The 42,175-nt window shown below is 36.4% G+C and carries 35 protein-coding genes, 3 tRNA genes and 1 pseudogene; 18 read left to right on the plus strand and 21 right to left on the minus strand.

Annotation, left to right across the window (positions count from 1 at the left end):
- Positions 1-663 (plus strand): annotated as a pseudogene (locus ACFIK2_RS08400) (tyrosine-type recombinase/integrase); the annotation flags it as partial.
- 401 nt (positions 664-1,064) lie between these two features.
- Here ACFIK2_RS08400 and ACFIK2_RS08405 read toward each other — a convergent pair.
- From ACFIK2_RS08405 to folE, 4 genes are all read right to left on the minus strand, one after another.
- Positions 1,065-1,571 (minus strand): hypothetical protein, encoded by a 507-nt coding sequence (locus ACFIK2_RS08405; RefSeq protein ID WP_015856440.1) that lies wholly within the window; start codon positions 1,569-1,571, stop codon positions 1,065-1,067.
- Between the two features lie 137 nt (positions 1,572-1,708).
- Positions 1,709-2,881 (minus strand): alpha/beta hydrolase, encoded by a 1,173-nt coding sequence (locus ACFIK2_RS08410; protein ID WP_375618498.1) that lies wholly within the window; start codon positions 2,879-2,881, stop codon positions 1,709-1,711.
- Between the two features lie 192 nt (positions 2,882-3,073).
- A tRNA-Leu gene (locus ACFIK2_RS08415) sits at positions 3,074-3,158 on the minus strand.
- 137 nt (positions 3,159-3,295) lie between these two features.
- Positions 3,296-3,907: a GTP cyclohydrolase I FolE gene (gene folE / locus ACFIK2_RS08420; protein WP_375633139.1), complete on the minus strand. Its 612-nt coding sequence runs from the start codon at positions 3,905-3,907 to the stop codon at positions 3,296-3,298.
- Positions 3,908-4,032: 125 nt separating this feature from the next.
- Here folE and ACFIK2_RS08425 point away from each other — a divergent pair, with 125 nt between their 5' ends.
- The 3 genes from ACFIK2_RS08425 (at position 4,033) to thrS (ending at position 6,901) form a co-directional block, all read left to right on the plus strand.
- Positions 4,033-4,461, plus strand: a complete 429-nt coding sequence (locus ACFIK2_RS08425) for an iron-sulfur cluster assembly scaffold protein (protein ID WP_375634486.1) — start codon at positions 4,033-4,035, stop codon at positions 4,459-4,461.
- Entirely contained in the window at positions 4,462-4,812 is a 351-nt protein-coding gene (gene yidD / locus ACFIK2_RS08430) for a membrane protein insertion efficiency factor YidD (protein WP_375633141.1), read from the plus strand.
- Between the two features lie 112 nt (positions 4,813-4,924).
- The gene (gene thrS / locus ACFIK2_RS08435; protein WP_375633142.1) at positions 4,925-6,901 is read left to right on the plus strand and encodes a threonine--tRNA ligase; all 1,977 of its coding nucleotides are present in this window, start codon (positions 4,925-4,927) and stop codon (positions 6,899-6,901) included.
- 1,048 nt (positions 6,902-7,949) lie between these two features.
- On the opposite strand, the gene ACFIK2_RS08440 is transcribed toward thrS, so the two are convergent.
- The 5 genes from ACFIK2_RS08440 to ACFIK2_RS08460 all read right to left on the minus strand — a co-directional run bounded on the left by ACFIK2_RS08440 (position 7,950) and on the right by ACFIK2_RS08460 (position 11,843).
- Positions 7,950-8,453 carry a MerR family transcriptional regulator gene (locus ACFIK2_RS08440; RefSeq protein WP_375633143.1) on the minus strand — a complete coding sequence of 168 codons (504 nt, stop codon included), beginning with the start codon at positions 8,451-8,453 and terminating at the stop codon, positions 7,950-7,952.
- Positions 8,454-8,649: 196 nt separating this feature from the next.
- Positions 8,650-8,964, minus strand: coding sequence for an integration host factor subunit alpha (locus tag ACFIK2_RS08445; RefSeq protein ID WP_375633144.1), 315 nt, complete (start codon positions 8,962-8,964; stop codon positions 8,650-8,652).
- Between the two features lie 77 nt (positions 8,965-9,041).
- The gene (locus tag ACFIK2_RS08450; RefSeq protein ID WP_375607115.1) at positions 9,042-10,016 is read right to left on the minus strand and encodes a beta-ketoacyl-ACP synthase III; all 975 of its coding nucleotides are present in this window, start codon (positions 10,014-10,016) and stop codon (positions 9,042-9,044) included.
- A gap of 49 nt (positions 10,017-10,065) precedes the next feature.
- Positions 10,066-11,136 carry a phosphate acyltransferase PlsX gene (gene plsX / locus ACFIK2_RS08455; protein ID WP_375618503.1) on the minus strand — a complete coding sequence of 357 codons (1,071 nt, stop codon included), beginning with the start codon at positions 11,134-11,136 and terminating at the stop codon, positions 10,066-10,068.
- Positions 11,137-11,285: 149 nt separating this feature from the next.
- On the minus strand, positions 11,286-11,843 hold the full coding sequence (locus ACFIK2_RS08460) for a DUF177 domain-containing protein (protein ID WP_375618504.1): 558 nt from the start codon (positions 11,841-11,843) through the stop codon (positions 11,286-11,288).
- Between the two features lie 221 nt (positions 11,844-12,064).
- Between ACFIK2_RS08460 and ACFIK2_RS08465 the strand changes: the two genes are divergently transcribed.
- Positions 12,065-12,544, plus strand: coding sequence for an outer membrane protein assembly factor BamE (locus tag ACFIK2_RS08465; RefSeq protein ID WP_375618522.1), 480 nt, complete (start codon positions 12,065-12,067; stop codon positions 12,542-12,544).
- Positions 12,545-12,619: 75 nt separating this feature from the next.
- Here ACFIK2_RS08465 and nusB read toward each other — a convergent pair whose 3' ends face one another.
- The 6 genes from nusB to glyA all read right to left on the minus strand — a co-directional run bounded on the left by nusB (position 12,620) and on the right by glyA (position 17,159).
- A complete protein-coding gene (gene nusB / locus ACFIK2_RS08470; RefSeq protein WP_015856452.1) occupies positions 12,620-13,090 on the minus strand; it encodes a transcription antitermination factor NusB in 471 nt (156 codons plus the stop codon).
- A gap of 2 nt (positions 13,091-13,092) precedes the next feature.
- Positions 13,093-13,548, minus strand: a complete 456-nt coding sequence (locus tag ACFIK2_RS08475; protein WP_375611572.1) for a 6,7-dimethyl-8-ribityllumazine synthase — start codon at positions 13,546-13,548, stop codon at positions 13,093-13,095.
- A gap of 81 nt (positions 13,549-13,629) precedes the next feature.
- Complete coding sequence (locus ACFIK2_RS08480) at positions 13,630-14,247, minus strand: riboflavin synthase (protein ID WP_375633147.1); 618 nt, start codon at positions 14,245-14,247, stop codon at positions 13,630-13,632.
- Positions 14,229-15,359, minus strand: coding sequence for a bifunctional diaminohydroxyphosphoribosylaminopyrimidine deaminase/5-amino-6-(5-phosphoribosylamino)uracil reductase RibD (ribD, locus tag ACFIK2_RS08485; protein ID WP_375633148.1), 1,131 nt, complete (start codon positions 15,357-15,359; stop codon positions 14,229-14,231). The genes ACFIK2_RS08480 and ribD overlap by 19 nt, the downstream gene beginning before the upstream one ends.
- Complete coding sequence (gene nrdR / locus ACFIK2_RS08490) at positions 15,352-15,834, minus strand: transcriptional regulator NrdR (protein ID WP_375633149.1); 483 nt, start codon at positions 15,832-15,834, stop codon at positions 15,352-15,354. The genes ribD and nrdR overlap by 8 nt, the downstream gene beginning before the upstream one ends.
- Before the next feature lie 11 nt (positions 15,835-15,845).
- Positions 15,846-17,159, minus strand: a complete 1,314-nt coding sequence (glyA, locus tag ACFIK2_RS08495) for a serine hydroxymethyltransferase (protein WP_375677156.1) — start codon at positions 17,157-17,159, stop codon at positions 15,846-15,848.
- Positions 17,160-17,482: 323 nt separating this feature from the next.
- Here glyA and argC point away from each other — a divergent pair, with 323 nt between their 5' ends.
- On the plus strand, positions 17,483-18,415 hold the full coding sequence (argC, locus tag ACFIK2_RS08500) for an N-acetyl-gamma-glutamyl-phosphate reductase (RefSeq protein WP_375633151.1): 933 nt from the start codon (positions 17,483-17,485) through the stop codon (positions 18,413-18,415).
- Between the two features lie 20 nt (positions 18,416-18,435).
- Here argC and ACFIK2_RS08505 read toward each other — a convergent pair whose 3' ends face one another.
- The 4 genes from ACFIK2_RS08505 to hfq form a co-directional block, all read right to left on the minus strand.
- The gene (locus tag ACFIK2_RS08505; protein WP_375636981.1) at positions 18,436-19,512 is read right to left on the minus strand and encodes a COX15/CtaA family protein; all 1,077 of its coding nucleotides are present in this window, start codon (positions 19,510-19,512) and stop codon (positions 18,436-18,438) included.
- 151 nt (positions 19,513-19,663) lie between these two features.
- Positions 19,664-21,490 carry a hypothetical protein gene (locus ACFIK2_RS08510; RefSeq protein ID WP_375642967.1) on the minus strand — a complete coding sequence of 609 codons (1,827 nt, stop codon included), beginning with the start codon at positions 21,488-21,490 and terminating at the stop codon, positions 19,664-19,666.
- A 149-nt stretch (positions 21,491-21,639) separates the two neighbouring features.
- Positions 21,640-22,977: a GTPase HflX gene (gene hflX, locus ACFIK2_RS08515; RefSeq protein WP_375677157.1), complete on the minus strand. Its 1,338-nt coding sequence runs from the start codon at positions 22,975-22,977 to the stop codon at positions 21,640-21,642.
- Positions 22,978-23,030: 53 nt separating this feature from the next.
- The gene (gene hfq, locus ACFIK2_RS08520) at positions 23,031-23,270 is read right to left on the minus strand and encodes an RNA chaperone Hfq (RefSeq protein WP_375677158.1); all 240 of its coding nucleotides are present in this window, start codon (positions 23,268-23,270) and stop codon (positions 23,031-23,033) included.
- A gap of 654 nt (positions 23,271-23,924) precedes the next feature.
- Between hfq and ACFIK2_RS08525 the strand changes: the two genes are divergently transcribed.
- The 8 genes from ACFIK2_RS08525 to mazG all read left to right on the plus strand — a co-directional run bounded on the left by ACFIK2_RS08525 (position 23,925) and on the right by mazG (position 37,625).
- On the plus strand, positions 23,925-28,484 hold the full coding sequence (locus ACFIK2_RS08525; protein WP_375677159.1) for a hypothetical protein: 4,560 nt from the start codon (positions 23,925-23,927) through the stop codon (positions 28,482-28,484).
- 1,001 nt (positions 28,485-29,485) lie between these two features.
- Positions 29,486-31,804, plus strand: coding sequence for an NADP-dependent malic enzyme (locus ACFIK2_RS08530; RefSeq protein WP_375618513.1), 2,319 nt, complete (start codon positions 29,486-29,488; stop codon positions 31,802-31,804).
- A 189-nt stretch (positions 31,805-31,993) separates the two neighbouring features.
- Positions 31,994-32,278, plus strand: a complete 285-nt coding sequence (locus ACFIK2_RS08535; RefSeq protein WP_005773457.1) for an acyl carrier protein — start codon at positions 31,994-31,996, stop codon at positions 32,276-32,278.
- Between the two features lie 10 nt (positions 32,279-32,288).
- Complete coding sequence (locus tag ACFIK2_RS08540; RefSeq protein ID WP_375634480.1) at positions 32,289-33,464, plus strand: beta-ketoacyl-ACP synthase; 1,176 nt, start codon at positions 32,289-32,291, stop codon at positions 33,462-33,464.
- A gap of 15 nt (positions 33,465-33,479) precedes the next feature.
- Positions 33,480-34,754: a beta-ketoacyl-ACP synthase gene (locus tag ACFIK2_RS08545; protein ID WP_375633157.1), complete on the plus strand. Its 1,275-nt coding sequence runs from the start codon at positions 33,480-33,482 to the stop codon at positions 34,752-34,754.
- A gap of 57 nt (positions 34,755-34,811) precedes the next feature.
- Complete coding sequence (locus tag ACFIK2_RS08550; protein WP_375633158.1) at positions 34,812-35,840, plus strand: zinc-binding dehydrogenase; 1,029 nt, start codon at positions 34,812-34,814, stop codon at positions 35,838-35,840.
- A 6-nt stretch (positions 35,841-35,846) separates the two neighbouring features.
- On the plus strand, positions 35,847-36,776 hold the full coding sequence (locus ACFIK2_RS08555; RefSeq protein WP_273791402.1) for a lipid A biosynthesis lauroyl acyltransferase: 930 nt from the start codon (positions 35,847-35,849) through the stop codon (positions 36,774-36,776).
- Positions 36,777-36,809: 33 nt separating this feature from the next.
- Positions 36,810-37,625, plus strand: a complete 816-nt coding sequence (gene mazG / locus ACFIK2_RS08560; RefSeq protein ID WP_375633159.1) for a nucleoside triphosphate pyrophosphohydrolase — start codon at positions 36,810-36,812, stop codon at positions 37,623-37,625.
- Between the two features lie 70 nt (positions 37,626-37,695).
- On the opposite strand, the gene ACFIK2_RS08565 is transcribed toward mazG, so the two are convergent.
- Positions 37,696-38,061 (minus strand): iron-sulfur cluster assembly accessory protein, encoded by a 366-nt coding sequence (locus ACFIK2_RS08565; RefSeq protein WP_375633160.1) that lies wholly within the window; start codon positions 38,059-38,061, stop codon positions 37,696-37,698.
- A 607-nt stretch (positions 38,062-38,668) separates the two neighbouring features.
- Between ACFIK2_RS08565 and ACFIK2_RS08570 the strand changes: the two genes are divergently transcribed.
- Positions 38,669-38,745: transfer RNA gene (locus ACFIK2_RS08570), tRNA-Pro, on the plus strand.
- Between the two features lie 252 nt (positions 38,746-38,997).
- Here the strand turns inward: ACFIK2_RS08570 and ACFIK2_RS08575 are convergent.
- On the minus strand, positions 38,998-39,465 hold the full coding sequence (locus tag ACFIK2_RS08575; RefSeq protein ID WP_375613075.1) for an Hsp20 family protein: 468 nt from the start codon (positions 39,463-39,465) through the stop codon (positions 38,998-39,000).
- Positions 39,466-39,725: 260 nt separating this feature from the next.
- Here ACFIK2_RS08575 and ACFIK2_RS08580 point away from each other — a divergent pair, with 260 nt between their 5' ends.
- The 3 genes from ACFIK2_RS08580 (at position 39,726) to ACFIK2_RS08590 (ending at position 42,020) form a co-directional block, all read left to right on the plus strand.
- The gene (locus tag ACFIK2_RS08580) at positions 39,726-40,643 is read left to right on the plus strand and encodes a serine aminopeptidase domain-containing protein (RefSeq protein ID WP_375677160.1); all 918 of its coding nucleotides are present in this window, start codon (positions 39,726-39,728) and stop codon (positions 40,641-40,643) included.
- Between the two features lie 842 nt (positions 40,644-41,485).
- A complete protein-coding gene (gene cpdR / locus ACFIK2_RS08585) occupies positions 41,486-41,848 on the plus strand; it encodes a cell cycle two-component system response regulator CpdR (RefSeq protein ID WP_005773448.1) in 363 nt (120 codons plus the stop codon).
- Between the two features lie 97 nt (positions 41,849-41,945).
- Positions 41,946-42,020 (plus strand) — tRNA-Val (locus ACFIK2_RS08590).
- Positions 42,021-42,175: the final 155 nt, after the last annotated feature.

Genomic DNA, 42,175 nt, shown 5'->3' on the forward strand with positions numbered 1-42,175 from the left:
AAACACCAGCAATGGCTAGAAACTTTCTGAAAGCCCTTAATGGACTTTTTAATTGGGCAATTGATCAAGGTCTTTTGGAAAGCAACCCTACTTTAGGTATCACAAGACCTCCTCTTAAAAATAAAGAGGGCTTTCCCGTTTGGACAGAAGAAGATGTTGAAAAATATTACCAACGCTGGTCACATGGTACCCATGAACGTGTTTGGATTGATGTTCTTCTTTACACGGGTCTGCGTCGTGGTGATGCGGTCCGCATTGGCTGGAAAGACGTCAAAGATAATATCATTCACATCAAAACAGAAAAGAGCCAATTTAAAACAGATATCTTTCTACCTATTTTACCGGAATTAGCCAAAACGCTTGAAGTTGGTCCTATTGGAGAAGAAACATTCATTTGTGGTAAACGCGGGAAAAAAATACCCAAAAAAAGCTTCGGAATTACATTTTATAATGTGTGTACCAAAGCAGGTATCAAAAAATCGGCGCATGAATTGAGAAAATTAGCAGCAAAACGTGGCCGCTAATTCTGGTGCAACAGTATCACAACTCAAAGCAATTTTTGGCTGGACAAATGATGCTATGGCATCTCTTTACACAAAGAGCACAGACCGTAAAAAACTCGCTCTTGCAACCATAAAAAAGCTTCAAAAAGATGAGGGATAGAGGCAAAAAAACTCAATAGAATCAAGATTCACCTATTCCCTTATATTAGACATAAATATTTTATTTTACTTGCTTTTTATTTGCCTAATGAATACACTAACAACTTCATAACATTGGTAAAATTATCCGGCGGGCTATTATTAAAAGAATCAGAAAGTTTTTTGAAAAATTCTTTCCACAAACATTTATTTTCAATAAAGCCACCTAATTCATCAGCCTTAACTTTAGCAAAGATATAACCAAAGTCTTCTAAAGCTTTAATGCAATAAAGAGTGAGATTATAAAATACATGCGTTTCATTTATTAAAGCAAATTCTTTTCTTTAAAAAGGTTATAGCCTTCTATCTAACAGCGTTTTTGCTGTAAAATTCAAATTATCGATCTGCTCAACTAAAGAACTTTCATTGTTTAGCTTTTGTGCTTTTTTCAAAGAGATGTGGGCTTTCAAGAATAAGCTTTTCTCGTGCTTTTTGTAACTGTTTAATGACTTCATCAATCTTTGATGGAGAACAAAAAGATTCTTGGCTATTCAACAAATGCAGCCTCTCCTTTCCCTCATACAAACATTGCATCTGAGACTGAAGTATTCTAACTTCTTGGAAAAAAAGACGTCCTGTTTCCTTAAAACCATTATTAAGTGCAAAAAGTTGATCGGAAATGGATAGCAGAATTTGTTTTAAAAAACGCTCATTTTCTTGGCGTTTACGATATTCTAAAATAAGAGCATGGCTTATCTCATCTAACTGTTTTTTTGTAGAATCAATTTGACGCAATAAATTTGGTTTTTCCCCCATATCACCTTTTCTCACCTTCACAAGCATAGCATGAATGTCTAATAACTTAATTGCGGAATGAGATAAATAATCAACAACTGTAGGCGTATTAACATAGCGTTTCCGTGCAATCATCACAAACTCACCTAATGACTGTTTTTTACATTCATCCCGCCATTTATTTTTCATTTTACAAGACCATTCTAAAGAAAGTGCTAAAAAATATTACCTCCAATACATTATTCGATGGAGCCTCTTCTCTCTTTTCACGATCAACGTGGAATCCGTGGAGAGAGAAAACGTACAGGTGTATAAAGGATAAGATGTGTTGTTTTTTCCAACACACTACTACCATCAGCAAGAAGGGCTTGACTAGGTGACAATTCTGTACCTTGCATAATTGTGGAAGCCAAAGAACCTTCTCGAGAAAGAGCCATCAATGTTGGCGAAGATGCAAAGACATTGTGTGCCCCCCCATCCACATGAGAGAAATCAAGAACAGCTATTCCATTTTTACGCAACATTTCAATATCTGAGCCATCGCCCACACGATGATGTCCACCCGTAAGACGTCCTGAAACCGCAAGAGCTTTATCCGCTCTGGATACTAAAATAGCGGTTGGCTGCGGGAGTTTTTTTATATCATTAAGTTGGCGCTCAAATACATCAACATCAATATCTGGTGCAGCCATTAATAAACTTGTAATACGACGAATAGGCCTATATTTTCCCTGTAACGCTAACGTTCTAAATGCTTCCATTATAACAAAATTGCCCATAGAATGTGCAATAACCGAAATTTGATCAGCATTGGTTTCACTAATAAGTGTTAAAAGCTCTATCAATCCGTCACGGGCAAAATTAGCACTGTCACGATCATAAATATAAAGAGGAACTGATCCGGCCGAAGGCCAAGAATAATGCACAGCGACAACATTTAAAGAATAATCGTGTGTAAACTGTGCTGTACGAAATGTACCATCTGCAAAATTATTATTATACCCATGGATAAAAAGAAAAATTTCTCTTTTTCCTTTTGGCTTTTTTGCTAAAGCAGCATTTAATCGCTGTTTAAACTGTTCTTTATTATCGTATTTTTGCAATGCTACTGCTGCAAAATACTTATCATGCGTAGGTTTATAGGCATTTATTTCAACAACTCCCTTTACATGTTGCTGAGGAATTCCTACGTCAACACGATTATAATGAACTTTATTTGATCGCTCTGCACCATAAGGTTGAGCGTAATTATTTTGCATCATACGACTCGTTGCAACATACACTGGAACGATGGCTTTTGGAGAAACTGGTTTCCCTTCAACTTCCCTTTCTACGGCAGTCATAGAAGGTGTTGCATGCACCCCATGCCAAAGTACAGCACGTGAATCACTACACGCTGATAATAAAGAAATACAAATAAGAAGTGTTAAATATCTCAGAATCATTATACTTCTCACTGCAACTTCACCCCACCTTATAAAAATATAACATTTCAAATGCATAGATAAAGTAATAAAAACGAAACATTATTGGCAACACACCAACAAATAACATACAAAAAAGATTTTTCTATAATGCCTATAAATCCCCTCTCTCTAACATAACTTCATCTCATTATGGAGAGACTCACTGCTAACTGGTGCGGTCGAGAAGACTCGAACTTCCACGGGTTGCCCCACAGCGACCTCAACGCTGCGCGTCTACCAATTCCGCCACGACCGCACGTGGAAAGAAAAAATCTCGGTTTTTAGCCTTTAACAAATCATAAAGAAAGGTACAAGCCAATTTTCTTTTTCTCATAATTTATTTTATCCGGATGCTTTATAACTTAATAAAGATTACGAGAAATATGGGCTTTACTATGACCTTTGAACCATCATCATAAAATGTGCTTGTGCCGCTTGATCTTTTTCATAATAACCATGAAAGTTTTTTGTAATTGTTGTAGAGCCCTGTTTTTGGATTCCTCTCATAGCCATACACATGTGCTCAGCCTCAATCAATACTGCTACACCATGAGGCTTCAGATACGTTTTTAACGCGTGAGCCACTTGCGCTGTCATAGCTTCTTGAGTTTGTAAACGACGAGAAAAAATATCTACAACACGTACAATTTTTGAAAGACCAACAATTTTTGCATTAGGAAGATATGCTATATGTGCTTTCCCAATAATTGGGATCATGTGATGCTCACAGTGTGAATAAAAAGGTATATTCTTTACGATTACGGCTTCATTGTATCCTGAAACCTCTTCAAAAACTGTACCTAAGGTTTCTTTAACCGATTGACTATAACCATTAAAAAGCTCGCGATATGCCTTGGCTATACGTTTTGGAGTATCTAAAAGCCCTTCTCTATTTGGATTTTCCCCTATCCATAAGAGTAATGTACGAATCGCCTCTTCCACCTCTTCAATACTCGGACGCTTTTCTTCAGATAAATTTGTGTCTTCTTTAACAACATTACGCATTCAAAAACTCCAAGCTTACTCTATACAAAGCATTTGCTCCATACCTATCTCATTTTGTATAATCTCTATATAAGCGAATTAAAAGTTTAAACAATCACGACTCTCAAAATTTCAGGCAATAGCGCATGATTGATAATATCTATAATGATAAAATACTTAAATATGCTGCACATATAGGCAAAATTGGGCGTCTTAATAATCCTGATGCAACATCAAGAAAACATGCACACCTTTGTGGTTCGACAATCACTGTAGATTTAAAAGTGGAAAATGGTATTATTACCGATTTTGCTCACGAAATACATGTATGTGTGCTAGGGCAAGCTTCAGCTTCACTTTTAGCATCTCATATCATCGGACAAACAACTCAAGATCTTAAAATATTGCGTGAAGTTATCTACCAAATGCTAACGCAAAATGGTCCTTCTCCTCAAGCTCCATTTGAGGATTTTTCTTGCTTACAGCCCATTAAAGACTATAAAGTGCGCCATGCAGCAACACTACTACCCTTTGATGCAACGATAGACTGCATTCAAAAAATTGAAGAAAAATAAATGTTCAAATCACAATCTAGACAAAAAAAGTTGACTCGGAATTACACAGGCACTTGGCAAAAAACGCCCGGACGATTATTGGGTGTTTTCTTAATACGTTTCTATCAAATAACACTTTCGAGCCTTATAGGTAATCAGTGCCGCCATGCCCCGACTTGTTCAGAATATACATATGAAGCGATTGCACGCCATGGGCTTTGGGCTGGTGCATGGATGGGACTCTTTCGTATCATGCGTTGTGGACCCTTTGGAACAGATGGCTTTGATCCAGTCCCTCCATCGCTTGGAAATTCTTGCTGTTTTTATAAACCTTGGTGTTACTGGAAAATTTCTGACAAACACAACAAATAATCCTTTTCTTTTTTCACATGTATTGATAAAAAAATTAGTCTATAAGCTTTTTACTCAATTTTCACGAAACCATCCGCAATCGTTAGCGGAATTGGATTAAAAGGGTGTTTTTATGTCTTGCTCTATTTCTCTTTTTTTTCCCGATGGTTCAAAACGTAATTACCCCGCCGAAATGACAGGCTTGGAATTAGCAGAATCTATTTCTAAATCACTTGCAAAAAAAGCAGTCGCCTATAGTCTTGATGGTATCACGCGAGACTTATCGGATCCATTGGGACAATCTGGTCAAGTAGAGATTATTACCCGAGAAGATTCACGCGCTCTTGAGCTCATAAGGCATGATTGCGCCCATGTCCTTGCTGAAGCAGTGCAAGAGCTCTTTCCTGAAACGCAAGTAACAATAGGTCCTGTCATTGAGAATGGATTCTATTATGATTTTGCACGCCAACAACCTTTTACATTAGATGATCTCACCGTCATTGAACAGAAAATGCGTGAAATTATCCAACGCAATAAACCTTTTAGAAAAGAAATTTGGTCTCGTGAAAAAGCAAGAAAAGTTTTTTCTGAGAAAAAAGAATTTTATAAAGTTGAACTTATTGATAGCATTCCTGAAAATCAAGATTTAAAAGTTTATTATCAAGGGGAGTGGTTTGATCTTTGTCGCGGACCGCACATGCAATCTACAGGGCAAATTGGGAATGCTTTCAAATTAATGAAAGTTGCAGGAGCTTATTGGCGTGGCGATGCCAATAATCCAATGCTCACGAGAATTTATGGAACAGCATTTGCAAATGAAAATGACTTAAAAGCCTACCTCCATATGCTAGAAGAAGCTGAAAAACGTGATCATCGCCGCTTGGGACGTGAAATGGACTTATTTCACTTTCAAGAAGAAGGGCCAGGAATGATTTTTTGGCACAAAAAAGGTTGGAAAATGTTCCAAAATTTGATCAGCTATATGCGTAGACGCCTTGATGATCATCAATATGCTGAAGTTAATGCACCACAAGTTCTCGATAGGTCACTCTGGGAAATATCTGGCCATTGGGGTTGGTATAAGGAGAATATGTTCAAAGTAATTTCAGCAGCAGAAGATTCAGATCATGGGAATGTTTATGCCCTTAAACCAATGAATTGCCCTGGTCATGTGCAAATTTTTAAACATGGTTTAAAATCTTATCGTGATTTGCCTATTAGACTTGCTGAATTTGGACTTGTTCATCGTTATGAGCCTTCAGGCTCTTTACATGGTCTTATGCGTGTGCGTGGTTTTACACAAGATGATGCGCATATTTTTTGTACTGATGAACAATTAGCCGATGAATGTCTCAGTATTAATGATCTTATTTTATCAACTTATGCTGATTTTGGTTTTAAAGAAATTAGTCTTAAGCTTTCAACACGTCCAGAAAAACGAGTTGGATCTGATGCATTATGGGATCATGCAGAAAGTATCATGGAATCTGTCCTTAAAACGATTGAAACAAAATTTGCAGGACAAATCAAAACAAGCATCCTTCCAGGTGAAGGAGCATTTTATGGTCCAAAATTTGAATATACATTAAAGGATGCTATCGGTCGTGAATGGCAATGTGGAACAACACAAATAGACTTTAATCTCCCTGAACGTTTTGGTGCATTCTATATTGATAAAGATTCAGAAAAACGTCAACCTGTTATGATCCACCGTGCTATTTTGGGATCAATGGAGCGTTTTTTTGGTATATTAATCGAAAATTTTGCTGGACATATGCCACTTTGGCTTGCTCCTGAACAAATTGTTGTTGTAACAATTACATCCGAAGCAAATGAATATGCCCAAAAAATAACAGCAAAACTTAAAGCTGTTGGGCTTTCCGCAACAATAGATCTCCGCAATGAAAAAATTAACTATAAAATACGAGAACATTCTTTACAAAAAGTCCCCGTAATTTTGGTATGTGGCAAACGTGAAGCTGAAACAAACAGCGTAAATATACGCCGCTTAGGAAGTACAAATCAAACCCTTTTATCTGTAGAAGATGTGATTAAACAACTCTCAAATGAAGCAACACCTCCAGATTTGCAACGTGTCATAAATGCATAATATCACAGAAGATGGTAATACGTTAATTTTTTACTATAAATCTTCAGTTTTTGTACAAAATGAAATAATTTGATATTGTAGTGTGTTTTTGTTTCATGCACAATGACCTATCATCAGAAAGAGTAACGTGCTCTCTCTCTACAAGGTGGATTGGTGAAAAAGTTGAATGTAAGCTATGAGCTGTTTAAATGCAAAAATCATAGACAATTGAATATTAATAATAACATTAATCTTTTACCTTTATAATGAAAAGATTCTGCTACTATCATGGATAGATCATTACAATAATTATAGCAACATCAAGCAAGAAAACTGAAAACAAGATTATATTTATTAATAAAAAATATGTAAAATTAGCTGAACAATGATATTTCTTATTCGTAAGATAAGCCCTTATAAAAAAGGACAAGATATTGATTTATAATGATAATATATCGTTATTCATATTAAATAAGGTTTCGAATATCATAGGCTTCTCTTATTTTTAATATGTTTATGTTGAATCTATCAAAATCATTTGCTTGCACGAAACAAGCGGAATGAGTGTATGGATAAAAATTATTGAGAAAGGACTTTTAAAATGCCTACAATGAGCCGCCTAAAGTGCTAAGGATTGTTGCAGTCATTGAGAACAGGCTATAACTATAATGATGATGCCGACTTGAACCTTCATAAGTATAAAAATAGCGGTACTCAACGAGTTTACCATTAATCATTCACGAGGCATTATGGTAAAATAAGATTAAGAAGCCTTAAGAAACATCTCTTTAAAACAAGCACATGAATTGGTAAGCTAATGGCATTCTACATCCCGCAATCTACACTGATGAGATATTGCCTTAATTTTTATAAAGCCAAATCAAAAAAATGGCAAAACTCAGCGTTTATTCTTTCTCTTCTTCATGTTTTACCAAATGAAAAACTCTTATAAAAAACTCGTTAAATATACACATACGATATATGACTACTCGTTGAACGTATAAAATTCTGGGCACATCCATAAAACATCTAAATATCTACGAAACACATATAAAACAAAAAAATATTATTATCGTGCTCTATCAAGAACACGCTTACATTCAATGAGTTCAAACAGAATTTCTTGTAACAATGCTTTATCAGTTTTATCTTTGTAAAGATTCACAGAACCGACAGATGTTTCTCCTTCACTCCTCATGAAACTCAAAAGCCCAAAAGAAGATTTCTTAGGCTTATTGCTAGCATTTTCAGAAGTTTGTCCTGCATGTTTCTTCTCTATGACCACATTCATAGCATCAAGATCACCATTACCCAATGCAGTTACAAAAGCAACACCATTTTCTTTCAAAAGGCGTTGCACACCTTTTATCGTATAACCTTGATCATATAGTAACTGCTTAATACCATTGAGCAAATCAACATCGACCGGACGATAATAGCGCCTTCCTCCCCCACGTTTCATTGGTTTAATCTGCCTAAAACGTGTTTCCCAAAATCTTAAGACATGCTGCGGAAGCTCCAATAACTCCGCTACTTCGCTAATTGTGCGAAAAGCATCAGAGCTTTTATCCATTTTGTAACACCTTATTTAAAACAAAATAAATTACTTTACAATGACTCATTCTGTCTCAATTTCTCAACAAGATTAGTCAAAAATAAGACCATCATTGACACCTTACTCACCAGTCTTTTTCTAAAAAACAAAGACCCTTATTTTATACATTTCTTTAACAAATACCAAACATACCATGGCATTTATTTATGAGATATCATTTTTTCTGTTTTGCACGATACGAATCTAAAATTCTCTGTTTAAGAACATTGGCAGCCTTAAACGTCACAACACGTCGCGGCGGAATAGGTGCTTCAACACCTGTTTTTGGATTGCGTCCAACACGTTCATTTTTACTGCGAACCTGAAAAGTTGCAAAAGAAGATAATTTAACCGCTTCACCTCTTACAAGTGAGTTGCAAATCTCATCCAAAACCAATTCGACTAAAGCTGCTGATTCAGTATGTGACAAGCCCACTCTTTTACAAACTACGCTCGCTAAATCTGCACGCGTTACTGTCTTACTTGTCATTATAACCACCTATTAAAATATTAAAAATTACAAAATGACTTATACGTTTTCTTGAAATATGGTCAAGTAGCCATAATTTACCAACGAATAAGAATTGCTCCCCATGTAAATCCACCTCCCATGGCTTCTAACATGATAAGATCTCCTTCTTTTATTTTTCCATCGCAAACAGCTGTTGTTAAAGCCAACGGAACTGATGCAGCAGACGTATTACCATGTTGATCAACGGTAATCACAACTTTATCTAGTGAAATTCCTAGCTTTTTAGCAGATGCTTCAATAATGCGCTTATTAGCCTGATGAGGTACAAACCAATCTAGTTGTGAAGAATCCATACCTGCAGCTGCAAAACAATCATCAACCACATCCGTTATCATACCAACAGCATATTTAAAAACTTCTCGTCCTTCCATACGCAAATAGCCTGTCGTTTGTGTTGTTGAAGGTCCACCATCAACATATAGCTTATCTATATAAGCACCATTAGAGCGCAATTTCGCAGACAATATACCACGCTCAAAAGCAATATCCCCCTCAGTTTCTTGTGCTTCCAAAATAACAGCACCCGCACCATCACCAAACAAAACACATGTCGTACGATCTTCCCAATCTAAAATTCGAGAAAATGTATCGGATCCAATAACTAAAATTCTTTTAGCTCCCCCACACCGTAAATAAGAATCTCCTGTTGTTAAAGCAAAAATAAAACCAGAGCAAACAGCTTGAATATCAAAAGCAAATCCATGGCTCATTCCCAAAGCATGCTGAATTTCAACAGCAGAAGCAGGAAAAGTACGATTCGGGGTAGACGTTGCTAAAATAATACAATCGATGTCTTTTATTGTTAAACCAGCATTTGTAAGTGCTGCTTGCGCAGCCTCAACTCCTAAAGAAACAGTTGTTTCATTTTCACTGGCAATATAACGTTGGCGTATTCCTGTACGCTGAACAATCCATGAATCTGACGTTTCAACAAACTTTGCAATCTCATCATTTGATAAACTTCTTTTCGGCAAAGCACTTCCTACACCACGTATAATTGACCGAATCATTCAGCTCTTACCTTTTCTTCAAATTTTTCATTTCTATTATAAGAGCTTATCATAAGGACTCTCCATTCATCACCGCTTCATCTTCTTGGTCAAAAAGTGTTTCTTTATTTTCATGAAATCGCCGTAAATCAGCCGTTATTTTTTGTAAAAGTCCATTATTAACCATTTTATAACCAACGCGGATAGCAGAAGCAAAGCCATTAGCATTAGCACTGCCATGACTTTTTATAACAACACCATTCAAACCTAAAAGCACTCCTCCATTCACCCTATCAGGATCCATTTTATGTTTCAGTATACGAAAAGCACCCCGTGATAAAAAATAACCAAGAGATGTTAAAAAAGAACTGCGCATTGCAGAGTTTAAAATCTCTCCTATCTGTCGCGCGGTTCCTTCTGCGGTTTTTAAAGCAATATTACCAGAAAACCCCTCTGTCACAACAACATCGACTGTTCCTTTTCCAATGTCATTGCCCTCAACAAATCCTTTATATTCCAATCCTTCTAATTGCACTTCACGCAATATCATTCCTGCTTTTTTTATTTCATAAAGTCCTTTAACCTCTTCTACCCCCACATTTAAAAGCCCAACACTTGGTCTTTCAGTGTGATATAAAGCGCGAAACATACCTGCTCCCATAACCGCCAAATCAACCAACTGACTAGCAGAGGCACCAATTGTTGCTCCAATATCTAAAACAATACTCTCACTGCGCAGTGTTGGCCAGATACCCGCAATACCAGGACGTTCAGCCTCTGCAAGCATTTTCAAACAAAAATAAGACATGGCCATGAGTGCACCCGTATTACCAGCAGAAATGCAAGCATCAGCTTCACCATTTTTTACCGCTTCAATGGCGTACCACATTGATGATTTACCACGTCCATTACGAAGTGCTTGGCTTGGCTTTTCATCCATGCGTGTATAACTTTCTGTAGGGCAAAAGCGCGATACAGAATCCAAACAGGGATATTTTTTTAAAACCGGACGAACAGCCTCCTCTACTCCATAAAATAGAAAATAAATATTTGATAAATATTTTTGTACAATTGCTGCTCCTGCAATAGCTGCTTCTGGACCGTAATCACCGCCCATGACATCCACAGAAATTCTAATCACGCTTGCATATCCCACATCTTTTCATTTACATCTTTAAATACATATTATGATTTTTGGCTCCTGAATACTCACACAGCACATCTTGCGAAAATCGCTTCGCAGAAAATACCGTTTAGCATACAATAGATATTTTTTGTATGTTTTTACAATCACTTCCAATTTTTCAAAACAGAAAATGGAGAGAATTTTCGCTCTGCTTCTTCTAAATTTTCACCCATATTCATCTTTATCCCTTCTTTACGTGGATAATGATTAATAGACAACTCAAAAAACTCTTCCATGATTGCGCCAATATCAATTTTATCATCATAAAATACTTCAGGAGTATCAAGCCCCTCCACATCTAAAAACAATTCCCCTGTATCCTCTGATATTTTGGGCTTCATCAAATTTGAATCTTCAGGAACAAAAACAACCTCAATATTTTCACAAAGGATATTTTCTAATGGTTCTAATGTAACAACACATAACTGTAGTATACGCGCTTGCAACAGACCTTTTATACGCACTCCGCGTTTTTTCCACGGGAAAATATGGAATTTTCCCTCACAAGATTTTACTTCAATTAAATCATGGTTCTGGGCTAAATGTGTACATTCTTTTTTGTTTGCACAAAAATGAACCCTTATACCTTTAGCAGGTAGAGAACGTACAGATATTGGATAAGCCAAAGCAAATGTCATTTGAGGAACATTTTGAACATTCATTGACAACTCCCAAACATAAAAACGCGTAAAGCACTATGTTTTTATTTATCTCAAGTATTTATGCATTTTTTTCTTTTCTAAAGAAATTCTATATGGCATAATTTGCTTTATAACAGGGAAACTCAGTGTAAGCTACGGTAGATTAAGTTAAAATTAGAAAAAACTTGAGGTTGCCTTCTTGTCCTACATCTCAGTATAAAAAGGAGATACTATTGTTTCAAATGCCTCACATAATAGCCTTAATCAAACGTAAATTATTGATTGGTCTATCAATAGCAAGCATAGGAATGCTTTCTGGGTGTAGCCTTCTTGATTCTTCAGGTTCGAGCCAAATTTATAGAGAAGGCTATGTTCTTGATAAAAATGCTCTAAGTTCTATCTCTATTGGCTCAAGTCAAGAGCAAGTTCTTTTAACTTTAGGGACCCCCTCATTAAAAACAAAATATGATAATGAAGTTTTTTATTACATCTCACAGACACGTTATCGTGGGATGCAGTTTATGAAAACAAAGATTATTGATCGCAAAGTTTTAGCCATTTACTTCAATAAAAATAATCAGGTTGCAAAAGTTGCAAATTACGGATTACAAGACGGTCAAGTGTTTGATTTTATTACACAAACAACGCCAACTGTAACAAAAGAACATCCTTTCTTAATTCAAATTATAAAAGGCCCTGCGAATTTGCCACCCCATAACTGAATTATATAGTCTGCATACCGTTTCAATATTATAGGTCTGATAATATCAGATCTATAATAGGGGGATTTGTAACTCTTAGAGGCGAACTTTTTTTGCCATACTGTCAAGAACTGCATTAACAAGTTTTGGCTCATCACCTTCAAAAAACGCCTTTGCTATGTCAACATACTCATTCATGACAACCGCAACGGGAACATCTTTACGGTTGATCAACTCCCATAAACCTGCTCGTAAAATTGCTCGCAATATAGAATCAAGACGTGAAAGAGACCACTCTGCAGAAAGCTGTTGATGAAGCAGAGGATCAAGCTGCTTTTGATCTTTTACAACACCCGTTATAATAGCCAAAAACCATTGAAAATCAGCTTCAAGATATTGGTCTCCATCAATATCTTTTCCCAAACGATAAGCCTCATACTCAGCTGCCGTTTCCATCACCCCCGAACCCACGATATCCATTTGATAGAGTGCTTGAACTGCAGCGAGTCTTGCTGCTCCACGTTTATTGGCTGAACGCGGAAAATGTCTGCTTTTTATATCAGCCATATTTAACGATTATCTCCAAATCTCTTTTTTAGAGCGATCATACATAAAGCAGCTTCAGCCGCAAAACCACCTTTATTTTTGTCATCTAATTTTGCACGCACCCATGCTTGTTCTTCGTTTTCAACAGTCAAAATACCATTTCCAATAGCCAAGTGCTGATGAACAGTTAAATCCATCAATGCACGACAAGAATCATTAGCAACAATTTCAAAGTGATATGTTTCACCTCGAATAACACAACCAAGAGCAACATAACCATCATACGATATCTTGTTTTGTTCAGCAAAAGCTATTGCACTTGGTATTTCTAATGCTCCAGGAACCGTTACAACATCATAACTTGCTTCAGCTTTTTGCAAAGTATTCACTGCACCTCTCAAAAGTGCATCAGAAATCCCCTCATAAAAACGTGCCTCAACAATCAATACGTGAGGCTTTTTACCTATCTCTTTCATCATAATGGAATTCCACAAAAAACGAATCAAAAAAATCAAAGTTATAAAGCATAAAATTCTGAAAACGATCAATAGAGTGTTGGCTTATTCATCTTCTCTTTTTAAAGCAAAAAGTTTTGCAGCATAACGAGCAAGTTGATCAATTTCCAAATTGACCCGATCTCCAATTTTAGCTTGTCCCCACGTTGTCATTTCAAGTGTATGGCGAATAATAAGAACATCAAAAACACAATCCTCAACACCATTAACAGTCAAAGATGTCCCATTAAGTGCAATAGATCCCTTATTAACAATGAAAGGCATAAATTGTCTTGAAACTTTTAAATAAAAACGAATTGCATCCCCTTCATTTTTTTGATCAATGATTTCAGCCAAACCATCAATATGACCAGAAACTAAATGTCCTCCCATTTCATCACCCAATCGAAGCGAACGTTCCAAATTAACAAAAGTTCCTTTTATCCATTGTGCAAGATTCGTTAAACGTAATGTTTCTTCCCACGCCTCAACAACAAACCAATTGGTATCTTCTTGCTTTAATCCTCGCTCTACAATTGTCAGACAAATTCCTGAACAAGCAATTGACGCGCCAATTGCTAAGCTTTCTATAGCATAGCGGGTAGAAATCTTTAAACGCATCCCCTGCTTTAAAGGTTGAACATCTTCAACACAACCAATATCCGTTATAATTCCTGTGAACATAATGTCTTACGTCTCCACTTATAAAAACGGTCATTTCCAAACATTCTTGTCTCAATCTCATGAAACTGCGAGAGATAATTTCCAAAATGAGGGGCTTCAATACGATTTTTGCCTAAAACAATAGGGGTATGAAAACATATCAAATGATCAACACAACCAGCATTCAAAAATTTTTCCCCTGTCTTGACGCCCCCTTCCAATAAAACACTATTAATCCCATGTTTATAAAGCATCTGTAAAAGAGCAAAGGGTTCTACACAACCATTGTTCATCTCGACCGAATAAACAGACACACCATATTGCTCCAATGCATTTTTTTTGCTTTTCTTTGAAAGATCCACATCACAAATAACCCATGTAGGAATTTTTATGGCTGTTTGGACAACTTTTGCATCAAGGGGGATAGATAAATCTGCATCCAAAATAATACGAATTGGTGAGCGCATTTCCATCCCTGGCAAGCGGCAATTGAGTTGTGGATCATCTGCTAATATAGTACCAATACCAACGAGGATAGCATTATTTTGAGCACGTAGAATATGCGTATGAGCATGAGAAAGTGTTCCACTAATTTTTACGCTGCCCTTCTCTCTTTTTCCAACACCATTATCGGCAGAAATTGCCATTTTAAAAGTGACCGCACAGCGTTGTATCTTCCTTATGCACCAATGCGTCCATAAGGATTCAAAAGCCTCTTCAGCTAAAATGCCCTCAACCACTTCAATACCCGCTGCTCGCAAAAGAGCAATACCATGACCATCAACACGCTTGTCACAATCAGTCAGCGCAACAACAACTCGAGAAACACCTGAATCAATAAGCGCATTCACACACGGCGAAGTTTTTCCATAATGCGCACAAGGTTCTAAAGTAACATAAGCAGTCGCTCCTTGAGCCAAAGAACCTGCCATGTGTAAAGCTTGCACTTCCGCATGAGGACTCCCATGAATAGCTGTTACGCCATAGCCAACAATAAAAGCCCCCACAGCACCATTATCGTTTCGCACAATTAACGTACCAACGGAAGGATTCTCACCTGTAAGACCGACATGACGTTCTGCTAAACGAATAGCTGCAGCCATAAACCGTTCATCTTGCACTTTTTTATTCATCAAAACGAGATTCTGTATCCGCGATACCCTTTGACAATTCATCTATAACATCGTGAAAATCGCTTGCATTACGAAAATCTCGATACACAGAAGCAAAACGAATATAAGCAATATCATCAATTCTTTTCAATGCTTCCATCACAAGATGCCCAATTTTTTCTGAAGCAATCTCTGGTTCTCCCAAACTTTCAAGCTGGCGTACAATGCCAGAAATTGCTCGTTCAATATGATCAGGATCAATATTGCGCTTACGTACAGCCACATCAACTGATCGCATTAACTTATCACGATCGAAGAGTTCACATCGTCCACTTTTTTTAGCAACCAAGAGCTCACGCAACTGAACACGTTCAAAAGTTGTAAAACGACCACCACAAACGGAACACACACGGCGGCGGCGAATCACTGCCCCCTCTTCTGCTGGACGTGAGTCTTTGACCTGTGTATCCTCATATTGGCAGTAAGGACAGCGCATCCTTTGTATCCTTAACGAGTGGTAAGATAAGAGTAAAGAGGAAATTGATTCGTTATATCTTTTACCTTTTTCTCAACAGCCATTTCAACGGCATGATTATCTTCATCACTTTTTGCACTCCGAAGACCATCAAGAACTTCTGAAATCAGATGAGCAACTTGAATAAACTCTTTTTCTAAAAAACCACGCGTCGTGGCAGCAGGTGATCCCAAACGAATTCCCGATGTTATAGATGGCGTTTCAGAATCAAAAGGAATGCCATTTTTATTGCAGGTAATATGAGCGCGTCCCAAAGCCAATTCAGCACGTTTACCTGTTAGATTTTTGGAACGTAAATCAACTAACAACAAGTGATTATCTGTACCACCAGAAACAATATTAAAACCATTACCCTGTAATGTTTTTGCTAAAGTTTTCGCATTAGCGACAACATTAGCACTATAACTCTTGAAAGAGGGACGCAAAGCCTCCTCAAACGCAACAGCCTTTGCGGCAATCACATGCATTAAAGGACCACCTTGAAGACCAGGAAAAATTGCAGAATTAATTTTTCTGGATAAAGCCTCATCATTTGTCAATATTAAACCACCACGTGGACCTCGAAGCGATTTATGTGTTGTTGTTGTTACAATATGCGCATGTGGAACAGGTGAAGGATGCACGCCACCAGCAACAAGACCAGCAATATGAGACATATCAACGAGTAAATGAGCACCGATTTCATCTGCAATTTCACGGAATCTTTCCCAATCCCATAGCCGTGGATAAGATGAGCCCCCTGCTATAATAAGTTTTGGCTTACGTTCTTTTGCAAGCTGCTCAACCTCATCCATATCAATAATCTGATCTTCTTGACGCACACCATAGGAAACAACATCAAACCATTTTCCTGACATATTAACAGGTGAACCATGCGTAAGGTGACCACCAGCATTTAAATCCAACCCCATAAATGTATCACCAGGCTGAAGTAAAGCTAAAAAGACAGCTTGATTCATTTGGCTACCAGAATTAGGCTGTACATTCGCAAACGCAGCACCGAAAAGCTGTTTTGCCCTTTCAATAGCTAAATCTTCAACGACATCAACAAATTGACACCCACCATAGTAGCGCTTTCTTGGATAACCTTCTGCATACTTATTGGTTAAAACAGACCCCTGCGCTTCAAGGACCGCTCTTGAAACAATATTCTCTGAAGCAATCAGCTCAATTTCATGTTGTTGACGCTCAAACTCCCCTCTAATTGCGTCAAAAATTGCACCATCAACAGTTTGTAAATTATCATTAAAAAAGCGCTTTTGTGCGTCATTTTCTTGCTGAGTCATAAAACACATTCCTAACATAAAAAAATAAAGTCAAGGAACGATAACACAGCAAACCATGCAAACCAAACATTTTAAACTACTTACACTCAAAAATAATGAGGCAAATATTTATCTTATTCTTTGTTATAAAAACAGCGAAAAACTTCCCTCTCGAGAATGGTAAAAAATGAGATTACATTTCTTTTTTTTACACTCTTATTTGTTTACACCTTTTACAAAAGGTATCTATAATCTAAAGAAATTCAATAATTTAATGATTAAAAATAATTTATAATGTGAAAAGCTGAATATAATAGGCAAAGTTAATACGAAGGCAAATAAGAATGCTAACCAAAGTTTTTATTGATGGTGAACATGGCACAACCGGACTACAAATACAAAAACGCTTAGAAAGGCGTACAGATTTAAAATTACTCTCTCTTGCTCATAAAGATCGCCATAATGTTCATCTGCGACAAGACTATCTTAATCAAGCCGATATTGCTATTTTGTGTCTTCCAGATGATACTGCACGCGAAACAGTTCATTGGCTTAAAAAAAATAAAAACATTAGGATTATTGATAGCTCGACAGCCCACCGTGTTGCACCAGACTGGGTTTACGGTTTTCCTGAAATGACAGCAGGACAAAGAAAGCGCATCCAAGCAGCACATTATATAACCAATCCCGGATGCTATCCTACCGGTGCCATTAGTTTGATTCGCCCACTCCGTGAAGCAGGACTGCTAGACGCCGATTATCCCATCTCGATTAATGCAATCTCCGGCTATACCGGTGGTGGAAAACAGTTGATTTTACAAATGGAAAATCAATCTCAACAAAATATTCAGGACAATTATTTTATCTATGGTCTTAATCTTGAACACAAACATGTGCCAGAAATTAAAATCTATGGACAAATCAATCAAACCCCAGTTTTTATACCAAGTGTGAGTCGTTTTCCCCAAGGAATGATTGTGAATCTTCCTCTGCATCGCCATTTATTCACAAAATCAGCAAACTGTTCTGATTTGCGCGAAATTCTCGCAAACCATTACGAAGGACAAAATACCATTTTAGTCGCATCACAAGAAGAAACTGTTTCACTTGAAAGACTTAATCCAGAGTATTTAGCCAATAAAGATGGTATGAAACTGTTCGTATTTGGAAATGATCGTGAAGGTATTTTCAATCTCAGCGCCCTATTCGATAATTTAGGAAAAGGCGCATCAGCTGCAGCTATCCAAAACCTCGATTTAATGCTTTCAGGCAACTAAACCTCCCTACTCACAAACTTTTATTCAACAACGGGATAAGCCCCTTTTGTTGCTCGCCAATGCGCAACAACAAAACACAACACGACTAATGCCATACTTTGATGAATGAGCCCCAAACTTATCGGAACCTCATGTAACAGTGTCAAAATACCTAAAAGTGCTTGGATAATAATCATACCACAGATAAGAAATGCACGACGAGAGTGGGTTGAACGGGGAACATTTTTTTGTACATAGAAAGCATGAATAGCCGAGGCAATCAATAAAAAATAAGCAAAAAATCTATGAATAAACTGAACCGTTAAGGGATTTTCGAATAAATTGAGCCAAACAGGACGATGCTGTAACAATCCATCAGGAATAATCTGACCATCCATAAGGGGCCATGTATTATAGACTTTTCCTGCATGAAGCCCTGCAACCAAAGCACCCCAATAAATCTCTATCAAGACGAGAATAACAAGCCAAGCCGCAAAATATTGCACCTTTTGATTTGCTGGCTTTTCTGAATATTCTGCAAGCCCTCGAGATAAATAAGTAACAAAAACAATAACAAAACATGCCGTTATAAGATGAAATGCCAAACGATATTGGCTCACACTTGTTAAACTACTTTGCCCAATCCCTGAAGCAACCATCCACCAACCAATAAAGCCTTGAAAGGCGATAAGAATAGGTACAACAATAAGCGGGAGTAAGATATTTTTTTCAACACGCTTAGTCGCCCAAAACCAAATGAGCCCCAATAAAGCGACAAGACCAACAAGACGCCCAAGAACACGATGCGCCCATTCCCACCAAAAAATGACCTTAAAAGCACTTAAGGTCATATCAGGATTAAGCAGCTTATATTGTGCTATCTGTTGATATTTTAAAAATTCCTCTTGCCATTGATCCACACCAATCGGTGGAATAACGCCGTGTATTGGCTTCCATTCCGTTATAGATAATCCTGATCCCGTCAAACGAGTAGCGCCACCCACTAAGACAATTGCCAAACACAGCAATAAAATAGAGTAAAGCCACACCTGTATATGTTTTCTATTTTCCTTTTGCACAGGCGTTAAAATGCTATTGTTTAATCTCTTTACTACCATCTCTGATTGCCCCACGCTTCTCTCCAACTAAAATGCATTTTAAAATTTAAACATTAACTCTTTGTCTATTTTAGTATGTACTACAACTTTAGCAAAAAACAAGCGTACCACTATAACATGCGATACATATTTCTTTTTTACTTTACGAAGCTTATGATGCTACAACGCGATAAACAGTCTTTGGAAAGCTGTCTACCATCCGCATCATCCATTCTTGTTCATTAAGAACAGTATTACAAATATAATAGTCTGTTAGCTCTGCAAATTGCTCAAACCCATATTTTGGTTCGCTTGCCATCTCTAGGATGATAAAATCATATTCTTTTTTAAATTCTTGTAATATATGAAAAATATCATTTGAAAAATCTTGTGCTGAAATGGCACTTGTTACCCCCTGAGGAAGAATATCAACCCCCGTATCATAATCACGGTAAATAACATCATGCAACTTGGCATTGCCCGTTAAAATATCACTCAGTCCGCGATGTGGACCAATGACTTTCTCTATTTGTTGACCAGAAATATCGACCAACAAAATTGTTTTGTTCTCTTTTGTGAGATGAAGTGAAAGCTTTGCCGCTGTCCGTGCAGCCTCTGGTCCAATGATTGAAATAATGGTTGAAGCACGCCATTTCAAAACATCAGATAATCCCTCTATCGTAATAAAAGCTTCAAAATTTTTCATTTCTTGAGAGACTAAAATATTCTCATTCTTCTTAAGAGAATTTTCTTTTGATCTCAAATCCTCTTCTGAGATTTGGTCTTTTTTCCTTTTAAAGCACGGATAGAATAACAAGATTCCTAGCAAAAGAGTAAGGAAGCTGGCCAATGCACTCACAAGAATATTTTTTCCATAAAGAGCCATAAAAGAAATTGGTGCTAACGTTATTGGCATAACCACGTGGATATTTGTATTTTGTAAGAGAAGAGGATTATCACTCAATCCCCAATATGAACCAATGACTTTTTCTCTTCGTTGAACAGACTTGCTCATCGCTTTATTTTGGACATCGATCGCTGCTTTTATTTTATTTTCAAATTCATTAAATATTTCATTCAAAGATTGGGATTGATCTCTTATAAAAAAACTCACCCTTTTTTGAAGCTGTTTTTCCAATTCCGTTGCAATAAACTCATCTGAATGAACTTGATAAACAATCTGTAAAATTTTATTTTTTAATTGATGAGAAACTGTCTCTAATTCTGCAGTCATCGCTTTAATTTGAGGATGTGTCCACCCTAATTGTGCAGCCATATGTGCTCTTTGCGTTTCCAAGAGATCACGTTTAGATTCCAGAGAAACAATTGCTGAATTGCCTGCAATAAACGATAAAGACAGTAAAGACTGCCCATTTTCACGCATCATGTTAATCGTTGAATTCAAACTTGTTAAATGAATACGCTTTAAAGTTGCTTGCGTTAATTGCATCGAAAGATTATGAAGTTCTGTTTGTTTTACACCACGCTGAATAAAAGAATCAATAGATTTACGAAATTCCTGCACGATATTAAGGATTGCAATATTATCATATTGTTTGTCTTCTAATTTATCATTTAACAAGAATTGTTTCTGTTTTATGATTGCTTGTGAAAATGCGGAAAACCAAGTTTCCAACCCACGTTGAGCTGCTTCAAGTGTCTCGGCTTCAAAAATAAGATCGATAAAATCACCATGACGCGATAAACGGATATTTTCATGATTTTTTTTCTTATAAGAAGCACTTAAAGAAAAATTCGAATCATTGAAGAACATAGGCTGTGAAAACAAAAAAGCGATAACATTGTCTTGCTTTTTAATTGGTAATGGCTTTCCTACAGAATCAGATAATGAAAATGTTAAAGTTGCTTGGTAACCACGGGGCTGGACAAAATAATACAACCAAATCAAAGATACACATAGAATTTGTAATAGCAAAACAATCAAAATGCTTCGCCATACGGTACGTACGAATAGTCTTTTATTACATGTAAGACTCATCTTTATTTTAACCAGCAAAATACTTCTTCATATTGTTTTATTAAGAGAAAGTAGTAACTATCCTCTTAACTTGCTGTCATATTATTTTGAGATAATAAAAATATAAAATTTAAGCACAAATGTTCAAAAATATTTTTAAAGAACTTAATTCATATTTTTTTGAGGCTCTCTAGTTGTTTTTTTGCTTCAGAAGTAACAACCGCTCTAATGGTAATAGACCCATCATCATGCCCTTCTTGCACTATTTCCGCAGAGTTTTCATAAAACCAATCAATAAGCGACATTTCATGAGGTTGTAAAAGATATTCAATGCTTTGCACCTCTCCAAAAATTCGCTTTTCAATGGCTCTTAATAATTGATCGAGTCCATCCCCCTTAAGTGCTGATACCATGAGAGCAGGATTTAATCGCGTCTTTGCACTTGTTTGTAAAACATTCAATGCTTGCTCATCTAACATATCAATCTTATTCCAAACTTCTATGATATGCTCCATATCATCAATATCGATATCAAGACTTGAAAGCACTTCTAAAACATCTTGGGCATGTGCTTGATGATCAAGATCTGACATATCTCTTACATGAAGAATGAGATCCGCTTCAACCACTTCTTCAAGGGTTGCTCTAAAAGCTGCAATCAAATTCGTTGGCAAGTTAGAAATAAACCCTACAGTATCAGACAAAAGAACAGTTTTTCCATGGGGAAGAACAACTTTGCGCAAAGTCGGATCAAGCGTTGCAAATAACATATTCTTTGCTAAAACATCCGCACCGCTTAAACGGTTAAAAAGAGTTGACTTTCCTGTATTCGTATATCCTACCAGTGCCACAACAGGATAAGATGTTTTTTTCCTTTTTGCTCTATGAAGTGCACGTGTTTTAATAACCGTTTCTAATTCGCGGCGAATACGAATAATTTTCTCTTGTAAAAGACGCCTATCTGCTTCAATTTGCGTCTCACCAGGTCCACCTAGGAAGCCACGCCCCCCCCGTTGCCTTTCCAAGTGCGTCCAACTCCGTACAAGCCTCCCTTTTTGATAGGACAAACGCGCTAACTCTACTTGCAAAACTCCTTCTTTTGTTCGTGCACGATCCCCAAAAATTTCAAGAATCAAAGCCGTTCTATCGATAACTTTGCAATTCCATAATTTTTCTAAATTACGCTGCTGTACTGGCGTTAAAAAGTGATCTACAATCGCAAGCTCAATAGAATATTCATCTATATAACAGGTTAACGCATCTACTTTACCTTTTCCAAAGAGAGTCGCAGAGCGAGGCGTTGCAATATTAATCGTTTCATAATTAACAACTTCTAACCTTATAGCACGCGCTAACCCCAATGATTCTTTAACACGAGAAGATATAGAACACTCTCTCAAAGAGCTTTCACTTCTATTTTCTTGAAAAATCGGTATCAGAACAAGTGCGCGCACCTGTTCTGTATTCTGCGAAAATACCCCTCCTAATCTCTCATTTTCATTTATCATAGCAATCTAAGTACTTTTAAATGGGATAAGAGGTCTATCTTAAAATGATATGTTTACTCAGGACTTTCACTCTCAAACATCTGTACAGGCTGTCCAGGCATAATCGTAGAAATAGCATGCTTATAAACCAATTGCGCGTGTCCATCTCGGCGCAAAAGAACACAAAAATTATCAAATGAAGTTACAATACCCGTGAGTTTAACGCCATTGACAAGAAAAATTGTAAGGGAAATTTTTTGCTTACGCACCGTATTTAAAAACACATCTTGCAGGTGTTGTGATCGCTCTGCCATTATTCTTACACCTTTATCTAGATTGCATAAAATATTCGTGCATGCATATCGACTGAAAAATATCCAATTGTCAACGTAGAAGCTTAAAAATTCAGCAACAAACAACTGAAATTAGAGAAAAAACAGCTCTTTAAGACAATAATAAAGTACAACTTACGAAAAGCTATATTAAATTAAAAATTTTTCCACGTTTACTTTTTTATGAGCTTACAATTCAAAGGCATACTTTTATACATCCTAAGCTATTACAGACTATATGTGATGATGAATCTGCTTCGTTTAGAATCAATAAAAGTAAGCGGACAACAACATTTATTAACGATTATCGATATTAAAGAGAGACATTCGCAGCTTACTGTATATATAACCGCTATTAAATTGTCCTTATTTCAAAGACTGCCGGCTTATAAAGCTTTCTATAAACACAAGTTGTAAACAGTATTTTTGTTTTAGTTAGATTTAAATAATAAATTGTTTTTACTATATTTTATAACATTTTTAAACAGGGTACAAGAAACCGCGTTAACTTTATCTTGATAAGTTTTTAAAATTTTTCCCTAAGCATATTCCTTTCTAAATAATTAACAGCTAGTATGTAGAAATTATGTGGAAGAGGACGTATCCCTTTTCCGGCTGTAAGAGTACGAGGCGAGTATGGCACGCAGAACAAAATTGCAAACATTTGAAGTTGAAGTTGAAGAAGCCCTCACAAAAGCTATGAACTTTGATTTCGATGACACAGGATTTGAAACGATATCATCCAATAATTCTGAAAATGTTGTTAATGTCGATGATCTGATTCAAAAAATTGCAATGGCAGAAGAAGAATTTTTTGCTGAAAACGGTACGTCAACTTTTGTTTCTAATATTCATGATGAAGCTGTTGTTGATAAATCCGTTGTTGAACAGCTTTTTGCTCCAAAACCTTCACCTGATATTTCAGGTGGAACTGTTCATAATACATTATTGCCTACAAAACTTCTTCCTGCAAATGATGATATAACAACCCCTGTAAATTTTGGACCATTCAAGCAACGTTCTTCCTCTCGAGTCTACTGGTATACAACAGCGCTTAGTGCTTTATGGGCAACAGGAGGAGCTTTTATTGCGCATAAACTCGCACCTACCGGACTCAGCTCCTTATCCAATATCAGCACTTTTGTTACATCCCCAACAGGACTTGCTGTAGCAGCCGGAACAGCAATTCCTATCCTTATATCTTGGGGCGTTGCTCAATTAACAAAACGTTCAAACGACTTGCATAATATTGCGCTTCTTATGACCAATGCTGCACAGCGCCTTAGTGAACCACAACATCTATCTGAAAAACAAGCTATTGCTATAGGGCAAACCATTCGTGAAGAAGTAGCGGCAATGAACGAAGGTATTGAACGTACCCTCGGACGTGCTGTTGAACTTGAAGCAATCATACAAGGTGAAGTTCACAATCTAGAACAAGCCTATGCTGAGAATGAATCACGCATTCACACATTAATCAAAGAATTGAGTAATGAACGCATAGCCATTTTGAATCACGCAGATCGCGTACAATCAACAATTAAAGGAACCCAAGAACAACTGAGTGATGAATTTGGTTTGGTTACCTCTAACATTGTGACCAATGTTGAAAAGCTTGCACAAACCCTTTCTCAAACTTTACAAAAACAAGGTGAAGACCTTGTTGAAAAACTTTCCTATGCCGGTGATGGCGTAACAAATCAACTTGTTGAAAAATTTAACAAAACAACAACACAAATTCAGCAGAAAAACACGGAATTTTTTCATGAATTAGGAAAAAACTTTGATGGTTTTGCAAAACGATTTGATCATAATGAAAAACAAATAGAAAAAACCTTTAATGAAACAGCTGAAAAAGCGGAAGTACATGTTGCTAAAATTGCAACACATATACAAGCAGTAACAGATCAAACTTTGCACGCTGTCGATGAAAAGTTTAAAGCCTTGGATAAAGCTCTTATTGATCGTAATAATCAATCTCTACAGAATTTTGATGAGAAGATCTTAAAGCTCGACGACCAAGCACATAAACTCTCTTCTAAATTTGATAACGTAACCTCGCAAGCAATTGGAGCCTTTGAACAACGTTTAGCAACTGTTGATCTTTCTCTTAAAGAACATAGTGATTCCATCATTGATTCCTTTATAGAACGCAGTCAGGCTTTAGAGGATAATGCTGAAAAACTTGGTAACTTCTTGGAAGCTCATGTCTTGAAAATAAATGAGAACCTCCAAGAAAAAACAGCAGACATTACCCATGCATTTACAAATGGACGTGAAGCTATTCTTTCTGCAATTGATAAAAGTAAAGAAAGTCTGAGAGAAGAAATTCAATATGTCGACAATGCCATTGTTGATATCATACAAGAACGTTCACAAGATTTTAAAATACAACTTTCTGATCAACGAGCTCTTATGGCAGACATGCTCGATAACGAGAAGAATAAAATTGCGGATACATTAAGAAATCAAATTGATGTTTTATCCCAAAATACTTCTCATATTGAAAAAGTTTTGGCTGACAATATTCAAGTCGTTGATAAACAAGCTGAAAATCATATTACAAACATCATTCAATGCACTGAAAAGTTACAAGATGTCATTGTACAAAGTTGTAATACAACCCAAGATGCTTTAGAAGCACAAGCGAGAAATATTGATATCCGTGCCGATGCTCTGCGCGATTCTTTAGCGATTAATAGTTTTTCTCTCAATGAAGTTCTTGCCGATCAAGCACGTACACTTGAACAACGCATGGAAACAATCCATAACCTCATTGCAAAAAGTGATATACGTGTCGATGTTGCATTGAAACAACAAATAGATTTAGTTGAGAGTGCAATTGTCGCCAATAATAAAAACATTACTGAAACGGTTCAAGATCATATCAAAAACCTTGAAAGCCATGCCGAAATTTTAAAGAATACGCTCTCTCAATCGAGTGGTGTTTTCTTTGAAACCCTTGAAACACGTATGGAATCATTCGATACAGATCTAGAAGATCGTGCACACAAAATTTTTGAACGGACAACAACGCTAGAGGAAACATTATCTGAAAAATTTAGCCAAATCTGTGAAGCCATTGATATGCAAACATCTGTTATTGAGAAACGTTCTGACACATTAAAAACGTCTCTCATGATTAATAATGAGCAAAGTCAGATAATTCAACAAGCGCTGGAAAGCAGTGTTGACAATATGCGTGTAACCTTAGAAGACTCTGTTAATACAGTGACAGATAACCTGCATAATAAGATTATAAAAGCTTCTGATATTCTTTCTTCTACGAGTGAACAAATTCTTTCATCTGTTACAAATGTTACTGCACAAGCAGAAAATATTCTCTCAGAATCAGGCAATCGCATTGTATCAAATGTCAAAAAAACTGTTTATGATACCAGTGAAAAAGTTCTGTCCGTTCTGTCTGAACAAACAGCGCATACTGTCGAAGCTTTCGCAACAGCCAGTCATAATGCACAAGCATTATTGAATGAAACTATTCACACATCAACAACAGCAATAGAACAAGTTCTTAATGAACGCTGTGATGTTCTTCATCACTCTATGCAAAATCTTAAAAATAATTTAGGATATCAACTCTCTGATGTAACGAGCCGTCTGGAAGATGCTGGAAATCAAACAACAACACAAATTTCAAAACATGTTGGAAAAATAACAGAGCTTACAAATCACTTAAATCAAGCAGCGCAAAATACGACAGAATCAATTGATTCTTTAACACAGCATATCGGTGAACAACTCTCTCTTTCCACACAAGATGCTGAACAAAGAATTTATGCACATAATGAATCTTTAGTGAATAGCTTAACCAAAGCTAACTCTGAAACACTTCAAACAATAACGATTATGAAGGAAGAGCTTGTTAATAATGTCTCATCCATCTTAACACAGTTGAATCAATCAATTTACAATTTTCAGGAAAATAGTAATGTTTTATTATCGGCTGTTCAAAATATTGATGGGCAGTTTAATGAGAGTACGAATAATTTTTTCCGCAACACGGACCAAGTAGCAGAGCGTTTGTCAGCCTCAAATCAAGCGCTCAATACTAATGTTGAAATTCTGCAAGGACTTTCAAAGAGTACCTTTGAACAAATTAATCATATAACGAGTAGTTTTGGTGAACATGCAAAGACACTTTCCCAAACTATTCATGTTCTTGAACAGTCTGAAAATTCACTTAGTGCAACACTTGAAGAAAAACATAATACGCTTTCTGTATTAAGCGATGCTCTTGTTTCAAAGTCTCATGAAATTAATCAAATGATTGGGCATTATGAAAAAATCTTCAACTTAGCACTTGAACGCTCTGATAAGAATGCGCGTAACTCCACAAATTCATTCCAACAATCACTTAATAAGCTTGTTAGTGAAGCATCAACGCGTTTTTCAGAAGCAGCAGAAGATATACGTCGCTCCGCTGATGAAGTTCGTTTAGAGCTTTCAAAGATTAATAATGATATCAATGAAAATGTAAAAAAACTTCCAGAAAAAACAAAAGAAACAACGCAAACAATTCGCACAGCTTTGAATGAACAGATTACAGCGTTACAAGATTTAGTCAGTGTTATACAAAATGATCAAAAGAGCGCACAAAAACAGCTAATATCAGCATTTCCTACATCATCAATGTTTAATCAAAAAAGTGACAGTTCCACTGAGTCTGTTAAAAAGATTGTGCCACCTAAGCCTATTTTGCAACAAGATCAAAGCAAAAAAAGACCAAATAAATGGGTATCAAATCTCTTAGAAAGAGCTTCACGTGAAGAAACATTTTATGATGCTCCCCCTAGTGATGATGTTTTAACATCAGTGCAAACAAAACCATCTCCTGCAAACTGCTCTCTTAATTCATTAGCTTCTGGTATAGTGCAAGCTATTAATCACAATGCCATTGTTGAGCTATGGGATCATTATCAACGTGGACAAAAAAACATCGTAACAGAACGCCTTTATACCTTAAATGGACAAAAAATATTTGAAATGATTAAGAAAAAATATATGAGCGATTTTGGGTTTAAACGTTCAGTGAATCAATATGTTACGGATTTCGAAAAGCTCTTACGTGATATATCGCGCAGTTCTGGCTCTTCCAACTCAGTTCGCAAGTACTTGATATCAGATACCGGAAAAGTTTATACTATGCTTGCTCATGCAAGTGGTCGAATCCAATAACAAATAAGAAAGTGGAAAAAGATATTTTTCCACTTTCTCTCTCCAGTTGTTTTAATGGCTCATCATAGAATGCTTTTTTTTCAACTGTAGCTTTGTACTTCAAAGGTTGGGATAATTGGCATGCGGTTTTCTTTGACATCCTAAGCAATAACCCTAAAGAAGCGTAATGGCTTATCAAACAACGTATCATTCTAAGAATGATAAAGCATGTCTTCTATTTCCTTATCTTTTTCTTAACTCCTTTATTTTTCATAGTTTCATAAAGGTACAAAATCGGTAATAATTATTTTTATTAATTGTGAAAAAAATTCATGCTTTTGTATTAAAATAGCTCATAGAAACACTTCTATTTATTTTTTTTAATGTTTTTTATCCACATATTACTCTCGTTGAATTATCTAAGTAAATATTTTTTATTATATTAGGTGAATTTGAGCTAAAAGAATCTTATTGTATTCAAATTTCTCATTCAACATACGAGATGATTCATTATAAATTATAAAGTTCGCATTATTAAGAGTTCAATTGAATAATAAATAAAACAACTCCCATTTTTAAAGTTCCAATTTCCTTTTAAATAGCTGCAAAAATAATTTATAAATTGCAAATTGTTATTTAAAATTTCTTCTACCTCCCTATAGAAATTTAAATAAAGAAGATGAAGTTAATAGAAAGCACTCTTCTTTTCTTTCCTTAAGTTGTAAGCATTGCAAAAAAAATAATGGCTTGGTAATGTAATTATTAGTAATATTTTATTCGTTTGTAGACTAATCAATTTTTACGGGTTTTATTAAGGAAAGAAAAAACTAATCGTGCTGCTATCAATGAAATTATTCATGCACACAAACAAAAAGAATTATCAAACTGGTTTTACGATCCAGAAGAGTTTTCTCATACTCATACATTTTGATATTCAGAGAAATGAGGATTTATTAGTGGACAAAACCTTATCGTAGATGGAACATCTCATATACACATACGCTAACTTGGATATCATAAAAATGTCTAGAGAACAAAATAGTGATTTCAGTTCACCAAAAGCTGAACTTGACAGTGCCGCACTTTTTTATCACCAACACCCAAAACCTGGAAAATTGGAAATACAAGCAACAAAACCTCTTGATAATCAACGTGATTTAGCTCTTGCTTATTCTCCAGGCGTTGCAGCACCATGTCTTGCGATTCATGAAGATCCCAATCTTGCTGCTCAATATACCTCCCGTGCTAATTTAGTCGCTGTTATATCCAATGGAACTGCTGTTCTTGGTTTAGGGAACATTGGTCCACTCGCTTCCAAGCCAGTTATGGAAGGCAAGGCCGTTTTATTTAAAAAATTTGCGAATATTGATGTTTTTGATATTGAAATTGATGCATCCGATATAGAACAAATGGTACAAACAATATCGACCTTAGAACCTACATTTGGTGGTATTAATCTTGAAGACATTAAGGCTCCTGAATGTTTTGACATCGAAGAAAAACTTCGTGCTAAAATGAAAATTCCAGTTTTTCATGATGACCAACATGGAACTGCCATTATCGTTTCTGCGGCTGTATTAAATGCCTTAAATCTTTCAGGAAAAAAAATTGAAAATGCAAAAATAGTTACCTCAGGTGCAGGTGCTGCTGCCCTCGCTTGCCTTAATCTTTTGGTTCGTCTTGGGGCAAAAGTTGAAAATATTTGGCTTAGTGACTTAGAGGGAGTTGTTTATGAAGGTCGCAAGACCCTTATGGATCGTTGGAAAATCAATTACGCACAAAAAACGGACGCACGAACTTTATCTGATATTATTGATGATGCGGATATTTTTCTAGGCCTATCTGCGGGTGGTGTTTTAAAGCCTGAATATCTTAAAAGAATGGCTCAAAATCCACTCATTTTAGCACTGGCTAATCCAGTACCAGAAATTATGCCTGAAGAAGCACGCTCTATACGACCAGATGCAATGATCTGCACAGGACGCTCTGATTATCCCAATCAAGTTAATAATGTCCTTTGTTTTCCCTATATCTTCCGTGGTGCATTAGACGTAGGTGCTAGTGCAATTAATGAAGAAATGAAAATGGCCGCTGTTCATGCGATTGCTGCCCTTGCACGTGAAGAAACTTCAGATGTTGTAGCACGTGCATACTCGAAAGAACCACCCAATTTTGGACCAGACTATCTGATCCCCTCTCCTTTTGATCCGCGTTTAATACTGCGTATTGCTCCCGCTGTTGCTAAAGCAGCAATGACAACTGGTGTCGCCATTCGTCCCATTGAAGATATGGAGGCCTACTATGATATCCTCAATCGATTTGTCTTTCTTTCTGGTTTAACAATGAAACCTGTTTTTGCTGCAGCAAAAACAGCAAAACGTAAACGCGTCATCTATGCCAATGGTGAAGATGAACGCGTCCTTCGTGCAGCACAAGTTGTCATTGAAGAACAAACAGCAACGCCCCTCCTTATCGGCCGTCCACATGTCGTAGAAGCAAGATTAAAACGCTTTGGTTTAAGAATTCGTCCTGGTATAGATTTTGAATTAACAAACCCTGAAGATGATCCACGTTTTCGTGATTATGTTAATTTATTTTTTCATTATACAGGGAGGCGTGGTGTTACGCCTGAAATGGCAAAAACAGTAGTGAGAACATCAACAACGGCTATTGCTGCCCTTGCCGTTATGCGTGAAGAAGCAGATGCAATGATTTGCGGCTTAGAAGGACGCTTTGAACGTCAACTTGAATTGATTGAACAAATTATCGGTCTTGATCCTCATGTTCACCGTTTTTCTGCTATGAGTTTGCTTATCTCTCAACAACGTACTCTTTTCCTCACAGATACTTACGTCAATGAAAATCCTTCTGCAGAAGAAATCGCTGAAATGACTGTGTTGGCAGCTCAAGAAGTTGAAGCATTTGGAATAACACCAAAAGCAGCCTTATTATCACACTCAAACTTTGGTTCTAAAAACACAGAAAGTGCGCGTAAAATGCGACGTGCAACAGAAATTCTTGCCAAATTACACCCTGATTTAGAAGCAGATGGTGAAATGCATGCTGATGCTGCCCTTTCCAAAGTTTTTCGTGATCGTGTTTTTCCTAATTCTCGTCTTAAAAGTGAAGCTAATTTGCTTGTCTTTCCAACACTTGATTCAGCCAATATCACGCTCAACACTGTTAAAAGCCTCACAAATGCACTCCATGTTGGTCCTATTCTAATCGGGGCAGCACGTCCCGCCCATATCTTAACGCCTTCAGTAACTTCCCGGGGAGTTGTTAATATAACAGCCCTTGCTGTCCTTGCTGCCAATAGAAAAAATAGTCTTGTAAAATAAATGCGCAATAAAATTTCAAAGTTTTTTAAATATTGAGATATAGTATTTCATGTACTGTAAACCTCTTTTCTCTATAGATAAAGACAGCTATATTCTGGATTAAGTCTTTTTTTTAAAGAGAAAAAAGGCTAGAAGAACAATATTAAATGTATTTTGAATTTACTAACTCTATAATAAGGAATCCGTACATTGCCTTCCACGTTTGATAAAGTTGCTGATATCATTGCAGAAATCAGTGAAATTGATCGCAATACAATTACACCTGAGAGTCATACAATTGACGATTTAGGAATCGACAGTCTTGATTTTCTTGATATTGTTTTCGCTATTGATAAAGCTTTCGGAATAAAAGTCCCTCTAGAACAATGGACACAAGAAGTCAACGAAGGTACCGTTGCAACAGAAGAATACTTTGTTCTTAAAAACCTTTGTGCAAAAATTGATGATCTCGTTGCCTTAAAACAGGCGGAGTAGTTTTTTCGCCATGCTTGATCAATCTGTATTCATTACTGGTATAGGTCTCATAAGCTCTCTGGGGGCAGGAACTGATCAACATTGGAATCTCTTAAATGATCCAATCCGTACACCAAACCTAGATTATACAACTTTTTCACCTTACACGGTTCATAAATTGCCCGAAATTGATTGGAGTTTACAAATTCCTAAAAAAAGTGATCAACGGCAAATGGGAACATGGCAGCGTCTTGGTACCTATGCGGCTGGTCTTGCTCTTGATGATGCCGGCATAAAAAATAATGAACAACTCACTTCAACAATGGATATGATCGTAGCGGCAAGTGGGGGAGAACGTGATATTACTGTTGATACACAGATTCTTTCTAAAGCGCGCGCAGTTGCCGATCATGCTTCTATGTTAAATGTTGCTCTTTCAACTGAACTTCGTCCAACATTATTTTTGGCACAACTTTCAAACCTTTTGGCAGGAAACATTTCAATTGTTCATAAAGTCACTGGATCATCTCGTACATTTATGGGAGAAGAAGGCAGTGGTCTTTCTGCACTTCAAATTGCTGTAGCTCGTATTAAATCAGGTCAAAGTACCCATGCTCTTGTAGGAAGTTCCTATAATGCACAAAGTTATGATATGTTGTTGGCGCATGAGCTTGGTGGTCTTTTAACCCATAATGGATGGAGCCCAGTGTGGGATCGTGGAATCTATCCAGGCGGCGGTGTCATAGCAGGTTCTGGTGGGATCTTCCTAGTTATTGAAAGTGGAGAACATGCCAAAAAACGCAACGCACGTGCTTATGCTGAAATTAGCCAAATTATTACAGACCAAACAGATAGAACCAAAATTCCACTTAGAGATTCAATTGCAACAATGTTAAAAACTGCGGGCGCTAAATCTGCCTTAGCCATTTCAGCAGCCTCAGGAGCTCACGAAGCAACAAAAGCAGAACAAAATGCTCTTGATAATGCTGATCTATTTTACCGTGGCATTACAACATTATTTGGTTATATGCGGGAAGCACAATTTCCTCTAGCTCTAGCTCTTGCAGCACTTTCAATTGAAAAAAAACGCGGTTTTCCAGTGTTAAGTCCTCATGAAAAACCTTTTTCTAAAGAAGTACGTGAAATATTTGTTACAACGATTGGTATAAAAAGAGCTGAAGGTATTGTGCGTCTTACTGCTGTTTGAAGGGGAATTTCTATAGTGAAATATCATGATCATTTTGGGCGTCCACTTGTAGCAATAACTGGTGCAGGCATTGTCACATCACTGGGACAAGGGAAACATGAAAATTGGCAAAAATTAACTAGCGGTGTAAGTGGTATCCACAAAATAACACGTTTTCCCGTTGAGGGATTAAATACATATATTGCTGGAACAATTGATTTTCTTAAAGAAAGTACACTTGGTGCTTCAGCTCTCTCTGAGAAGCTTGCACATCTTTCTGCTGAAGAAGCTTTAGAACAAGCTACTATTGATAAAAAAAATTTTAATGGACCACTCTTTCTAGCTGCTCCTCCTGTTGAACTTGAATGGAAAGCACGTTTTAGTCTTGATCAAGAGGAAGAATTCAATAATGAGCCTTCTTATGCACATCTTCTTAAAGTCTGTAAGGATAAACTCCATGAGACGCTTTTTGAATCCACACAATTTGGTGCAATTGCAGAAAAACTTCAAAAAACATTTGGCACAAAAGGACTTCCTGTTACACTTTCCACTGCCTGTGCATCTGGTGCAACAGCAATTCAATTAGGTGTTGAGTCTATTAGACGGAGAGAGACAAATAGAGCTCTCATAATTGCGACAGATGGATCAGTTTCAGCAGAATCTCTTATTCGTTTTTCGCTACTATCTGCTCTTTCAACTCAGAATGAGCCTCCAGAAAAAGCAGCAAAACCCTTTAGCCGTGATCGAGATGGTTTTGTTATGGCAGAAGGCTCAGGCGCTCTTGTTCTTGAATCTCTTCAAAGCGCATTAAACCGTAATGCTACAGTTTTAGGAATTTTAGCTGGCTGTGGAGAAACCGCCGATGACTTTCACCGTACACGTTCAAAACCCGATGCATCACCAGCAATTGAATCCGTTCGCAAAGCTTTAGACGATGCAAAAATAACCATCAATGAAATTGACTATATTAATGCCCACGGAACTTCAACACCTGAAAATGAGAAAATGGAATATCTTGCATTATCAACAGTATTCGGTGATCTTTTAGAGCATATTCCTGTCTCTTCTAATAAATCAATGATTGGGCATACATTAACTGCTGCTGGTGCAATAGAAGCGGTTTTTTCGCTTTTAACCATTCAATCGGGAATACTTCCACCGACAATAAATTATGATAATCCTGACCCTACTATCCCTTTAGATGTTGTTCCTCATCATAGCCGTAAGTCCTGTGTCAATGCGGTTTTGTCAAACTCATTTGGATTTGGTGGTCAAAATATGAGTCTTGTTATCACTGCATATAAAGGATAATCCTTTAATAATAAAATTTTATAACGCTAACCAATAATATATTTAAGGGGGATGATAATGCGTGCACTGAAACTCTTCGATGATCGTCGGCTTGAAATCACCAATATTTCCCCGCCATCTTCACCTAGTATAGGTGAAGTAACTGTGCGGATAAAAGCCGTTGCTCTTAATCATATTGATGTATGGGGATGGCGTGGCATGGCTTTTGCGAAAAGAAAAATGCCACTCATCATTGGTGCAGAAGCCTCTGGTGAGGTTATACAAATAGGAGATGGCGTTGAACATCTCCAACTTGGACAGATTGTCTCAATTTATGGTGCACAAACCTGCGGAGTATGCCAAGCTTGTCATGAAGGACGGGATAATCTTTGCAGTAATGTAAAGGGAGTCTATGGTTTTCACCTTGATGGATTTGCGTGTGAGCTTGTCAATTTGCCAGCACGTTTATTAGTTCCATCACCTCCCCAATGTGATGAATTGCAAGCAGCAGTTGCTCCAATTACTTTTGGTACCGTAGAACATATGCTTTTCGATAACGCAAAACTACAAGCAGGAGAAACAATCCTGGTACAGGCTGGTGGCTCAGGTATTGGTTCTGCAGCCATTCAACTTGCAAAACACATGGGCTGTACAGTTATCACAACTGTAGGTTCAGATGAAAAAATTGCAAAAGCGCACTCTCTTGGGGCAGATCATGTGATTAATTATCGTAAAGATCGTTTTGAAGGTGTAGTGCGTAAATTAACCCAAAAAAAAGGTGTTGATGTTGTTTTTGAGCATGTTGGTGTCGATACATGGAACGGTTCTCTGTTATGTATGAAAAAAGGAGCACGCTTAGTGACTTGCGGTTCTACCTCTGGTGTTTCAGCACCAATAAATCTCATGCAATTATTCCAGCAACAGCTCAAGATATTCGGTTCATTTGGCTGCCGTATGGAAAATATGAAAAATGCCATGCAAAAAATGGCACAAAAAGCCGTACACCCTGTCATTGATACAATTGTTGGGCTGGATGAAATTGATACAGCTTTAAAACGAATGGAGAGTCGTGATGTTTTTGGTAAAATTATCCTTAAAATCGATTAAATCATGATGAAGCTTTCTCTTAAAAATCTCATATATCGTATTAAAATTATAGCTAAAAAAATATCCTACTTGTTATGGGCATATCTACTCTTTGGTTCTTTATTTATTCTAAAATGTTTTCCAGCCAAAATGGGAATTTCTTTTTTTGCTTGGTTAGCAAAAAAAATTGGTCCCCTTGTACATCGTCATCAAATCACACTTGCAAACCTTAGGAGTGCATATCCAGAAAAAACAGAGCAAGAACTCCGTGCGATTGCAATAGAAATGTGGGAAAATATAGGACGTTTCCTAGCTGAATATATTTTTCTTGATAAAATTTTTGATTTTGATCCTCATGCAGACGAGCCAGGTTTCATTGAGGTTAAAGGCATTGAAATATTTGAGCGATTAAAAAATGAAAAAAAACCACATATTTTTTTCACCGCACATACTGGCAATTTTGAACTTCTGCCTATTTGTGCACAAAGTTTTGATCTTAATGTTACGGTATTATTTAGACCACCCAATAATCCCTATGTTGCCAAACGAATCCTTAAAGCACGACAAACTTCTATGGGACATCTTGTTCCCTCCAAGGCCGGTGCAGCATGGGCATTAGCAGCCAAATTAGAAGAAGGTGAAAATGTTGGTATGCTCGTTGATCAAAAATTTCGCCGCGGTATCATGGGAACATTTTTTAACAGACCTCTTAAAACAAACCCCTTAATTATAAAACTTGCTCGACAATATGACTGTGATATTTATCCAGCACGTTGTATTCGTTTGCCTAGTGGACGTCATCGTTTAGAGTTATATGAACATGTAGAACTTCCACGTGATGAAAAAAATGATATCGATATAGCTGCTTCTACGCAAAAATTAAATGATATTGTTGAATCTTGGGTCCGTGAATATCCTGGACAATGGATGTGGTTACATAGACGTTGGGACATCTAACATAAGCTCTATTGCTTACAAAGGAAGTGCAAAATGTTAGCCTCAAAAGATATCAGAGATCTCACTACAATTATCACTGCATTACGAAACTCTGATAATGGTTGTATCTGGCATAAAAAACAAACTTTTGAATCCCTCATACCCTATATGCTCGAAGAAGTTTACGAAGTCATCGATGCCATTGAACGAAAAAATCGAAAGGATCTCTGTGAAGAACTTGGGGATCTTCTTTTACAAGTTGTCTATCATGCTACCATAGCACAAGAAGAAGGCAGCTTTACTTTTGAAGATGTTGTTTATGCAATCACGGAAAAAATGATTCGACGCCATCCTCATGTTTTTGGAAATGCCGAGCAAAAAAAACGAGGATTTATAAAAGAGGAGTGGGAATATATAAAAAAAAGAGAACAGGTTGAACAAAAAAGAATGTGCGAAGAAAAAAACAACAATTCCTCCACAAGCATACTCGCAACAGTAAAACAAATCCAGCCAGCAAACCAAGAGGCACTTGCTTTACAAGAAGCAGCAGCTAAAGTAGGTTTTGATTGGCAAAAAAGTGATAAAGTTTTTGAAAAAATAGAAGAAGAACTGGAAGAGCTCAAAGAAGCCATCAAAAGTAAACAAAACTCAGAAATAGAAGCAGAGTTTGGAGATCTCTACTTTATACTTCTTAATCTCGCGCGCCACTTAGCGATTGATTCACAAAAAGCATTAAAAAAAACGAATATAAAATTTCGAAATCGTTTCGCCTATATTGAAGAAAAGCTATCCACTCAATCTAAAACACTCACTGACGCATCCTTGAATGAAATGGAAGCACTTTGGAAGCAAGCTAAAAATGAACGATAAAAAATAGTAGATTTCTTCTACCTAAAAGAACAAGCCCCTCTAAAATTACTAAATTATAATTTAGCTCAGCTCAATTTGTTTTATATTGATCCTGCGTAGCAGGACGAAGTTCCACCGATTCGCCACACCCGCATGCTGAAACTTGATTAGGATTTTTAAAGACAAAACCAGACCGCAACGTTGTCACTTCATAATCCATCTGCGTTCCTAATAAAAATAATACCGCATCATGTGCTACAAAAACACGGGCACCATTCACTTCAACAACATCCGCAGCTATCCCCTTTTCTTTGACAAGAGTAATTGTATACTCCATCCCTGCACAACCACCTTTTTTGATACCAACAAGAATACCCTGTGCATCTTTTGCATCCATAATCGCTTTAACACGATCCACTGCTGCTTGCGTCAAATTTATTACCGAAAAACGGCTCATAGTTTACTCTTTTCTTAGTTCAATAGACACTTTGAAAGTTTTTCCTCTATAATATTTTATCTGATCTTTTAGAAAAAAAACGAAACATAAATTAAAGCATTCTGACCTTGTTTATTTGGATAAAAATACATACCCGTAAAATGAGATTTGTAATTATACAATCCAGAACTTACAATTTTTTATCCACATAAAATGCAAAATACCTCATCTATAAAACTCTAAAAAAACGAAACTTTTCAAAACCATACATTCACTCCTCTTCTTTTGAAAATCCTTATCTTTTTAGAAAAGTAACGATTAGGTAAGAAAACAATATACCTTCCGCACTCATTTGCTCCAATTCATACCCCTAAAGTCACCAATCTTACCCCCCTCCTCACAATCTCAAAAGTAATTAAATGCATACATCTATTAACTATAAAGCTAAAAATTTAATGATCACAAAGAATTTTACAAATTCGTTATTTATCTTGAATTAACAACAAAATATTGATGTCCAAAATTTTTACTTTCAAAAGCTCTAAGTGCAAAAGCATTTTAGATTTTATTCTGTTTATTTTTTCTCTTGCCTTTAAAGAAACAGTCATTTAATCGTTTTACACGAACTCGGAGCGTAGCGCAGCTTGGTAGCGCACTTGACTGGGGGTCAAGGGGTCGTGGGTTCAAATCCCGCCGCTCCGACCATTTTTAAAATGCTATAAAATAAGCTTACTTAAAAAGTGAATTATTATGCATTTCAATTGCACACACATGATTTTTTTCTTCAACGTAGAATAATGTGCAATGATATTTTATCATAAATTCGAGATAAGCTGTTTTATTAAAATGCGCTTCGCTCTTAGGAAAACACATACGAAACGCGAGACCTTTTGCCTCGCGTTTTTTATTCTTCAGAAAAATTTATAATTATCCGATCTCATATTTTCTAAATTTTCTTTACACGATAACGTCGCTGTTATCATTTTTTGTAATGGATGGTGACATCTGTACGGTTATCTTTTTGGGTTTTAATTCAGCTGGCATTTCCCTTTTAAGCTGAATATGAAGAAGCCCATCTCCAAGTTCTGCCCCAATAACCTTAACATGATCAGCCAAATGAAAACGCCGTTCAAAAGCACGCGAAGCAATACCTCGATAAAGGAATTCTCGCTCTTCATCATCATTTTTAGACTTTCTGTCTCCCTTAACGATCAGCTGGTTACAATGCGTTTCAATATCAATTTCATCTTGAGAAAAACCAGCAACAGCCATAGAAATTCTATAAGAATCTTCAGTTAAACGCTCGATATTATAAGGAGGATAAGAAGAAACTTCGTCTGGTTGTGTTCTAGAATCAAACCAGTTAAAAAGATGATCAAAACCTACTGTGGAACGATAAAATGGTGAAAAATCTACTTGACGCATAATATTGCCCTCCTCTAGAGCGACTATAATTTATAATTAATTCACAAAGTTCCCACATGGCAAACTTACTTGTGAACCTGCGGCCCCATCATGGCAACCGCACTATATTATCTAGTAATCGTTTTTCTTTATTTCAACTCTTTGGGACCTAAATTGATAAAAACTATCTAAAAAGCAATATACCCCTTTTTTAATCCTCTTTCTTCATTACATAAATATCAAAGCACTAAACGGCAAATACACTGTAAAAAGGATTTCAATTGGAAACACCTCTTTATCCCATAGACTGGGGTTCCACTTCTCTTAATATCCATCAAGATACTCTTAAAATAGCAATAGATCACGAAATTCGTTTTGCTATAACATATCCTGAGGTGAAAAAATCTAAGGGAACAATTGTTATTCTCAAAAGCTACGCAAATACTTTAGAAAAATATTTTTTATTAATAAATGAAATTTCTAAACGCGGTTTTCATACAGCAATATTTGACTGCTTTGATCAAAAAAAAATATCCTTCAAGATAAGAAAACAAAGACGATATCATTGTTTTGATATAAATAATGATATTAATGACTTATATAAATTTCTTAAAAATATTGTTTATCCTAATTGTCCGCCGCCTTACTCTATGCTCACCTATGGCATAGGTGGATTGATAGCACTTAGCGGATTAGATCTCATTAATCATCAGTTTAATAGATTGCTCTGTGTTTCTCCTCTTTTTGCTCCATTCGGCAATAAAACGAATAGTTTTCAACATAAATTAACACAATTTCTTTCTGATATAGGTCTTGGCTTTATATCAGTGAACGATGGGAAAAAATTAAACAAGACAAAACAAAAAAATATACAATTGGGACACATACATAAAGTGCCGCTCCCTTCCATTAAGCCCCCAACATCCCAATGGATGGCTTCAGTATTTAATGCGATTGATTCTATGAAGAGAAATGTACTTCATGGAAATTTACGAATCCCAACACTCTTTATTCTTGCCAATCAAAACAATATTGCAAACAACATTGAAGTGCGGCAATTATGCCAACACACACGTCTAACAGAAAGTATTACTATTACAGGCGCTGAACTGGATACAATTATGGTTAACGAAGATTATAAAAAACAATTTTGGGCTGCATTTGATGCCTTTATTCCCGATAATGTATCTGTAAAATAACACTAAACCTTAATTTCCGCTCCACCCCATCAAAAAAGAAAATTTCTACGAGCATTGGATCTACAAACACTTTATAAATATAATAGATTTTTCTTTCCAACCACTCATATGATTCGTTTTCTAGCCTTTACAGGCAAGCCATGACCTAAATATTCACCACGCATTCTAATAAAAAACTAATATACAAAGTATATCATTACATTAAATAATATTATTTTACATCATAAAAAATAACTTAATAAAAAAACTATTTATATAAATAAAAATAATAAATATATCTTAATATAACATGATACATATTTACAAATAAAGCATCAAAATACTATTTTTGATCTTTTATTAAGTGATAATTTAATATTATATCTAGGAAAACAATAGTTTTCATCTATTTAAGAAAAAAATTGAAATAAAGCGCATTTATAATATTTATTACAAATCTCTATAAAAACAAATAACTATAAAATTTCTATTTCTTAGGAGAACTTTTTAAAAACAATAAATTAACATAATATTCTTCTAATTTCTCGATATATGAAAACCCTACAATAACGGTTTTCATAAGTTTTTTAATGGAATTCTGATAATAATCAGTAACTTTAAAAGAAAAGATAGTAATGAATCATCTTAGTAGTTTTAGAGAACCCCTTCTTTTTTCAAAATCACATATATTTCGAATTTAACCAACTCACAACGAATATGCTGTATTTTGAATCAGAATGTAAGAATTAACCATTTTGCCATTCATTTCAATTATGAGCATTTTACCATCTTTTTTATAAATACTCTATATTGTATAATTGATGCGGCAAAACTCTGACAAATGGAGCCATTGGAATATAATCATGAAACGAATCCTGCTCGCAGAAGATGATAACGATATGCGTCGCTTTCTCGTAAAAGCCCTAGAACGTGCAGGCTACGAAGTCGCCGATTTCGATAATGGTATTAGCGCATATGAACGTTTACAAGAAGAGCCATTTTCCCTTCTCCTGACTGATATTGTGATGCCAGAGATGGACGGAATCGAACTTGCACGACGTGCGACTGAGATTGACCCCGATTTACGAGTAATGTTCATTACGGGTTTTGCAGCGGTAGCACTCAATTCAAATAGTGATGCCCCTCCTGATGCAAAGGTTCTCTCTAAGCCATTTCACTTACGTGAACTCGTCAATGAAGTTGAAAAGATCCTTATCGCTGCTTAAAAAGTATTTTTTAAAGTTATTTGCATCTGTTGAAAGAGAAAATAAAATTAGGCATTGACGTTTGGCATTCTATATGGTGTATGCAACATCAATGAATGGGCGTGTAGCTCAGCGGGAGAGCACTACGTTGACATCGTAGGGGTCACAGGTTCAATCCCTGTCACGCCCACCATTGCATTTTATATCAACAATAATTTATTGATTTTACATATGTTTTTTTAAGTGAGGGATACCTTAATAAAGTTAAGGGAATAGGATTTTTAACATTTCTCTATAAAGCACGCTTCGCACAATGTTTCTAATGTTTCTTTGAAGTCTGCTAACGCT

Source organism: Bartonella sp. AP88XZML (assembly GCF_042195565.1).
GTDB lineage: Bacteria > Pseudomonadota > Alphaproteobacteria > Rhizobiales > Rhizobiaceae > Bartonella.

Bases quoted from the DNA above. Each gene is read 5' to 3' on its own strand.
- ACFIK2_RS08405 (WP_015856440.1), bottom strand. From the start codon at position 1,571: ATGATTGCACGGAAACGCTATGTTAATACGCCTACAGTTGTTGATTAT.
- ACFIK2_RS08410 (WP_375618498.1), bottom strand. From the start codon at position 2,881: ATGATTCTGAGATATTTAACACTTCTTATTTGTATTTCTTTATTATCA.
- folE (WP_375633139.1), bottom strand. From the start codon at position 3,907: ATGCGTAATGTTGTTAAAGAAGACACAAATTTATCTGAAGAAAAGCGT.
- ACFIK2_RS08425 (WP_375634486.1), top strand. From the start codon at position 4,033: ATGATTGATAATATCTATAATGATAAAATACTTAAATATGCTGCACAT.
- yidD (WP_375633141.1), top strand. From the start codon at position 4,462: ATGTTCAAATCACAATCTAGACAAAAAAAGTTGACTCGGAATTACACA.
- thrS (WP_375633142.1), top strand. From the start codon at position 4,925: ATGTCTTGCTCTATTTCTCTTTTTTTTCCCGATGGTTCAAAACGTAAT.
- ACFIK2_RS08440 (WP_375633143.1), bottom strand. From the start codon at position 8,453: ATGGATAAAAGCTCTGATGCTTTTCGCACAATTAGCGAAGTAGCGGAG.
- ACFIK2_RS08445 (WP_375633144.1), bottom strand. From the start codon at position 8,964: ATGACAAGTAAGACAGTAACGCGTGCAGATTTAGCGAGCGTAGTTTGT.
- ACFIK2_RS08450 (WP_375607115.1), bottom strand. From the start codon at position 10,016: ATGATTCGGTCAATTATACGTGGTGTAGGAAGTGCTTTGCCGAAAAGA.
- ACFIK2_RS08460 (WP_375618504.1), bottom strand. From the start codon at position 11,843: ATGAATGTTCAAAATGTTCCTCAAATGACATTTGCTTTGGCTTATCCA.
- ACFIK2_RS08465 (WP_375618522.1), top strand. From the start codon at position 12,065: ATGCCTCACATAATAGCCTTAATCAAACGTAAATTATTGATTGGTCTA.
- nusB (WP_015856452.1), bottom strand. From the start codon at position 13,090: ATGGCTGATATAAAAAGCAGACATTTTCCGCGTTCAGCCAATAAACGT.
- ACFIK2_RS08475 (WP_375611572.1), bottom strand. From the start codon at position 13,548: ATGATGAAAGAGATAGGTAAAAAGCCTCACGTATTGATTGTTGAGGCA.
- ACFIK2_RS08480 (WP_375633147.1), bottom strand. From the start codon at position 14,247: ATGTTCACAGGAATTATAACGGATATTGGTTGTGTTGAAGATGTTCAA.
- ribD (WP_375633148.1), bottom strand. From the start codon at position 15,359: ATGAATAAAAAAGTGCAAGATGAACGGTTTATGGCTGCAGCTATTCGT.
- nrdR (WP_375633149.1), bottom strand. From the start codon at position 15,834: ATGCGCTGTCCTTACTGCCAATATGAGGATACACAGGTCAAAGACTCA.
- glyA (WP_375677156.1), bottom strand. From the start codon at position 17,159: ATGACTCAGCAAGAAAATGACGCACAAAAGCGCTTTTTTAATGATAAT.
- argC (WP_375633151.1), top strand. From the start codon at position 17,483: ATGCTAACCAAAGTTTTTATTGATGGTGAACATGGCACAACCGGACTA.
- ACFIK2_RS08505 (WP_375636981.1), bottom strand. From the start codon at position 19,512: ATGGTAGTAAAGAGATTAAACAATAGCATTTTAACGCCTGTGCAAAAG.
- ACFIK2_RS08510 (WP_375642967.1), bottom strand. From the start codon at position 21,490: ATGAGTCTTACATGTAATAAAAGACTATTCGTACGTACCGTATGGCGA.
- hflX (WP_375677157.1), bottom strand. From the start codon at position 22,977: ATGATAAATGAAAATGAGAGATTAGGAGGGGTATTTTCGCAGAATACA.
- hfq (WP_375677158.1), bottom strand. From the start codon at position 23,270: ATGGCAGAGCGATCACAACACCTGCAAGATGTGTTTTTAAATACGGTG.
- ACFIK2_RS08525 (WP_375677159.1), top strand. From the start codon at position 23,925: ATGGCACGCAGAACAAAATTGCAAACATTTGAAGTTGAAGTTGAAGAA.
- ACFIK2_RS08530 (WP_375618513.1), top strand. From the start codon at position 29,486: ATGTCTAGAGAACAAAATAGTGATTTCAGTTCACCAAAAGCTGAACTT.
- ACFIK2_RS08540 (WP_375634480.1), top strand. From the start codon at position 32,289: ATGCTTGATCAATCTGTATTCATTACTGGTATAGGTCTCATAAGCTCT.
- ACFIK2_RS08550 (WP_375633158.1), top strand. From the start codon at position 34,812: ATGCGTGCACTGAAACTCTTCGATGATCGTCGGCTTGAAATCACCAAT.
- ACFIK2_RS08555 (WP_273791402.1), top strand. From the start codon at position 35,847: ATGAAGCTTTCTCTTAAAAATCTCATATATCGTATTAAAATTATAGCT.
- mazG (WP_375633159.1), top strand. From the start codon at position 36,810: ATGTTAGCCTCAAAAGATATCAGAGATCTCACTACAATTATCACTGCA.
- ACFIK2_RS08565 (WP_375633160.1), bottom strand. From the start codon at position 38,061: ATGAGCCGTTTTTCGGTAATAAATTTGACGCAAGCAGCAGTGGATCGT.
- ACFIK2_RS08575 (WP_375613075.1), bottom strand. From the start codon at position 39,465: ATGCGTCAAGTAGATTTTTCACCATTTTATCGTTCCACAGTAGGTTTT.
- cpdR (WP_005773448.1), top strand. From the start codon at position 41,486: ATGAAACGAATCCTGCTCGCAGAAGATGATAACGATATGCGTCGCTTT.